This is a genomic window from Bradyrhizobium sp. cf659 (genome assembly GCF_900113725.1).
GTDB lineage: Bacteria > Pseudomonadota > Alphaproteobacteria > Rhizobiales > Xanthobacteraceae > Bradyrhizobium.
This window is the reverse complement of sequence record NZ_FOQJ01000014.1, coordinates 1-57,671: the sequence shown is the minus strand read 5'-3', so window position 1 is coordinate 57,671 and position 57,671 is coordinate 1. Positions and strand designations below refer to the sequence as shown.

Sequence of the window (57,671 nt, the reverse complement as noted above, 5' to 3'; positions counted from 1 at the left end):
CTGCCGCAGGGCTTCCTGCCGGCGCAGGACAGCGCGCGCTCGCTGCTGGCGCTCGAGCTGCCGCCGGGCACCCAGCTCGCCTACACCGAAAAGGTCACCGAGGACATCGTCGCGCGGCTGCGCAAGCGGCCCGAGGTGAAGAGCATCTTCGTCGACGGCGGGCGCGTTCCGCCCGGCACCCAGGAGGTCCGGCGCGCCGCCCTGATCATCAACTACACGCCCAAGGGCGATCGCGACATCACCCAGCGCGAGCTGGAATTCTCGATCAGCCAGGAGCTGGAGAACATTCCCGACATCCGCTTCTGGTTCCTCGACGAAAACGGCCTGCGCGCGATCTCGCTGGTCGTGACCGGCGTCGACGCCAACATCGTCAACAACGTCGCCAGCGAGCTCGCGACGCAGATGAAGCGGATCCCGACCATCGCCAACGTGATCTCGGAAACCACGCTGGAGCGGCCCGAGCTGCGCATCGAGCCGCGCGCCGATCTCGCCGCGCGCCTCGGCGTCTCCACCGAAAGCCTGTCGCAGACCATCCGCGTCGCCACCATCGGCGACGTCGGCCCTGCGCTCGCCAAGTTCGACGTCGGCGACCGCCTGGTGCCGATCCGGGTGCAGCTCGAGGACGCCGCGCGCGGCAATCTGAAGACGCTCGAGCAGTTGCGCGTACCGCTCGGTGAGCGCGGCGAAAAGGGCGGCGTGCCGCTCTCGGTCATCGCCGACGTTAAGCTCGACCAGGGTCCGACCAGCATCAACCGCTACGACCGGGACCGCCAGGCCACCGTTGCCGCCGACCTCGTCGGCTCCGCGGCGCTCGGCGATGCCACCAAGAAGATCAACGAGCTGCCGGTGATGAAGAGCCTGCCGAAGGGCGTGAAGGTCTCGCCGTCCGGCGACGCCGAAAGCCTGAACGAGCTGTCCGACGGCTTCGCCACCGCGATCACCGCGGGCCTGATGATGGTCTATGCCGTGCTGGTGCTGCTGTTCGGCACCTTCCTCCAGCCGATCACCATCCTGTTCTCGCTGCCGCTCTCGATCGGTGGCGCCATCGCGGCCCTGCTCGTCACCGGCAAGCAGCTCACCACGCCGGTCTGGATCGGCATCCTGATGCTGATGGGCATCGTCACCAAGAACGCGATCATGCTGGTGGAATTCGCGATCGAGGCGATCCGCGACGGCAAGCGACGCGACGAAGCGATGATTGACGCCGGCATGAAGCGCGCCCGCCCGATCGTGATGACCACGATCGCGATGGCCGCGGGCATGATGCCGAGCGCGCTCGCGGTCGGCGCCGGCGGCGAATTCCGTTCGCCGATGGCGCTCGCGGTGATCGGCGGCCTGATCTTCTCGACCATCCTGTCGCTGGTGTTCGTGCCCGCGATGTTCATGGTGATGGACGATCTCGGCGCCCTGATCTGGCGCTTCGGCAGCCGGCTGATCGTGCACAGCGAGGATACGGAGGTCTCCGGTCATCACGAAGCTTCGCCGGCACAGCCGGCACCGAAGAAAATCGTGCACCCGGCGGCGGAGTAGGGTTCGCGAGAGTCCCTACTCGTTCCGCGCGATCGCCGTCAGCTTGGTCATGTTCCTGAGCAAAATACGGCCACGCTGAAGATCCAGGATCGCGTCCTTGCGCCAGGCCTGAAGCTGGCGGTTGACGCTCTCGCGGGCGGCGCCGACGAAGACGCCGAGCTGCTCCTGCGAGATGTGCACCTCCGAGCCGAAATCGGCGGCGAGTGCGCAGAGCCGCCGCGCCAGCCGAACCGGCAGCGGCTGCAACATGGACTCTTCCATGCGCTCGCTCTGCCAGCGGATACGCTGGCACAGCAGCGCGATGATCTTGATCGCGACCTTCGGCTCGCGCTCGAGGAAGGCGAGAAAGTCTTCGCGCCGCAGCACGAACAATTCGCTGGTTTCGCCCGCGGTCGCGTCCGCAGTGCGGTTCTGGCCGTCCAGCACCGCGACCTCGCCGAACAGGTCGCCCGGCCCCATGAAATTCAGCGTCAGCCGGCTGCCATCGGAGGCGCCGGTCTCGATCCGGACCTGGCCGCGGCGCACGCCGAACAGCGCGTCCCCGGCATCGCCCTTCTGGAACAGCACCTCGCCGTTCGCCAGATGCTGGGTGTGGCAGAGATTGGACAGCCGCTGGAGCTCGTCTGCGCCGAGATCGGCGAACATCGGGTTCATCTTCAGGATGACCGCAAATTCGGCCTGCTTGCTCATGTCAACTTCCTTGTGAATTTACGTGTCAATTTCACTGGCAAATCGGCTGGAACCAGCAACGTCCAGGATCGCGTAAAACCGCGCCGGAGAAGTGTGTCATAAGTCACATAACTTTGCAGCACCCCCTGACTATTTTTGACCGCTTGGAGCGGCTTCCCGTCCCGGGATAAACTCACGCGCATCGGACGGGTGAGCGGCCGGGTTCGGCGCCGTTCGTCCGTCATTGGAAAGTCGACATGAGAGCAGTGAAATTCGCCGGCGCCGCGGTCGCCGCTGTCGTCATCGTGATCGCGCTTCTGCTCGTGGTCGGGATCCCATCGGGCTTCCTGACCTCGACGATTGCGTCGCGGGTCGAGAGCGCGACAGGCTATCGCCTGTCGATCGGCGGCCCCACCAGGATCAGCCTGTGGCCGACGCTGAACGTCACCTTGAACGACCTCACGCTTCAGGATCCGAAGGACCGCAGCGGCATCACGCGCCTCACGGTCGACAGCGTGCAGGCCGACATGTCGCTCTCGAGCGTCTGGTCGGGCCGCCCGAAGATCAGCGAGCTCGTCGTCACCCGTCCCGTGCTCTACCAGCCGCTGCTGCGTGAGCGCCTGCCCAACGCCAGTGCCTCGTCGAAGCCGCTCGCGCTCGACACGGATGGCGCGACCATCGACCGCGTCACGATCACCGACGGCGAGGTCGCATTCGCGCGCGTGCGCGATCGCGTCGAGGGCCGCATCAGCGCCATCAACGCCGACGCGGTCGTCGATCGCGATCGCAAGGTCAACATCACCGGCACCGCGCGCGTCGGCGAGCACCCGACCAAGTTCGACATCAAGGCGACGACGCCGGCACCGCCAGCCGACCGGCCGACCATCCCGGTGGATTTCGCCATCGACATGCCCGATGTGCTGAAGTCCCGGCTCACAGGTCATGCCGACATGCGGCTGAGCGGCGATCTCGTGATGATCAACGGCGTGAACGGCACGCTCGGCGACGGCGCGTTCAACGGCTGGGCTTCGGTCGACATCGCGAGCAAGCCTCTGGTCAAGGTCGATCTCGACTTCCAGCGGCTCGCGATTCCGCTGGCGAAATCGCCGGACGGCGCCTCTGGGCAGCCCTGGAGCAATGCGCCGATCGACGTGTCCGGCCTCAATTATGTCGATGCACAAATCAGGATCTCCGCGAACGAGGCCGTGATCGGCGATGCGCGTCTTGCGCCGCTGGCGCTCGATGCAAAGCTCGCCGGCGGCGTGCTGAAAGCCGGCACCGCCAATCTCGGCGCCTATGGCGGCCAGGTCTCCGGCGAAGTGATCCTGGATGCGACCAGCGGCGCGCCGAGCTTTGCCATGCATTCCGACCTCGTCGGCGTGCGCGCGCTGCCGCTGCTCCAGGGCCTTGCCGAATTCGACCGGATCGACGGCAAGCTGCAAGCCAAGCTCGCATTGCGCGGCGCCGGCACCAGCCAGCGCGCCTTGATGGCGAACATGCAGGGCACGGCCTTCGTCAATTTCCAGGACGGCGCCATCCGCGGCATCAACGTCGCGCAGATGATCCGCTCGCTGACATCGGGCACGCTGTCCGGCTGGCAAGAGAACCAGAACCCCAGCCAGGACCAGAGCACGGATTTGTCGCAGCTCTCCGCCTCCTTCCGCATCGACAAGGGACAGGCGGTGACGACCGATCTCAATCTGATCGGGCCGCTGGTGCGCGTGACCGGCGCAGGCACGATCGCGCTCGACACCAAGATGATGGGCTTTCGCGTCGAGCCGAAGCTGGTGATGACCACCGAAGGCCAGGGCCGCGCCTCCGAGCCGGTCGGCTTCGGCATCCCGGTGATGATCCAGGGCAGCTGGTCGCAGCCGCGGATCTACCCTGACATGGCCGGCATGCTCGACAATCCGGACGCCGCATATGCCAAGCTGCGCGAGATGGGCAAGGGCCTGTTCGGGCCTGATGGCGCCGGGCTCGGCAATATCCTGGGCAGCCTCGGTCTCGGCGGCACGACCGCGCCGGGTGGCGGCAATGCGGGGAGCACCGCCAATCCGCAAACCCAGCAGCCGGGGCAGAACAATCTGCTCGGGGGCCCGCTGGGCGAGGCGATCGGCAATCTGATCCAGCAGGGGCTTTCCAGCGGAGCTGCAACCGGCACTGGCACTGCTACTGGCACCGGCCGCAGCCGCAGCCTGCCCGCAACGCCATCCACACCGGCACCGCAGGCCTCGCCCGCGCCGGCGCCCCCGGCCCCCGGCGAGCCGCCGGTGGCGCAGCAGGACAGCCAACCGATGAATGACGTGCTGCGGCAGCTCTTTAATCGATGATTGGCGGACCAACGGGCCGGACTCCACGCCGATCCCTTACATCGGCTTCGCCATTCCCTGCTTCCTCCGAACGGAGGACACTGCGACAATTCACCACCCTTTCGGCCCGCTCCGGCGTCCACATCGGGTAACCACGCCGACCGGTCCACCGGTCCCGGCACGTCCCTTGGCCCAAATTGTGATAGAAGGGCGGCTGGGCCTGTACGGGGCCCGTAGCGCCGGCGTCGATGGCGGCGCGAGAGGATCCGGATGGCGGGAGCGAACGACAAGACACGGTTTCTGCGCGAGGGCCTGTTCGCCAAATACGTCGTCTCCCTCGTCGGCCTCGTCGTGTTCGTCCTCGCCGTCAACGGCGCGATGGAGACCTGGATCTCCTATCGCGCCACCAAGACACAGCTGACCGACGGGCTGGAGGACAAGGCCCAGGCCGCCGCCCGGCGCATGGAACAGTCGATCTCCGAGCTGGAGCGCCAGATCAGCTGGGTGACCCGCGCGAGCCAGGACACCCTCGAGAAACGCCGCGCCGACTACGCCCAGCTCCTGCACCAGGTCGCGGTCGTCAACCAGCTGTTCCAGCTCAACGGCGACGGCCGCGAGGTGCTGCGCGTCTCGCGCCAGTCGACCACGACCGGCGGCAATGCCGATCTCTCCCGCGACATGCGCTTCACCGACACCGTCGCCCGCGGCGTCAGCTACGCGCCGGCGTGGTTCGTGGACCGGACCCCGTTCATGTCGATCTCGGTGGCGCATTCCGGCTTCAACGCCGGCGTCACGGTCGCCGAGATCGATCTCAGCTTCCTCTCCGAACTGCTGTCCGATGCCCAGGTCGGCAAGGCGGCCTTTGCCTATGTGGTCGATCCGCGCGGCCGCGTGCTGGCAACGTCCGCGAAAGGCCCCGATGTCGGCAAGGACCTGTCGAAGCTGCCGCAGGTGGCGGCCGCGATTTCGCCCGGCCGCGAGCCCGACACCTCGGGCACCGACTTCAACGGCCATTCGGTGCTGGCAGCCGCGAGCACCGTGCCGAAACTCGGCTGGAGCGTGATGTTCGAGCAGCCGACCACGCAGGCCCTGACGCCGATCCGCGACCAGCTGGTGCGCATCGCGCTCTTGATCGGCATGGGCCTGATGGTCGCGATCCTCGCCGGCACGCTGCTCGCCCGCCGCATGATCATTCCGATCACGGCGCTGCGCGACGGCGCGCACAAGCTCGGCGAAGGCGATTTCAGCCATCGCATCGACGTGCACACCTCCGACGAGCTGGAAGATCTCGCCGGCCAGTTCAACCGCATGGCCGATCAGATCCAGGAGACCTATTCGAACCTGGAGACCAAGGTCGAGGAGCGCACCCGCGATCTCGCGCAGTCGATCAACGAGCTCAAGGTGCTGGAAGAGGTCGGCCGCGCCGTCGCCTCCTCGCTCGATCTCAACGCGGTGCTGCCGACGATCGCCGCGCGCGCGATCGAGATCACCCATGCCGACGCGGTGCTGATCTACGGCTTCGATGCCGAGACGCGCCGCTTCAACCTGGTCGAATCCAACGGCATCGACAAATCGGCCGACGGCGCCCATGTCACGATCGACGAAGGCGAGAACATCCTGAGCGACGCAGCCGGTAGCGGCGAGCCGATCGCGCTTGCCGATCTCGACCACGCGGCCGAGCAGCCGCTGCGCGACGTCGCGATCGAGGCCGGCTTCCGCTCGGTGCTGGTGGTGCCGCTGGTGGACCAGCAGGGCACGCTCGGCTCGCTGGTGGTGCTGCGTCGCGCCGGTGGCGAATTCGCCGGCAGCATCATCGGCCTGATGCGCACCTTCGCCAACCAGGCCGTGCTGGCGATGCGCAATGCGCGCCTGTTCACCGAGGTCGATCACAAGAGCCACGCGCTGGAGGCGGCGCACGAGACCGTGCGCGCCCAGGCCGACAAGCTGCGCGTGCAGACCGAGCAGCTCAAGGACTGGAACAAGTCGCTGGAGGAGCGCGTCAAGACCCAGCTCGGCGAGATCGAGCGCATCCGCAAGCTCGAGCGGTTCCTGGCACCGCAGGTCGCGCAGTTGATCGCCTCCTCCGACAGCCCCGAGGGGCTGCTCACCAGCCAGCGCCGCGAAGTGACCGTGGTGTTCTGCGACCTGCGCGGCTTCACGGCCTTCACCGAGGCGACCGAGCCGGAAGAGGCGATGAACGTGCTCCGCGAATATCACGCGGCGCTCGGCAAGCTGATCTTCAAATACGAGGGCACGCTCGACAAATATGCCGGCGACGGCGTGATGATCCTGTTCAACGCACCGATCCAGTTCGACGACCACACGATACGCGCGGTGAAGATGGCGGTGGAAATGCGCGACACGATCGGTCCGCTGACCGAACGCTGGCGCAACCGCGGCCACAGCCTCGGCTTCGGCATCGGCATCGCGCTCGGCTATGCCACGCTCGGCCAGGTCGGCTTCGAGCAGCGGCTGGAATATGCCGCGATCGGCAGCGTCACCAACCTCGCCTCCCGCCTCTGCGGCGAAGCCAAGGCCAACCAGATCGTGGTCAGCCGCCGCGTCTACGGCATCGTCGAGCCCTGGGTCGAGGCCCGCGCGCTCGATGATCTCCAGCTCAAGGGCTTCAACCACCCCGTGCTGGCGATGGAGATTCTGAGCTGGCGCGAGGAGATGGAGAACGTGGTGGATGCCGCGGGGGCGCGAAGGCGGGGGTGAGCGTCCTAAGCAAAAAAATCGAAAACAACCCCATGCACAGTAGCCGGGGTCCGTAAGATCAATGACTTACGCGGGTGCCGGAGTGGTTTGACACGTCGGGCAAAGCACCGGCAGAATGGCATTATCGGGCGATTGCGCCGGACTTCCCCACCTCTGATGTATTTTGCCCTTCGGATCAGTCGACCCGGCGACGGCTATGCCGTTGTGATTTAAGCAAAAAAGCTAATACGCAAGAGTCGTCCCGTGTCGTAGTACTAGGCGCACGTTTGACGGGAAAAGACTGGAAGAAATGGCACGAGGTCCGGGGAAAAGCCGAGGGGCGAAAGTCGACCGCGGCACTGAAATGAATGGGAATGGCGCGTTCGAAGCCAAGCTGTGGGCGGCGGCGGACGCCCTGCGCAACAACATGGACGCCGCCGAGTACAAGCACGTCGTGCTCGGGCTGATCTTCCTGAAATACATTTCCGACGCCTTCGAGGCGAAGCACGCGGAACTCGATGCGCAGCGCGCCCAGGGCGCCGATCCCGAGGATCCGGACGAGTATCGCGCCCAGAATATCTTCTGGGTTCCACCGGAAGCGCGCTGGAGCTATCTGAAATCGATGGCGCCGCAGCCAACCGTCGGCCAGCTCGTCGACGACGCGATGGCCGCGATCGAGCGGGACAACACTTCCCTCAAGGGCGTGCTGCCGAAGGATTTTGCCCGACCCGGCCTAGACAAGCAGCGGCTCGGCCAGATCATCAATCTGGTCAGCGACATTGCTCTCGGCGCACCCGCCGATCGCTCGAAGGACACGCTCGGACGCGTCTACGAATATTTCCTCTCGCGCTTTGCCAGCGCTGAGGGCAAGAGCGGCGGCCAGTTCTACACGCCGTCGCATGTCGTCCGTGTGCTGGTCGAGATGCTCGCGCCCTACAAGGGCCGCGTCTACGACCCCTGTTGCGGCTCCGGCGGCATGTTCGTGCAGAGCGAGAAATTCATCGAGGCCCACGCCGGCAAGCTCGGCGACATCTCGATCTACGGACAGGAGTCTAACTACACGACGTGGCGACTCGCCAAGATGAACCTCGCGATCCGCGGTATCGACGCCCAGATCGGCCATGGCGACACTTTCCACAACGACCGCCATCTCGACCTCAAGGCCGACTACGTGCTGGCCAATCCGCCGTTCAACGATTCGGACTGGCGCGGCGATTTGTTGAAGGACGACAAGCGCTGGGCCTATGGCACGCCGCCCGCCGGCAACGCCAACTTCGCCTGGGTGCAGCACTTCATCCATCATCTCAGCCCGACCGGCATTGCCGGCTTCGTGCTCGCCAACGGCTCGATGTCGTCGAACACCTCCGGCGAGGGCGACATCCGCAAGGCGATCGTCGAGGCCGATCTAGTCGACTGCATGGTGTCGCTGCCGGGGCAGCTGTTTTACTCGACGCAGATTCCGGTCTGCCTCTGGTTTCTGGCCCGCGCAAAGAAGAATGGCCGTTTCCGCGACCGCCGCGGCGAGACCCTGTTCATCGACGCTCGGAAGATGGGGACGCTGACCGATCGCGTACACCGCGAATTGACCGACGACGACATCACGGAAATCGCTGGCACCTATCACGCATGGCGCGGCGACAAGGATGCTGGCGACTACGCCGACGTACCAGGTTTCTGTAAGGCCACGACACTGGACGACATCCGCAAGCACGGCCATGCGCTCACGCCGGGACGTTATGTCGGCGCTGCAGCGGCAGAGGAGGACGACGAGCCGTTTGAGGAGAAGATGCTACGGCTGGCTGCAACATTGCGGGAGCAACAGAAGAACGCGACAAAGCTGGACACTGCGATCGCTGCCAATCTGAAGGAGCTAGGATTCGGTGGCTAACCGCGGAAGTGAAACACAGACAGGCGGCCGTCCGGCCAGTACAGGCGTTATCCCAGGTGATTACGCCCTAAGTGTTGGTCGACCGAACAAGCCTGCACCGCCCGGATGGTCATGGACGGCCCTCAGCGAAGTTGCACGCCTCGAAACTGGACATACGCCAAGCAGGCGTCACCCCGAATATTGGGGCGGTGACGTTCCCTGGATCGGAATCAAGGACGCGACCGCGAATCACGGCAGGATGATTTCCGATACGTACCAGCACACCAATGAGCTCGGAATAGCCAATTCTTCGGCGCGCATCCTTCCATCACAAACGGTCTGCCTGTCACGTACCGCATCTGTTGGGTACGTTGTCGTCATGGGACGGCCAATGGCCACCAGCCAGGACTTTGTGAACTGGGTTTGCTCGGACGCTATCGACTATAATTTTCTGAAGTACGTGCTAATCGCAGAACACGATGCCTTCTTGCGATTTGCCAGTGGAACCACTCATCAAACGATTTACTTCCCTGAGGTAAAGGCCTTTCACGTTTGTCTTCCCCCAAGAGAAGAACAGCGCGCCATCGCCCACATCCTCGGCACGCTCGACGACAAGATTGAGCTGAACCGGCGGATGAATGAGACTTTGGAGGCAATCGAGCGGTCGATATTCGCTCATCGCGAAGGCGAAGATGAATGGCCCGAACTTCTGCTCGAACAGGCGTGCGCGATCTACGATGGACCGCATGCGACACCCAAGCTCGTTGATGCTGGTCCGATCTTCTTAGGAATTTCCAATCTGAACGAAGGCTCGCTCGTCTTGTCCGACGTCGCCCACGTCACGGATGAAGACTTTGTCAAATGGACGCGGCGAGTTACCCCATCCGCAAGAGATGTCGTCTTCTCCTACGAGACCCGTCTCGGCCAAGCCGCTCTCATTCCCGATAGCTTGAAATGCTGCCTCGGTCGAAGAATGGGCCTGCTTCGGCCCAAGACAGGGATGACAGAGGGCGTCATACTCCTCCGTGCCTATCTAGCGGCAGAGTTTCAAGAAATCATCCGCCAGCGTACAGTACATGGCAGTACGGTCGATCGCATTCCACTGAAGGAAATGGGCCAATTCCCGATTCGTCTGCCGCAGGGGGCGGCGATGGATCGGCTTGCGACTGAGCTCACGCCGTTGAGGGCCAAAATCGAACACAATCAGAGAATGAGCAGAACCCTCGCCGCTCTCCGCGACACCCTCCTCCCCAAACTCATCTCCGGCGAGCTTCGCGTGAAGGCCGCCGAGAAAATTGTCGAGGCCGTTGCATGAGCGACGTCCCGTCCCGCGGCGAGTTGATCCTCTACCGCACTGAGGACGGGCGGGACACGATTCGGCTACGCGTGGTCGATGGCACGGTCTGGCTGACGCAGGCCGAGATTGCCGGGCTGTTCGACACCACCAAGCAGAATGTCAGCCTGCATCTGAAAAACATCTTCGACGACGGCGAATTGCACCGAGATTCAGTTGTCAAGGAATCCTTGACACCTGCCGCCGACGGCAAGGCGTACCTGACGTCGCACTACCATCTCGACGCCATCCTGGCGGTCGGCTACCGCGTCCGAAGCCCGCGCGGCAGCCAGTTCCGCCGCTGGGCCACCACGGTGCTGCGGGAGTTCCTGGTCAAGGGTTTCGTGCTCGACGACCCCAGGCTGAAGGAGCCGGGTGGCCTCGACTATTTCGACGAGTTGCTGCGCCGCATTCGCGACATCCGGGCCTCGGAAAAGCGATTTTATCAGAAGGTCCGTGATCTCTTCAAAGCCAGCAGTGTCGACTACGACGGCACCGCGGAGACCGCCAAGGCGTTCTTCGCCACCATCCAGAACAAGCTCGTGTTCGCCGTCACCGGGCAAACCGCCGCCGAGTTGATCGTCGGGCGCGCCGATGCCGCCAAGCCCAACATGGCGCTGACGAACTGGTCCGGCGACCGCGTTCGCAAGGCCGACGTCACCGTGTCGAAGAACTATCTCGACGCCGGCGAGATCGAGCAGCTCAACCGGCTGACCACCATGTTTCTTGATTTCGCCGAAGACCGCGCCTCGCGCCGGCAGGAAACCAGGATGGCGGACTGGATCGCTCAGACCGACCGCTTCCTGGTCTTCAACGAGCGCGGGGTGTTGAAAGGCAAGGGGCGGATGTCGCACGAGCGCATGGAGGAGATCGTCCATTCGCGCTTCGAGACGTTCGACGCCGGCCGCCGCGCCGAGGAAGCCATCGAGGCCGACCGGGAAGCCGAGGCCGATCTGGCAAAGCTCGAAGCCGAAGCCAAGCGGCTGACGAAGCGCGAGCGCGACCCATGACGACCGCATTCACCGAGTCCATCGTCGAGGAGGCTGCGCTCGATTGGCTGGCGCGGCTCGGCTATGCCGTGCTGCACGGCCCGGACATCGCCGACAGCGGCGCGGCCGCAGAACGGGACGCGTCCGGCTATCGCGATGTGATTCTGGAGATGCGGTTGCGCTCGGCGCTGACCCGGCTCAATCCCGACCTGCCGGTCGAAGCGCTGGAGGACGCACACCGCAAGCTGACGCGGCTCGATGCGCCATCGCTGATCGAGCGCAACCGCGCCGTCCACCGTATGCTGGTCGACGGCATCACTGTCGAGTTTCGGCGCAAGGACGGTTCGATCGGCGGCGCACAGGCGCGCTTGATCGATTTCGACGATCCGACGCAAAACGATTGCGTCGCCGTGAACCAGTTCTCGGTGGCCGAAGGGCAGCACCTTCGCCGGCCCGACATCGTTTTGTTCGTGAACGGCCTGCCCCTCGCGGTGATCGAATTGAAGAATGCCGCCGACGAGGGCGCCGACGTCTGGGCGGCGTTTCGGCAGCTCCAGACCTATCAAGCGCAAATTCCGGCGCTCTTCGCGACCAATGTGGCGCTAGTTGCTTCCGACGGGGCGCAGGCGCGGATCGGATCGATCGGCGCCGGGCGCGAATGGTTCAAGCCCTGGCGCACGATCACCGGACGCGACGAGGCGATCAAGCTCGCCGAGTTACAGGTGGTGCTTGAGGGCGTTTTCGAGCAACGGCGCTTTCTCGACCTGATCAGGTATTTCGTCGTGTTCGAGGCGCTGGATAACGCCAAGCTGGTCAAGAAGATGGCCGGCTATCACCAATTCCACGCCGTCAACGTCGCGCTGGAAGAGACCTTGCGCGCGGCGATCCCCTCAGCGAGTTGGCACAAGTCGCAGGGCTTCACCGAACAGAACGGCCGATACGACGCCGGACCGATGGCTGGCGGCGAGGATGGCGACCGTCGCGTTGGCGTCGTCTGGCACACGCAGGGCTCCGGCAAGAGCCTGACCATGGCGTTCTATGCCGGCCGGGTGATCCTGGCGCCCGAGATGGAAAATCCGACCATCGTGGTGCTGACCGACCGCAACGACCTCGACGACCAGTTGTTCGGCACCTTCGCTCGCTGCCGCGACCTGCTGCGCCAGCCGCCGGTGCAGGCGGAGGACCGCACTGACTTGCGTACCAAGCTGTCGGTCGCGGGGGGCGGCGTGGTGTTCACCACCATCCAGAAATTCTTTCCCGAGGAGCGCGGCGACCGCCATCCCATTTTGTCGGAGCGGCGGAACATCGTCGTCATCGCCGACGAAGCGCACCGCAGCCAGTACGACTTCATCGACGGTTTTGCGCGCCACATGCGCGATGCGCTGCCGCGAGCATCGTTCATCGGCTTCACGGGAACGCCGATCGAGCAGACGGATGCCAATACACGCGCCGTGTTCGGCGACTATATCAGCGTCTATGACATCCAGCGCGCGGTGATCGACGGCGCTACAGTGCCGATCTATTACGAGAGCCGGCTCGCTAAATTGGAGCTGAAGGCGTCCGAGCGGCCGAACATCGATCCTGAGTTCGAGGACGCGACCGAGGGCGAGGAGGTCGACCGCCGGGAGAAGCTCAAGAGCAAATGGGCTCAGCTCGAAGCTGTGGTCGGCTCCGACAGCCGGATCGCGCTGGTTGCGCGTGATTTGGTCGAGCACTTCGAGACCCGGCTCGGTGCCATGGACGGCAAGGCGATGGTCGTGGTGATGAGCCGTCGCATCGCGGTCGCGCTCTACGACGAGATCACCAAGCTGCGGCCGGGCTGGCACGGCGAAGACGACGATAGGGGCGCGCTCAAGATCATCATGACGGGCTCTGCGTCCGACCCTCTGGAATGGCAGCCGCACATCCGCAGCAAATCACGGCGCGAGGACATGGCTGAGCGGTTCCGCGACGCCAAGAACCCGTTCAAGATCGTGATCGTGCGCGACATGTGGCTGACCGGATTCGACGCGCCAAGCCTCTCGACCATGTATGTTGACAAGCCGATGCGCGGCCACGGGCTGATGCAGGCAATCGCGCGAGTTAATCGCGTCTTCAAGGACAAGCCGGGCGGGCTGGTGGTCGACTATCTCGGCCTCGCCGATGAGCTGCGGCGGGCGCTCGTGACCTATACCGACGCCGGCGGCACCGGGCGGACCGCGCTGGATCAGGCGGAAGCGGTCGCCGTGATGCTGGAGAAGTACGAGGTCTGCCGCGGTCTGTTCCATGGCTTCGACTGGTCGCATTGGCTCACGGGAACAGCGGGCCAGAAGCTTTCGCTCCTGCCTGAAGCCCAGGAACACATTTTGGCGCAAGAGGACGGCAAGAGCCGCCTGATGCAGGCAGTCAGTGAGCTGTCGCAGGCATTCGCGCTGGCCGTGCCGCACGCCGAGGCTTTGCGCATTCGCGACGACGTGGGCTTCTTCCAGGCCGTGAGGGCCGTGCTGGCCAAGAACGAGCCGAGCGAGCGCAAGAGCAGCGAGGACCTCGACCACGCCATCCGGCAGATCATCTCGAAGGCGATGGTTTCGGACGAGGTGGTCGATATCTTCGCGGCGGCAGGGCTGAAGAAGCCGGATATTTCGATCCTGTCGGACGAGTTCCTGGCCGAGGTTCGCGGCATGCCGCAACGGAATCTCGCCGTCGAGCTGTTGCAGAAGCTGCTGAAGGGCGAGATCAAGGTCCGCTCACGCCGCAACGTCGTACAGGCACGGGCCTTCTCCGAAATGCTTGAGCAGGCTCTACGCCGATATCAGAACCGCGCGATCGAGACTGCAAAGGTGATCGAGGAACTCATCCAGCTTGCCAAGGATATGCGGCAGGCCGCGCAACGCGGTGAGGACTTGGGCCTGAGCGATGACGAAGTCGCCTTCTATGACGCTTTGGAGACCAACGACAGCGCGGTCAAGGTCCTTGGAGACGACGCGCTCCGCACCATTGCCCGCGAGTTGGTCGCCACCGTTCGCGCAAACGTCACCATCGACTGGGCCGTGCGCGACAATGTGCGCGCGCAACTCCGCGTGTTGGTGAAGCGGATCCTTCGCAAATATGGCTATCCGCCGGACCTTCAGGAGAAGGCGACCCAGACGGTGCTCGAGCAGGCGGAAGCGCTTTCGGAGGGGTGGGCCGCCGCTTGAGCGCACTCATACCGCGGATTTTAGTACCGAACGAAGAGTCTTCGCCAAACTCCTCCCTGGGGTAATGGGTCCTGGCTTTCGCCAGGACGACAGTGGAGATTGAGGCGCAAGCGTTGCGAATGGCCTCGCCAGCGAATTCCTCGACTCCTCCCACGAACCCCAACGCCCTTCCCCGCGACTAACCATCGCCTCAACGGCGAGGCACACTCTGGATGGAGACGATCGTGGCGCTTGCCTTGCCTTCGCGTGCCTATGATTTGCAGATGCTGGACCGGCCCACTGAGCGTGCGCGCGACCATGGCTGGGTCTATGGGCTGCCGCCGGGCATTGCATCCGAGCAATGGCCGCTCGATCCCGTCACCGGCTATCCGTTGATGCACGGTTTTACGCTTCTGTTGCCGGACGATTATCGCGTCCATGGCGAGGACATCGTCGCGGTGTCGTTCTTCGCGACCGCGCCCGATCACAATGACGGCGGCGCGCCCGACGATCCTGAAATTCGCGAGGCGGTGCTGGCGCGGCCGGCGCATCCGCGCCTGTCGCGCATGACCGACATCCTCGATTACGAATATGCCGCGCTGCTGTTGACCGCAGCCGAATACGAGGGAGCGTTCGCGACGCCGCCGGCACCGCTTGCGCTGGCGACGGCGGAGCGGCCGCGTTGGCTCGATGTCGGCGGCGCCAGCGCTTTCTTCGAGTCCACCCCGCCCTTCGCGCAGAAGATGTTCGCCGCTCCGCCGCGCGCCGATCTCACCGAGACCCGCGCGATCGCCTTGACGCCGCGCGCGAGCGATCCCAATGCCGGCAAGGGCCCGCAGGACGAGTACACACGCCAGAGCCCGCCCACCGGCTATCAGCCCTATTACTACTATGTCGGCGGCGTGCCGGGCCGCGACAATTTCCGCCCGCACGATTGGAGCAAGGACCACGCCCACAACCATCTCGGCGGCACCATGCGGCCGTGCCAGGCGGTGCCGGAGATGAGCCCGTTCTACATCGAGTTCGAGGAATATTTCGGCGGCTACAATTTCGGCGGCGGCAATGCGCAGCTCGACTTCAGGGATATGAAGTTCGACTGGGCGTGCGGGTGATCACGCCCCGCGCTTGGGCCCGATCGCCTCGAAGCCGGCCTTCTGCTCGTCGCTCAAGTCAGCCTCGAAATCGTCGAGCGCGTCGGCAACGCCGTTCACCGCTTGCAGCATCGTCTCCAGCCGCGCCTTCACGGCCGTGAGGCGGGCCTGCGGTGTCGCGGCGGCCTTGGTCGGGCAGGCACTCAGCGTCTCCATGGTGCGCAGCGTGGTGTCCTGGAGCACGTCGAGCCGCGCGCGGCCGATGTCGTCGAGGCGCAGCGTGGACGCGATGTCGGCGACCGGCCATTGCTGCTGCACGAGCTGTTCGTACTGGCGCTGCAGCTGGGTGTCATAGCGAGGATCGCTGTCCGCCGCGCAGGCGCTTGCTGCCTGCGCATCCTTCTGGCTCGACGCTAGCGCGGCGCGAGCCTCGTTGGCCAGCGCATCGAGCCGGTTCTTCTGGTTCGCGTCGAGCAGATCGACAAATTTGGCGAGCGGCGGTGCGATCGCGTCCGTTGCCTTGATCATGGCCTCGAGGCGCTCGCGCATCAGGCCGAGGCGCTCCGATGCGCTCGCCGGCACCTGCGCCGGGCAGGACGCGCGAATGCTGTCGCGGGCAGCTAGCCAGGCGGTTACGAGCTCGTCGAGCGCGGTGCGCTGCAACTCGTTCGGCTGCACGGCGGCAGTGATGCGATCCGCAGGGAAGCCGGCGGGATCGCTGACATCGCAGATGTTCTGCGCCGACGGAATCCTGCGCGCAAGCCTGCCTTGCGGCGCGGCGTAGGCGGCAAGCTCCTTGGCCGCATAAGGCGAGAAGATCGCCGCGTAGATGTCGCCGTAGCCATAGAGCGAGATGCTGGTCGTATGGCCGAGGATGACGGCATTGGCGAGATCGTCATGTGCGAACGGCCAGAACACCGGACCGGCCCAGCCATAGCTGCCGTCGGGGTGGCGCCACCAGCCCTGCGGTCGGCGGCCGCCATGCCAGCCTGACAGCGCCGCTTGCGCCGTGAGCGCCGCACGCAGGATGGCGGGATTGGGTGGTTGCCGGCTCTCGGCACCACGGGGATCCTGGGACCGCAACGCGGCGGAGCGGTATCGGCCGCCCCGCACCGCCATGCGGGCGTGGCGCAGGCGCGACATGCCGATGACGTGGCCGACGGCGAACCGCGCAACGCCGAGCGGCCCGCCGCGCAATCCGAACTGCGCTTCGGCCTTGTTCGGCAGCAACACGGCCAGAATGACAAGGGCGCCGCCCGCCAGTGCGAGGCGCATCCGTGATCCCGACATGACCGCTGACCTGACCACCTTGGCCCTCCTCCAGCGCCAAGCGCGAACCACCTCGCATCACATGACGCGCGGGGGAACCAAAGGTTCCGGGAGCGTGAGGGTCAAAGCGTCGCGGAGGTGAGAATCCTGACTGTCCATGCCGTCGCGGAGACACCCCACCCCCTCGTAAGGACGGGGAGAGGAAAGATCGCAATCATGGCTACGGGAGATGCAATCGCGTCGGCGACGCGCCGCGCTCATTCCGCCTTTTGCGGCAGCACAAAGGTCTGGCCGGGATAGATCAGGTTCGGGTTATGGATCTTGTCGCGGTTGGCCTTGAAGATCACCGCGTAGCGGGCGCCGTCGCCATAGGCGAGTCGGCTGAGCGCCCACAGGCTGTCGCCGCGGGAGATCACCCGGCTGCCGCCCGCCTCTGCCGGCGTACCGCTGAGGGCGTCGCCCGGCGAAGCCGAGGCGACCGCCGTGGCGGCAGGCGCTCGCGCCATGCCCCTTGGTTTCGGTGCCCCCATCATTCGGGGCCGCGCCGCGGGCCTGTCCGATGCCGACGGCAAGGATGCCACGACATCCGATTTCTCGTACGGCGTCTCGGCCCGCTTCGTTTCCTGCCTGGTAGTGGGCGGTGCAACACGCGCCGGCGGCGGCGCCGCCTCCGCGATCGTCACCGGCATGGTGCGGCCGGACTGCGTGACGGTTCCATCCGGCGCCTTGGCGCGCAGGGTCAGCTCGTAGCTGCCGGCGGGGAGCTGCGGCGGCGTCATGACGAACTGGCCCGACGCATCGGCCACGACCGAATGAAGCGGCTGGCCGTCGCGCAGCAGCTCGACCTTTGCGCCCGGCGCGGCCCGGCCCGCGATCACCGCCGCTTCGCCATGGTCGTCGACGCGGGCGACGTCGAACCGGGGACCGGCGTCGGTCGCGGCCACCGGCGGCTTGACCGGCGCGAGATCGGCCAGCGCCGCGACCTGCTTTTGCGTCTCGGCCACTGGACTCGCCGGCTTCGGCGCAGGGGACGCGGGCGGCGCGCCGGCGGCGAGCTTCGGTCCTTCGGACTCCTGCTCTGCCTTGGTCTCGGCTCTAGCTTCAGCTTTGGCGTCGGCCTTGGCCTCAGGCTTGACCGCGACGGCGATCTCGGTGTTCGCCCCGCCCGGCAACAGGCGGCGCAGCTCGGTGGGGCCGATCACCAGCACGGTGCCGACCACCGCGAGCAGGCAGAATGCAATGAAAGCCTTGGAAGCGGTCATCATCAGAAAGCGGACCCTTGCTGGCAAATCGGCCGATGACGGCAAGTTGCGCCGATTTGGCTACGGCAGCAAGTCGGTCGAAGGGATTAGCACGGATGAACCGGCGCGGCCCCGTCGGCGTCAAATGATCGAAGCCGCTTCGCGGCATATTTTTTTGAGGATCTTTTCCGTGACCGCATTTTCCCGCCCGGCCCGATGGCTGGCGCTCGCCGCGATGCTCGTCGCTTCCCCAGCACTTGCCGCCTCGGGCCCGCCGCCGGACTACATTCTCACCGACAATGCCGATCTCGCCTTCACCTCGCCCGACGGCGCCACCAGGATCGAGCAGTACATGAAGGACAGCAAGGATTTCGACGTCAAGTGGCAGGCCTGGGCGAGGAGCGGCGAGCGAATGACGGAGCTGAAGCCCGAGCAGGGCTACGGTGCCGGCTTCCGCTTCACCAACGATTCGCAATGGCTGGTGCGGATGCAGAAGACCGGCTCCGGCGAGCAGGACCTTTTTCTCTACCATGTCGAGAAGGGCGCCTTCGTCAGCGCGACGAAGAAGCCGCTCAGCGATCTCGCCTGGGCCTATTTCTACGGCCGGCCGGAGACGAAGAGGTTTGCCAAGCTCGACTTCCACATCTCGGCCAATCTCATGGAGGGTACGGAAGAGGCCTACCGCTCGCTCGGCATGGACTGGCCCAACAACCGCTACCTCGTGATCTCGCTGTCAGGTGAATACGACAATCATCCCAAGAACGTCGCCATGAAGGGACTGGGCGGCTGGAAATGCCGCTATGATCTCGAGACCGGAAAGTTCGACGTGCCGGCGATGTTCGCCAAGGCGAATGCGGAAGCGCTGAAATGGGAGATCAAGCGGTGAGATCTGGCCTCACCGGCTCGCCTGCCCTGCAAAGCGGAATTGGCCGCCCCCAGGGAACCAACCCCCTGATTCCGCTCCAATTCATACTTTCCTAACCCTCACTGGTAACCGGGTCTTTTCGGTTTTGCTGCATCTTGCATCCCAGGGGAGGGCTGGATGGGCACATCGATCCGATGGACCGCGCGGATGCGCGCGTTGCTCCGCCGTTGGCGCGGCGCGCCGCTGACATGGCTGATCGTCGGCGGCTTCGTGCTGATGGCTGCAACCGCCGTCGGCACCGCGCTCACCGTCGACCGCTTCCGGCAGAATGCGATCGAGAGCGGCCGCGACAGCCTGGAGAGCGCCGTCCGCCTGCTGGCCCGCCATTTCGACCGCGAGTTCGAGGATTTCGCGGTGCTCCAGAAGAGCGTCATCGCCGAGCTCGAAAGCCACGGCATCGCCTCCGCCGACGCCTTCCGCAGCGAGATGGGCACCCTCGCGATGCACGAGGTGTTGCGCGCAAAAGCCAGCGGCTGGTCCGACGTCGCCGGCGCCAATGTCTTCGACGCCGACGGCGTGCTCATCAACTCGTCGCGGCGCTGGCCGGTCGCCGACATCTCAGTCGCCGACCGCGGCTATTTCAACCGCCTCAAGAACGATCCAGCTGCGCAGGAGGAGATCGAGGCCGTGCCCGGACGGCTCGGCAACGGACCGGCGATCGTCTTCGCGCGGCGCGTCTCCGGCCCCCATGGTGAATTCCTCGGGCTGGTCTCGCGCGCGGTCGCGCCCGACCAGCTCGAATCCTTCTTTGCCTCGACCGGGCTCGGCGACGATTCCTCGATCGCGATGCATCACCAGAACGGCCAGCTGCTCGCGCGCATCCCGCATGTCGACGCCATGATCGGGCAGAATTTTCGCAAGGGCACGCCGGAGCAGATGGCGGTGTTCGAGCGCACCTTCGTCACGATGCAGCTCGCAAGCCCGATCGACGGCAAGGATCGCATCGTCGCCTCGCGCCTCCTGACCGGCGAGCCGCTGGTCGTGGTCGCGACCAGGTCGCTGGATGCGACGCTCGCCACCTGGCGCACGCAAACGAAATTCTTCGTCACCGTGGCCGTGCTGTCGATCGGCCTGCTCGTACTGACGCTGTTCCTGATCTTCCGCCAGGTGACGCACCGGCTCTCGCTGGAGAAGCAGCGGCTCGACACCGCGCTGAACACGATGACGCAGGGCCTTCTGATGTTCGACCAGGACGAGCGGCTGATCGTCTGCAACCGGCGCTACATCGAGATGTACAGGCTGTCGGCCGACGTGGTGAAGCCCGGGGCCTATTTCCGCGACGTGATCCAGCACCGCCACGACACCGGCTCGTTCGACGGCGACGTCGACACCTATTGCGACGGCATTTTGAGCAATGTCGGACGGACCCAGAGCGCGATCGTCGAGACCGCCGACGGCCGCCTGATCGAGATCAAGAACCAGCCCGGCGCCGCCGGCGGCTGGCTCGCCACCCATGACGACGTCACCGAGCGCATTCGCGCCGACGAGCGTATCGCGCATATGGCGCATTACGACGCGCTGACCGACCTGCCCAATCGCGTGCTGATGCGCGGCCATCTGGAACGTCGCGTGGCGGAGCTTGCCGAGGGCAAGCCGTTCGCGATCCTCTATATCGACGTCGACGAGTTCAAGGGCGTCAACGATTCGCTCGGACACGAGGTCGGCGACGAGCTGCTGCGCCAGGTCGCGAACCGCCTGCGCGCCTGCGTCAGCGGCAACGATCTCGTCGCGCGGCTGGGCGGCGACGAATTCGCCATCGTCAAGGCCGGTACCAGCGACCAGGCCGAGCTGACGGCACTGGCGGAAACGATCCTCAACGCATTGCGTGCGCCCGTGAACTGCAAGGGCCAGGAGGTTCCGACCGATGCCAGCATCGGCATCGCGATCGCGCCCGACCACGGCGACAATCTCGACGATCTGCTCAAGCGCGCCGATCTGGCGATGTATGCCGCCAAATCCGAGGGCCGCCGCACCTTCCGCGTCTTCACGCCCGAATACGACGCCAAGGCGCGGCTGCGCCGGCAGCTGGAGCTCGATCTGCGGCAGGCGCTCGCGCGCGGCGAGTTCGAGGTGCACTATCAGCCGCTGGTCGATCTTGCGGCCAACGTCGTCACCGGCTGCGAGGCGCTGCTGCGCTGGCACCATCCGGAGCGCGGCATGGTCTCGCCCGCCGACTTCATTCCGGTCGCGGAAGACACCGGATTGATCGGCGAGATCGGCGAATGGGTGCTCAAGCAGGCCTGCACGGAGGCGGCCTCCTGGCCCGGCGATATCCACGTCGCCGTCAACGTCTCGCCGGTGCAATTCCGTTCCAAGACGCTGGCACTCAAGGTCGCCGCCGCGCTTGCCGAGTCGGGCCTCGCGCCCGGGCGGCTCGAGCTCGAGGTCACCGAAACCGTGCTCATTCGCGACGACGAGGAGGCCCTGACGATTCTCCAGCAGCTGCGCGAGCTCGGCGTGCGCATCGCGCTCGACGATTTCGGCACCGGCTATTCGTCGCTGAGCTATCTGCACCGCTTCCCCTTCGACAAGATCAAGATCGACCGCAGCTTCATCAGCGACATCGGCGAGCCCGAGGACTCGTCTCCGATCGTGCAGGCCGTGGTGCACATGGCGGCCGCGCGCCGGATGGCGACGACGGCCGAAGGCGTCGAGACCGAGGCGCAACGCGAGGTGCTGCGGCAGCTCGGATGCAGCCAGATGCAGGGCTGGCTGTTCAGCCCGGCCGTCCCGGCCGCAAAGCTGAAGCAATTGCTGTCGGCGCAGGCGGCGGCGGCTTAAGCGCGCGGTTTGCGCAGGCGATGACCGGGAAAACGCCTCTGGCACGGGCCCGGATCGGCTTCAGACGGCGAATTGACGCGCAGGGAAGCCTTATCGATTGACACGGCGGCCCGGGAGTGTTCACGTCGTCCCCGAACTGTATCGCGGCGACAAGCAGCTCGCGTGTTCGAGGCCGGCGCGGAAGATCGCCGTCACTGTCATCCTCACGATCGCAATGAAGCTCCTGCGCAATAGGCTGCGTGCAGGACTGCCGCATTTCGCAGCCCGACAAGGAGACACAATTGCAGGTACTTGTTCGCGACAACAATGTCGACCAGGCGCTTCGTGTCCTGAAGAAGAAGATGCAGCGCGAGGGCGTGTTTCGGGAAATGAAGCAGCGGCGCTCCTACGAGAAGCCGTCGGAGCGGAAGACGCGCGAAAAATCCGAGGCCATTCGCCGCGCCCGCAAGCTCGCTCGCAAGCAGGCGATCAGGGAAGGCTTGCTGCCGGCGCCCCCGAAAAAGAAGCTTCCGGAGCGCAAGCCGCCGCTGCCGCAGACGGCCAGACCCGCGGTCTGAAACGGCGGCACGGCATCGCCGTGAGACCGACCGGGCAATGAGAACGAGCCGGCATCGTTCCCCGCGCATCTTGCATCCGGGAAGATGGTCCATATCTCATCGGCATGATGAAGCTCACACTCGTCCAGGACCAGGCCATACAGGCGCTCATGGCAGGCATCGTCGGCGCCGAGACGTTCGATCGGGTCTTCGCGGGCATCCGCTTCGACAAGATCGAGGGTACGATGCTCTACGCCCTCGCCGGGAACGAGGAGGTCGCGTCCGACATCGAGGACAGCTACTCGTCCTACATCGCCGCGGTCGCATCGCAGGTGCTGGACAAGCAGGTTGACGTCGTCATCGTGATGCCGAAAGTGCTGCAATAGGGTTCATCGGCCGAGACGGCGCAAACCCGTCGTCCGTCTTGCCCCGCGGCATCGCCCCACCCTCCTGACCTCATGGCGCCACCGACAAGAGCGGTGGCGTGAACTCGAAATAAATCCGCGCCAACCTCTTCGGCACAAGAACAAGAGGAAGCGCCAATCGTGTACGACTACATTATCGTGGGCGGCGGCTCGGCGGGGTCCGTGCTGGCCCACCGGTTTTCCGCGAGGAGTGCCAACAAGGTCCTGCTCTGCGAAGCCGGACAGGACACACTACCCGGCAACGAGCCGGCCGAGATCAGGGACAGCTATCCGGGCACGGCCCATTTCGATCCGCGCTTCCACTGGACCGAGCTCAAGGTCACGACCCAGATCGTCAGCCACAACAATCCGACCGTAGGCCGTCCTCCGTTACGCAAGTACGAGCAGGCGCGCGTGCTGGGCGGCGGCTCGTCCATCAACCGCCAGATGGCCTTGATGTCGGCGGAGAAGATCGCTGCAACGATGCAATAACTCTCGTGTCCCGGGCGCAGCGCAGCGGAGGCGCGCTACGCCGCCCTGAGATCGCCGACGAAGCGGTCGACGTCGCGCTTGAGATCGTCCGACAGGCGCGCCAGCATCTTGGCGGAATCCAGCACCTCGCCGGCGGCGGCGCCGGTCTGGCCGGCGGCTTGCGAGACGCCGGAGATGTGGCGCGAGACCTCGTTGGTGCCTTGCGAGGCCTGCTGCACGTTGCGCGCGATCTCGCGCGTCGCGGCGCCCTGCTGCTCGACGGCCGCCGCGATCGCCGCCGCAATCTCGTTGACCCGCTGGATGGTGGAGCCGATCGATCGGATCGCGGTCACCGAGGACTGGGTTGCGCCCTGGATCGCGGCGACCTGGCCGGTGATCTCCTCGGTCGCCTTCGCGGTCTGCGTCGCGAGGTTCTTCACTTCGGATGCGACCACCGCAAAGCCGCGGCCGGCTTCGCCGGCGCGTGCGGCCTCGATAGTGGCATTGAGCGCGAGCAGATTGGTCTGCTCGGCAATGCCGGTGATCAGCGCGACGACGTCGCCGATGCGCTGCGCGGCATCGGCCAGCGCCTGCACCTCGGCATTGGTGCGGTCGGCTTCGGCCGAAGCGGCACCGGCAATGCTGGAGGATTCGGCGACCTGACGGCTGATCTCGCTGATCGAGGCCGAGAGCTGCTCGGTGGCGGCGGCAACCGTCTGCACGTTGGAGGAGGCATCGCCCGAGAGGCTCGCGACCGAGGCCGCCTTGGACGAGCCCTGCTCGGCGGTTGACGACATCGACTGCGCGGTGGCGTTCAGCTCGCCGGAGGCCGAGGCCAGCGTGTGCAGCGATTCCGTCACGGTCTTCTCGAACTGTTCGATCAGTCGTTCGACGGCGAGCTGCCGCCGCTCCTTCTTTGCCTGCTCGGCGGCCTGTTCCTCGGCGAGGCGGTCGCCGGTGATCATGTTCTCCCTGAACACGGCCACCGCGCGCGACATCTCCCCGATCTCGTCGCCGCGCTCGATGCCGGCGAGCTCGATCGCATAATCGCGCTCGGCGAGGCGGCGCATCGCCTGCGTCATCTTGCGGATCGGCGTGCTGACGCGGCGGTTGACGAGGATGAAGCCGAACAATGTGATGGCGAGTGCGACCAGCATCATGCCGCCGTTGAGCGCCAGGCTCCATTTCGCGGAAGTCATCTGCTGCCCGGCACGGGCGACCATCTCGGCGAGCGCGGCCTGGCCGGCCTCGACGCTGGAATTGAGGATGGCGGTGTTGAGCTTCGACAGGTCCTCGATCTTGATGTCGATGGTCTGGTTGTTGCTCAGCGCCTTGATGAAGCCCTGCTGGCGCTCGGCCATGGCCGCGGCCTCGCCCTGCTTCGAGCGCGCGATCACTTCGGTGAGGCTTGCGGGCGCATCAGGGCGAGCGGCTGTGTCGAGCACCTGGCTCCAGGCCTGTTTGGCGCGGCCGGTATCCTCGGCGGCGCCGACCATGTCGGCGGCGCTCCACGGCTTGCCGCTCGCGGCCGCAGCTTCCAGGCGGATGGCGACGAAGCCGCCGAAATTGCGCGCGGCCCAGGCCGACTGCTTCACGGCGAGTAGATGATCGACCACGGGATCGGTGAGCTTGAGCGCGTTCTCGAGCTCGGCAGTCAGTGCCAGGATGGAGTCGAGATAATCCTGCGCGGCCTTGCGGAACTCGTCGCCGACCTTTGGATCACGCTCCGCCTTGGCCTGATGGATGGCGGCCTCGGCCTTGGGCCGCAACGGCGCGAGCGCGTCGTGGATCGCGACGAGCTTGCCTAGCGCACCGGCGAGGCGCGGATCGGACACGCCATCGAGACGCTCGAGCACGCTTTTATAGGCGGCTTCCGACAACTGCCGGTTGGTGGCGATGCGGTTATCGGCATTGGCATTGGCCGGCGCGTCCGCGACAAGTGCCGACAGGAAAGTGCCGCGTTCGAGGCGGAAGCCGAGCAGGGTCGCAAACAGCTGCTGGTCGGTGCTGGCGAAACGTTCGACCTTCTGCGCAGCGGCGTCGCGCGCGACGGCCCCAAACAGGCCGCTCACGAGCTGTCCGACCAGGAACAGGCCGAGGACACCGATGATGGCGCCGAGAACAGAGCGAATGGAGGGATTGCCGAACAATGCCATGGGAAGCGACGGGTCTCTGCGGAAAAGATGCAGAAAAATACCGGTCGGCTCCTAAGAATTCGTTCACCAAATGCGCCCCCGCCCACAGGGGGCGAGCCGGCCAAGACGAACTACCGGGATGAAGGTCTGGAGCGGGACCGGCTCATTTCACCTGCTTGGCGGCATGGATCTCGACGAACTCGGCATCGGGATGCGTGACGATGGTGGTGAACATGATGCCGCTGATGATGAGCGACCAGGCGGTGTCCCAATAAATCCAAAACACGTGCCACCCTCCGTTTTTTGGCGTCCTCCGCCCGCGAGACCGAGGTAACGGCGGCAGGGGCTTGCCGTTCCGGGCGGTCACGTGGCCGGAGCCCTGCGGCTTGCGATGTGCAGGCGACGCGCAGCGCTATTTGGAATTGGTCGGCGCGGCCTTGCGATCGGTTTGACCGGTGTGGCGCTTTGCCACGACGTCTTCGTCCCGCGAGCCTTTGCGCGGGCGCGGCGGCGGCATGCCCGGCTGTGAACGAGTTCATAGGGGCGCGGCCGTTTGCAGTGCACGATGACTCGCAGCGCCCCAGCGCATCGAACATTCGACGGACGGATTCTGGCCTGATGTGCAAACGACTCGTCGCCTGGACCATCCTGACCTCGGCATTGCTCGCGATCGTCGTGTGGACCGTGCTCGGACCGCCCGACCATCCCGCCGGCCCGCATCTGCACTTCCGCAACCTGACGGCCGCGGTGCGGTAGCCGCCTTCGGCGCGATGCAACCGATACAATTTCGGTATCGATCAATCCCATTTGGAATTTGGTGCGGCGAGGCGCCAGCCGCTATCCTCTGCAACAAAACGACAAGGCCGCACCGGCCCCGAGGAGAACGCCCATGCCGAGACCGACACGCTGCATCGCATCCATGACGCCCCGCGCTGCGATCGCCGCCACCGTCACCTTCCTTGCCCTCATTTCAGGAGTTCGCGCCGGCATGGCCGAGACCTTCGCCTATGTCGGCAATGCCGACAGCAACGACATCAGCGTGTTCAAGCTGGCCGAAAGCGGCGAGATGACACCGGTGCAGACCGCCGCCTTCACGGGCATCGAGAAGCCGGGCTCCTCGACGCCGCTCGCGATCACACCCGACCACCGCGTGCTGATTGCCGGCGTGCGCTCGCAGCCGTTCCAGGGGTTGAGTTTTGCGATCGACCCCAAGACGGGCCAGCTCAGCCCTGTCGGCAACGGTCCGCTCGCCGACAGCATGGCGAACATCGCGACCGACCGCGGCGGCAAGGTCCTGTTCAGCGCCTCCTATGGCGGCAACAAGGTCGCGCTGAATCCGCTTTCCGCGAACGGCGTCGTGAGCGAGCCGAAGCAGGTGATCCCGACCGGGCTGAACGCGCACGCCTTCCTGCCCTCGCCCGACAACCGCTTCGTGTTCGCAACCAATCTCGGCTCCGACCAGGTGCTGAGCTTCGCGTTCGACGCCACGGCGGGCACGCTGACGCCGAGCGATCCGCCAGCCTACAAGGTGCCGGAGAAATCGGGGCCGAGGCACTTCGTGTTTCACCCGAACGGCAAGTTCGTCTATCTCATCCACGAGCTGAACGGCGATGTTGCTGCTTTCACCTATGAGGCCAAGAGCGGCGCCTGGAACGAGATCCAGCGCACCACCGCACTGCCGGAAGGCTTTTCGGGGAAACCCTGGGCCGCCGACATCCACATCACCCCGGACGGACGCTTCCTCTACGCCTCCGAGCGCACGACCAATACGCTCACCGCCTACAAGGTCGATGCGACCAGCGGCAAGCTGACCACGGTCGGCAGCGTGCCGACCGAGAAGCAGCCGCGCGGCTTCAATATCGACCCGTCCAGCCGCTACCTCGCCGCGGTCGGCGAGCTGTCCGACGGCATGACGGTCTATGCCATCGACCAGGGCAGCGGCGCGCTCAGCAAGCTGAAATCCTATCCCACCGGCAAGAAGCCGAACTGGGTGGAGTTCCTGAGCCTGCCTTGAGGGGTTCGCGGCCGACCTAAGTAATCATCCGTAATTTCAAAAGTCCGGGCGCTGCCATCATATGACGGGGGATGGACCGTCATATTGTCTTCAAATGCCCCCAGACCGGCATGAATGTGCAGCATCGGCTTGGCGACGAGCCGGCCGACCGCACGCACGTGTCCGTGCCCTGCCCGGCCTGTACGCGGCTGCACCTGATCGACCGTACCTCCGGCAAGCTGCTCGGAGATCGCCGAAGCTGACCGGCAGCTCGCAGACGAACCGCTGCATCCGATCTCGAACCGCAAGCTGTGCGGCCACGGCGGCCGGCCCGGCGGCGAGCGAACCTGTTCTCCAATCCCGCGACTAATCAAGGACTTGCCGCGGCAGCCCGGGCGGCGCGGCATCCCGCTTTGGGACAACGCTGCCGTAGTCCTTGCCGCTGCCATCTGCTATCGATTGGAGGCATAGCCCCCGTGGAATTTCCGATGCGCCATTTGCCCCGTGCCGCTGTTCGAGCCCTGTTTCCCGCAACCATCGCCGCAGTGCTCGTCTTCGGCCAATATCCGGCCGGAGCCGCCGATGACGACGCGCCCAAGGGGCCGGCCGTCACGGTGCTGAAGGTCGCAAAATCCTGCTTCTCCGACATCGTCGAGGCCACCGGCACGATCATCGCGCGCGAGGAGACCTCGGTGCGGCCCGAACGTCCAGGCCTGAAGGTAACGGAAGTGCTGGCGGAAGCCGGCGAGACCACCACCGCCGGCCAGGTGCTGGCGCGCCTCGCGCTGCCCGAAGGCGGCACGCTTCAGGTCACCGCGCCGGTCGCGGGTGTGATCGCCACCTCGACCGCGCAGATCGGCAACCTCGCCTCGGCCAAGGGCGAGGCACTGTTCACGATCGTGGCGCGCAGCGAATACGATCTCGTCGGCCTCGTGGCGACGACCGACATGCGCAAGCTCGCAGTCAATCAGCAGGCGACCGTGCGTATCGCCGGCGCCGGCGACATCGACGGCAAGGTGCGCCGCATCGGGCCGACCGTCGAGCCGAACATCCAGCAGGGCATGGTCTATATCGGCATCTCCTCGCAGAAGCGGCTGCTGCTGAATGCGAGCGGGCGCGCGCTGATCAAGACCGGGCAGAGCTGCAACGTCGCGGTGCCGCTGACCTCCGTGCAATATTCGTCCGCCGGCACCGTGGTGCAGGTGATCCGCCGCAACCGCGTCGAGACCAAGCGCGTCGAGATCGGTCTGATGTCGGGCGGCAATATCGAGGTCCGCGACGGCCTCAACGAAGGCGACGTCGTCGTCGCCCGCGCCGGCGCACTGTTGCGCGAAGGCGATCCCGTGCGCCCGGTGATGGCCGCGGAAGCGGCGAAGTAGGTCTCGCCTCAACCGTCATTGCGAGGAGCGAAGCGACAAAATTGCGAAGCAATTTTGCGCTGGTGCGACGAAGCAATCCAGAATCTTTCCGCGGAAGGATTCTGGATTGCTTCGCTGCGCTCGCAATGACGATGTGGGGGCAGATGTGCGTTACAAACGCGTATCGTAGGGTGGATTAGCCGAAGGCGTAATCCACCTCTTTGCTTCCCGCTCTGAGAGAGAAGTGGTGGATTACGCTTCGCTAATCCACCCTACAGTCACGGCGAAAAACTAGCCGCCGGCTTCGCCGAAATGGACGTCTTCGAGCAGCGAGGAGGAGACGGTCGGGACCTGGTCGCCTTCGGAGGCGCGGGAGATGGCGATGCGGGTCTTGTTGAAGGCGCTTTCGGCGCTGCCCTGCGTCGTGAGGTTGCCGAGAAGCTCGCTGACCAGCACGCTGTGCTCGCCCTTGCCGTCGTCGACGACCTTGCCGGGCGAGGCGGAGGCGAGGATCAGCGCATTGTCGGGCGCGCTGATCGGCGCGAGGCCGTGGCTGTAGGAACGGAAGCGGCGCTCGTAGGGGTTACGGCGGGAGGCGTCGACGACGACGAGCTTGGCCTTGGCGCCCTGCTCCTTCATCATGTCGAGCACACCGTCGATGGAGACGCCCTGGCGGCGGACATCGCTTTCCTTCCAGATCACGGCGTCGACCGGCAGCATGTAGCTCTGGCGGCCGGCCTGCACGCCGTAGCCGCCGAAGAACAGCATGACGACGGTGTCGCGCTTGATCCGGGACTTCAGGCGGTTGACGGCGCGGACCATGTCGTCCTTGGTCGCGTCTTCCACCATGTCGACGTCAAAGCCGTTCTTGCGCAGGGTCGAGGACAGCGCGCGGGCGTCGTTGATCGACTGCGTGAGCGGCGCGCTGGCGTCGGGATAATGTCCATTGCCGATGACGAGCGCGAGCCGGGAGGTCTGGCCGATCGAGCCGGTGACCTGGTCGGTCGTAACCGCCTTGGCGGCATCGAGCGCGCGCATGTTGAGGGCAGCATGGGCACCGATCACGAGCGAGACCGTCCCGATGAGGGCTGCGGCCACCGCAATCGTGCGTCGGGAAATGTCGAGCTGCCTTACATTCATCTCGCTTCATTCCTGTCAGTGCCAAAGACCAGCCCAGCGCGCGCACACATGTTTGGTAGCGCGATAGCGTCTTTAGGTTTGAGGGATTGGCCGGGGGAGTGCCCCCGAATTGCGCGCAATTTGCGGCGCCGCACCAAACAAACCTTTAACGGGATATAGTGTGCCCGGCAATAGATTGCCCAAAATTTGAGCTAAGTCGCTGAAGATGTTAGTTAATTACGCGGCCTGGATTTCTCCGTTTTTTGCGTTCCCGTAGCCTTCCGGAGTCTGATCATGCAGCCCTCGTGCCGGTTTTTTCCGTGACCGCTATCACATTTGTATTTCCTGCGAATCCGGGTAGCCTTTTCAAAGACTTGCAGGGGGTGGTGCGCAGATGGGAGCGCACCGGCCGGCCCCCGGCCAAGGCCCCGCGACCAGGTATTTCATGAGCTTTCATTATTTTGCCGGCGCCGCCTGCCGGGCGCTGACGGCGCGGAAGGACGGCCCCTCGCTTTACGACGTCTGCGATCCTGTGCTGGCGGGCGCAGCCAGCGGCGATCCGCATCTGGCCAAATTCTACAAGACCGCGCTCGGCAATCCCGCGCTGCGGGTGCTGCTCCGCCGTGCCGGCCTGCCCGAGCTGCGGCACGAAGGGAAGTTGACCCGCCTGCGCGAGGCGCTGGTGCGCGCCCGCGACGAGGCCGAGCCGGACTGGGCGGCGATCGGCCAGCCCGTGGCCGATCTCGTCGACAGCATCACGCTCGACCATCCCAGGCCGCCGCCGGCGCTGTTCGTCGCCGCCATGCCGCAAGCTTCCCAGATCGACGGCGTGATCCGCGACTGCGCGCAGCATCTGCTGGGCTCGTACCGCAAGAACGGCTTCCTGCCGACCTATGCCGCCTTCAACCTGATCGGCGATCCTGATTTCCGCGGACGCGAGCTGACCATGGCGCTCACGGGGTTGAACGCACGCGGCTACAAGAACTCCTCGCTGCTGTTCAACCTCGCCCGGGTCTTCATCGCGCGCTCGCCGGCGCGCGCCGTGGTCAATCCGCCCTGGACCGGCATTGCCGAGCCGATGTGGGAGCCGATGCAGATCCGCCACCGCTCGGCCTATTACGATGCGTTCTTCATCGAGGCGCTGCTGAGCTTCATCGAGACCGGGCTCGCTTCGCCGGCCGACAAGACGGCAGCAGAGCGCGCGATCGCCGACATGGTCGATTTCTGCGTCAACATCAGCCGCGAGGAGGTCGAGGGCACCGACGGCGCGCGCTTCAACGTCATCACCGCGCTCGCGCCCGCGCCGCATCCGCGCTTTTCGCGCTTCTTCGCCCAGATCAAGCAGGATCTCGGCTTCGGCGTCTACGTGCCGGATTGCGACACCACGGCCTGCTCGATCTCCGCGGCGACGCAGGCCGGCTGCACCGATCCGATCATCGACCAGCCGCTGCTAGATTTCTACAGCGGTTACCAGGTGCGCGCCGGCGTCAACGAGCCGCGCGTGACCGTGCCGCTCAACGACAACATCGACTACGAGGGCGGGGTCGCGACCTGGATCGACAATCTCAAGGGAGAGCGTCCCTACGGCAACGATCTCGATCCGACGCTCAATCTCGACATTCTCGAGGTCAGCTTCCGTAACCTGGCGCGCTGGAAGATCCTGGAGACGCCGGCGCGGCTGGCGACCGTGCATCGCATCATCGGCTTCCAGAAGCGGCTGGCGTCAAGCGGCGCCTTCGCCAATCCGCGCTCGCACATCTATTACCTGCCGGAACTCTACAGCGCCTATTTCGGCCGCTGCTATGCCGCCTTCCTGGCGCTGCCGCTGGCGGCGCAGGCGGCGATCGATCCGGACGGCGACTTCGATTTCATCCGCCACCGCGTGCTCTCCTACGTCAAGGGCGAGCTGATGGCGGCGGAGATGAACGTGTTCGACGCGGCGCTGGCGCTGATCGCGCTCGGCCATCTCGGCGCCGACCCGCGCGCCTTCGCGCCGGCGCTGAACGTCATCGTGGCGAGCCTCGGCGAAGGCGGCCGCCGCGGCCCGTTCCGCGCCTATGAATGGAACAAGATGAAGACGCCGACGCGGATCCTGGTCGGTGGCCCCGAGGTGACGTCGGCGTTCGTGCTGATGGGGCTGGCGGTGGCGAAGCGGGCGATGGCCGGGCGGGGGTGAGGTGGTCTCGTGCCCCGGACACAGCGCAGCGCGAAGCGGTGCGCTGCCGAGCCGGGGCCACGTGGCTGGGAATTGTGTCTGTGATTTTCTGGGTCCCGGCTCTGCGCAGCAGCGTTTCACGCTGCGGCGCGTCCGGGACACGAGAGCCGTAGAGCTCCACGACAATGACGGGAAGTTGAAAGCTCAATCGTTGGGCAGGCGCTGGCCGGGCGGCCAAAAGCCGACCACAATTGCGGGGTCTATCGCGATTTTCCTGAACACGCGGACCGGCATGTTGCGAAAGTTCCTGATTGCGCTGTCTTTGCTCGCCCCGTCGCTGGCGCAGGCCACCGACATCACCGGCACGGCGAAGGTCCGTGACGGCGATTCCGTCGTGATCGGCAACACCCGGATCCGACTCGGCGGCATCGACGCGCCGTCGTCCGACCAGCTTTGCCTCAACACCAAGGGCGAGCGCTGGACCTGCGGCGTCGCCGCCCGTGACGAGCTCGCCAAATACACCGAGGGCAAGAGCTGGGCCTGCCATACCCGGGCGATCGACCGGCGCGGCCGCACCGTGGCGCGCTGCGACGTCGGCGGCGAGGACATCCAGAAATGGCTGGTGCGCAGCGGCTGGGCGCTGTCCTACACCCGCGTTTCGCACGATTACGACGCCGACGAGGCCGCCGCGCGTGAGGCCAAGGCCGGCATGTGGCAGGGCGCCTTCATTGCGCCTTGGGACTGGCGCGTGCGCAACAAGAAGACGACGATATTGGGCGCCACCAAGCCGCCCGACGGGGCGCACTCGGTGCTGCTTGCCTCGGCCTCGGGGCCGGTCGCGCCCTCGCCCGACTGCACCATCAAGGGCAACGTCAACACCGCCGGCGAGTGCATCTATCACCAGCCGACCAGCCGCTGGTACACCCAGATCAAGATGAAGATCAGCAAGGGCACCCGCTGGTTCTGCTCGGTCGAGGAGGCGGAAGCCGCCGGTTGTCGGGAGACGAAGCGATAACCCACTTCAGACCTGCATTTTCCGTGCTTTTCCCAGGCGCCAGCGCCGCGTAAAAGTGTGAATCAGCGACCCACCAGCCTGTTCTCAAGCAACAAGGACCAACAGCAATGACCGTTCGCGCGGGCCGGGAGTTTCTGGCCATCCCCGGGCCCACCAACATGCCCGACGAGGTGCTGCGGGCGATGCATCGTCCGGCGATCGACATCTACTCCAAAGAGATGCTCGACCTGACGGAGAGCCTGCTCAGCGACATCTCGAAACTGTTTGCGACCAAAGGCAAGTCCTACATCTACATCGCCAACGGGCACGGCGCCTGGGAAGCGGCGCTGAGCAACGTGCTGTCGCGCGGCGACAAGGTGCTGGTGCTGGAGAGCGGACGCTTCGCGATCGGCTGGGGCAATGCGGCAGCGCTGATGGGTGCCGAGGTCGAGGTGCTCAAGGGCGACTGGCGCCGCGCGGTGCGGCCGCACGAGGTCGAGGAGCGCCTGCGCCGCGACAAGGAGCACAAGATCAAGGCCGTCGTCGTCGTCCAGGTCGACACCGCCTCGGGCGTGCAGAACGACATCGAGGCGATCGGCAAGGCGATCAAGGCCAGCGGGCACCCCGCGCTGTACATGGTCGACACCGTGGCCTCGCTCGGCTGCATGCCGTTCGAGATGGACAAATGGGGTATCGACGTCGCGATGTCCGGCTCGCAGAAGGGCCTGATGACGCCGCCCGGCCTCGGCTTCGTCGCGGCCAATGCGCGCGCGCTCGAAGTCCACAAGAAGGCGAACATGTCGACGCCCTATTGGAGCTGGAGCGAGCGCGAGGGCACCGAGAACTACCGCAAATATGCCGGCACCGCGCCGGTGCATCTGTTGTTCGCGCTGCGCAAGGCCATCGACCTGCTGCACGAGGAGGGGCTTGAAAACGCCTTCCGCCGCCACAGCCTGCTCGGCGAAGCCGCGCGGCGTGCGGTCTCGGCCTGGTCAGAAGGCCAGGTGCTCGGCTTCAACGTCGCCGAAGCCAGCGAGCGCTCCAACACCGTGACCACGGTGACCATGAGCAACGGCCACGATCCCGCAGTGCTGCAACGCTATTGCAAGGAGAAGTGCGGCGTCGTGCTCGGCACCGGCATCGGCGATCTCTCCGGCCAGGCCTTCCGCATCGCCCATATGGGCCATGTCAACGCGCCGATGCTGCTCGGCACGCTCGGGGTGATCGAGATCGGGTTGAATGCGCTGAAGATCCCGCACGGCAAGGGCGGGCTGGAGGCGGCGGTTTCGTATCTCGGCGAAGAGGTGGCGGCGTAGGCTCAAGCTTGCGCCTAACGCTCCGTTGTCGTCCCGGCGAAAGCCGGGACCCATAACCACAGGATGTGGTTTGGCGAAGACTCGGAGTTGCCAGCTCGCGCCACAACCTCTCCCTGGGGTTATGGGTCCCGGCTTTCGCCGGGACGACAGCGGGGTTTTTGGCTACTGCTGAGCATCACAGCTGCAGTCTTGTAGCCCGGGTGAGCGAAGCGACACCCGGGATCTGCGCAAGGTCCCGCATATCGCTTCGCTCATGCGGGCTACGGCTGCCGCACCCGATACGCCTCGACCTGCGCCTTCAGCTCCTCCAGCGCCGCCAGCGGCGCCTTCGGATCGACCCGGTACTCCCCGCTCGCCAGCCACTTCAGCACCATTGCATCGATGACCGGCGAATGGTGGATGACATCGCCGTAATTGTTGAGGTCGTGGGTCACCGCCTTGATCGCGCGGAAATCGTGGAGGCGCACGTTGGGAAGCTGCGTCAGGCGCAGCGCGATGATGGCCGTGAGATCTGTGACGATCTTCAGCGTCGCCGGTGAGGCATCGCGCATCGCGACGAATTGCAGGATCGAATAAGGCGGGAAGTAGATGTCGAAGGTCACGTCCGGATGGCGCGTGATCAGGCCGACGGCGTCGCGCTCGAAATGCCGGGCCATGGCGTCATAGCCGTAGCCCTCGCCGAGAAAGCTGCTGCGCACGGGATCGGTGATGTAGGCGAAGGCGGCGCGTGTCCTTTCGGCGTTGTAGGCGCACGCGACGTCGAAATTCCGTGGCAGCGCGTAGATGTCGTCGACGTCGAACAGCGCGAACTTGACGGGGAGAAACGGCGCCGCACGGGTCAGCGGCTCCCGCAGCGGCGGGATCGACCGCAGCAGCGCGAACAGGGATTCCTTCGCCATGGCGGCGCTGAACAGATAGGCCGCGATCCCCTTGGCCGTCCTCCGGTAGAGATCGACGGACAGGTAGGGATCGGCCTCGATGCCGGCCGCATCGACAAAGCTGAAATCGTCCATCGCCCAGATCACGCGCCGGGCGCCGCGATCGATCGCCTGCTCCAGCACGAAGCCCTGCTGGCGCGAATTGGACCCGGTCATCGCCAGCTTGAGCGAACGGATGCCGAGCGCGCGGTCGATGTCGCTCTGGCGGAAATGGATCGCGAGCGAGGTGCCGATGAAGGCGGTATCGAACGACTGGCTGCGGATCAGCCCGGCATTCTGCATGCGCGTGTCGTCGGAATAGAAGGGCGCGATGAGGCGCGACGCGCGGAACAGTTGCAAGGGATCGACGCCAAAAGTCAGCGCCGCTGCGCCCAGCACGCACGCGACGCTCGCAAGGAGAAGACGCCTCACGCTGGTGAACGATCCGTGCATCAGAACCTGAAATAGATGAATTCGCTGTGGCTCTGGATGCCCAGGATCCCGAACGCGAGCACGAGCGATGCAACATAGAGGACCAGCAGCCGCATGCGCCCTTCCCGCAAACTCTCGCCGACCCTGCGATTGCTGTGATCGTAGCCCATGATTCCTTGCGTGTTCGGCGCCAGCCACACCAGCGCCGCATAGATCGTGACCTGCACCAGGGCCGCGATCTCCTCGCGGCCGAGAACGATGTTCACGGGATCAGCCATGGCACTGGTGATCCGCAACGCCCAGTCGACCCGTTCGGCGCGGAAGAACACCCAGGCGACGACGACGGCCAGGAAGGTCAGCACGGCCCCAAGGATACGGACCGGGCGGGCAAGAGGCGACGGGATGGCCGGCACCAGCGCGTTGAAGGCGTGATTGACGCAGAGATAGGCGCCGTGCAGCGCGCCCCACACCACGAATGTCCAGGCCGCGCCGTGCCAGAGCCCGCCGAGCAGCATCGTGATCATCAAATTGACGTAGCGCAGCGCGCGGCCGCGACGGTTACCGCCGAGCGGGATGTAGAGATAGTCGCGCAGGAATTGCGACAGCGTCATGTGCCAGCGGCGCCAGAACTCGACGATGCTCGCAGCCTTGTACGGCGAGTTGAAGTTGACGGGCAGGAAGATGCCGAACATCAGGGATATTCCGATCGCCATGTCGGAATAGCCGGAGAAGTCGAAATAGAGCTGGAACGTGTAGGCGAGCGCGCCGAGCCAGGCCTGGTCGAAGCTCGGCGAGCGCGCGTCGAAGGCGAGCGCGACTAGGGGCTGGATGCCGTCGGCGAGGCAGGTCTTCTTGAACAGGCCGATGGCGAAGATGATGATTCCGCACAGGATCAGATGCGCGTGCGGATGCTTGGACTCCTCCTGCTCGAATTGCGGGATCATGTCCTTGTGGTGGAGGATCGGCCCCGCGATCAGATGCGGGAAATAAGTCACGAACAGCGCGTAGTGCGGCAGCGCATAGGCCGCGACTTGGCCGCGAAAGGCATCGACCAGGAACGCGATCTGGGTGAAGGTGTAGAAGGAGATGCCGACCGGCAGCAGGATGTGGACCGCGACATGCGTGCCGAGCAGCGCATTGAGATTGTCGGCGGCAAAGCCCGCATATTTGAAGATGCCGAGCACCAGAAGGTCGCCGGCGACACCAACGGCGAGCGCCGCCCGGCGCTGTATTGGCGCGAGCTCCGCCGCGATCAGGAGGTAGCCGATGCCGTAGTTGAAAGCGATCGACGCCAGCAACAGCGCGACAAACTGCCAATTGCCGATGGCATAGAAGGCGAGCGAGGCGGCCGCCAGCCAGATCACCGGGGTCAGATTGCTGCGCCGCCCGAGCCAGAAGTACCCGGCCAGCACGGCCGGCAGGAACAGCAGGATGAACGGGTAGGAATTGAACAGCATCAGGCTGGACCGGCGGCGGGGACATGGCCACTAAGGGACCTGGCCCCTAAAGCATACAAGGGGCCGATCAACAACCCGGCGACTTGGCGCAGTCCTTGGCGCAGTCCCGCTGGCAATTCGCGGAATCGGGACGATATAAGGGACGCATCTTCTCCCTCTCCCCGTTCTTACGGGGAGAGGGTTGGGGTGAGGGGCCTCTCTCCACGCGCGAGATGGTCGAGAGACCTGCACCCCCTCACCCGGATTGCATCTTCGATGCAATCCGACCTCTCCCCGCAAGCGGGGCGAGGTAAGGAAGAGGCGCCGTGCAACGTGACATGACGAGGATCGAGTGACACAAGCCAAGACACCTTCCCAGCCCCCCGTCGCCCCGCGCCGGCCGCACAGCTTCACCCGGCACGGGATCACCGTGACCGACGACTATGCCTGGCTGAAGGACGAGAAATGGCAGGAGGTGCTGCGCGACCCCAAGGTGCTCGATCCCGACATCCGCAAATATCTGGATGAAGAGAACGTCTACACCGAGAGCCTGCTCGGCCATACCGCGGCGCTGCAGAAGACGCTGGTGCGCGAGATGCGCGGGCGCATCAAGGAGGACGATTCCAGCGTGCCGTCGCCGGACGGGGCGTTCGCCTATTTCCGCAGGTTCCGCGAGGGCGGGCAGCACGAGCTGTTCGGCCGCATGCCGCGCGAGGGCGGCGATGGCCATATCGTGCTCGACGGCGATGCGCTCGCCAAGGACCACAAATATTTCAAATTCGGCGGCAGCCGGCATTCGCCCGATCACAAGCTGCAAGCCTGGAGCGCGGACACCAAGGGCTCGGAATATTTTTCGATCCGCGTGCGCGACTGGGCGACAGGGAAGGACTTTGACGACCTCGTCGAGGAGACCGACGGCGGTATCGTCTGGAGCAAGGACGCAAAAAGCTTCTTCTATGTGAAGCTCGACGACAATCACCGGCCGATGCAGGTGTGGCGGCACCGGCTGGGGACGAAGCAGGCCGACGATACCCTCGTCTATGAGGAGCAGGATTCCGGCTGGTTCACCCATTTGCACGAGAGCACCAGCGGCCGCTTCTGCGTGATCGCCGGCGGCGATCACGAGACTTCGGAGCAACGGCTGATCAATCTCGAAAGTCCTGATACGCCGCCGCGCCTGGTCGCAGCGCGTGAGGAAGGCGTGCAATATTCGCTCGCCGACCGCGGCGATCAGCTCTTCATCCTCACCAACGCCGATGACGCCATCGACTTCAAGATCGTCACCGCGCCGCTCGCCTCGCCCGAGCGCAAGAACTGGCGCGATCTGATTCCGTATCGTCCGGGCATCTACATCATCGACCTCGATCTCTATGCCGGCCATCTGGTGCGGCTGGAACGCGCCAATGCGCTGCCGGCGATCGTGATCCGCGACCTCACATCGGACGAGGAGCACGCCATCGCCTTCGACGAAGCCGCCTATTCGCTCGATACGATGGGCTCCTACGAATTCGAGACGACGAATTTGCGCTTCGCCTATTCGTCGATGACGACGCCGTCGGAGGTCTATGATTACGACATGGCCAAGCGCACACGGACCTTGCGCAAGCGCCAGGAGATCCCGTCCGGCCACAATGCGGCCGACTACGTCACCACGCGCATCATGGCGAAGGCGCAGGACGGCGCCGAGGTGCCGGTCTCGATCCTCTATCGTCGCGGGCTGAAGCTCGACGGATCGGCACCGCTGCTGCTCTACGGCTACGGCTCCTATGGCATGGCGATGCCGGCCTCGTTCAGCGCCAACCGCCTGTCGCTGGCCGATCGCGGCTTCGTCTACGCCATCGCCCATATCCGCGGCGGCGCCGACAAGGGCTGGGGCTGGTATCTCGACGGCAAGCGCGAGAAGAAGACGAATTCGTTCGACGATTTTGCCGCCAGCGCGCGGGCGCTGATCGACACCAGGTACACAAGTGCAAAGCGCATCGTCGGCCATGGCGGCTCGGCCGGCGGCATGCTGATGGGCGCGGTGGCGAACCGCGCCGGCGAGCTGTTCGCCGGCATCGTCGCCGAAGTGCCGTTCGTGGACGTGCTCAACACCATGCTCGACGACACGCTGCCGCTGACGCCGCCGGAATGGCCGGAATGGGGCAATCCGATCGAGAGCGAAAAGGATTTTCGCACCATCCTGTCCTACTCGCCCTACGACAATGTCGCCGCGAAGGACTATCCGGCGATCCTGGCCATGGGCGGACTGACCGATCCGCGCGTCACCTATTGGGAGCCCGCCAAATGGATCGCGCGCCTGCGCGCCACCATGCGCGGCGGCGGCCCGGTGCTGCTGCGCACCAACATGGGCGCCGGCCACGGCGGCGCCTCGGGGCGCTTCGATCGTCTCGACGAGGTGGCGATCGTGTATGCGTTCGCGCTGTGGGCGGCAGGGATGGCGGAGGCCGGAGTGTAGCCCCACCCTCCGCCGTCGTCCCGGCGAAGGCCGGGACCCATACCGCGTGATGTATCCGTGAAGCACAGGTAGCCGTACCGAGGGGGACTTCTTAACTGCAAGTCTTCGCCAAACTTCGCCCTGGGGTTATGGGTCCCGGCCTTCGCCGGGACGACAGTTGTATGTGTGGCGGCGCCTTCGCCAAATAGCAACGACTGCTACGCCTCACACCGCCCCGTGCGCCTCGACATACAGCGCATACACCGAGTGACTGCTGGCCATATAGAGGCGGTTGTTCTTCGGGCCGCCGAAGCAGAGATTGGCGCAGCGTTCGGGCAGCCTGATGAAGGCGAGCGGCTTGCCTTCGGGGTTGAACACCATCACGCCGTCGAGGTCTTCGGGCTTGCCCTTGAGCTGAAACACCTTGCGTCCGCCGACATCGGCGGGCTCGCTCTGGAGCGCGCCGTTGGAGCCCCAACCGCACCAGAGATTGCCGTCGCGGTCGACGCGAAAACCGTCGAGCGAGCCCTGGTCGGCGGCGTCGATCAGCTTGGTCTTGCCGCTGAGGCTACCGTCGTCGCCGACATTGTAGCTCCAGATGCTGCGGTTGGGCGTGCCCTTCCATTCGACGATGTAGAGCTTCTTCTCGTCCGGTGAGAAGGCGAGGCCGTTCGGATTGACGAGATCGGTGAGAACCGCGCTGATCTTGCCGTCCTTGGCGATGCGATAGACGTTGGTGGTGGCCTGCTCGGACTTTTCCTTCTTGCCCTCCCACTCGCCATTGATGCCGAACAGCGGATCGGTGAACCAGATGCTGTCGTCCGACTTCACCACGATGTCGTTCGGCGCGTTCAGCCGCTTGCCCTCGAACTTGTCGGCGAGCACGGTGATCTTGCCGTCCTTCTCGGTGCGGGTGATGCGGCGGGTGACGGAGTGCTCGCAGGTGACGAGGCGGCCCTGGCGGTCGCGCGCATTGCCGTTGGCGTAATTGGCGTTGGCGCGGAACACGCTGGTCTGCCCGGTCTTCTCGTCGAACTTCATGATCCGGTTGTTGGGGATGTCGGAGAACAGCAGATAGCCGCCCTCGGGGAAATAGGCGGGACCTTCGGCCCAGCGCATGCCTGACGCGACCTGCTCGATCGTCGAGGAATAGAGCCGGTATTTCGCAAAGCTCGGATCGAGGATCTGGACGGCGGGATCAGGGTAGCGCTGGTTGGGCGTGAACGCGAACGACTGGGCGCCGGCGGCGCGGGCCAGAAGCGTGGAAGCCGCGGTCGCGCCAGCACCGGCGATGAGGTTACGTCGCGTGATATTCATTGAAGTCCTCCCCTGCTTGATAAAAGGCCGGCACTTGTTGTGACCGGCCTGTTTCTTGACGTGATTTGGTCTCGGTCTAGCGGCCGTTCTTCTTCCGCCATGCCGCGAAGTCGGTGAGCGTCTGCGGATCGGTGGCGGGATAGAGACCGAAGATGCCGCGGCCCTTGCCGACTTCCTCGGTGACGAAGTCCTCGAACGCCGTCATCTCGAACGTCTCGTTGGCGATCTCGTCGGCAAGATGCGCGGGGATGACGATGACGCCGTCGGCATCGCCGAGGATGACGTCGCCGGGAAACACCGGCGCATCGCCGCACCCGATCGGCACGTTGATCTCGATCGCCTGGTGCAGCGTGAGGTTCGTCGGCGCTGAGGGACGGTGGTGGTAGGCGGGGATGCCGAGCTTGGCGATCTCGGCGGAATCGCGAAAGCCGCCGTCGGTGACGACGCCGGCGACCCCGCGCTTCATCAGCCGCGTCACCAGGATCGCACCGGCCGAGGCCGCGCGCGCGTCCTTGCGGCTGTCCATCACCAGCACGGCGCCCGGAGGGCAATCCTCGACCGCCTTGCGCTGCGGATGCGAGCGGTCCTTGAACACATCGATGGTGTTGAGATCCTCGCGCGCCGGCATGTAGCGCAGCGTGAAGGCCTCGCCGACCATGGTCGGCTGGTCCGCGCCGAGCTGGTGCACATCCTGGATCATCTGGATGCGCAGGCCGCGCTTGAACAAGGCGGTGGCGACGGTGGCGGTGGAGACGGATTTGAGCTTGTTGCGGGTGGCTTCGCTGAGTTTGGACATGTTCATCCTCTTGTCATTCCGGGGCGCCGCGTAGCGGCGAACCCGGAATCCATCGGGCCGCACGCAACGCGGTGAAATGGGTTCCGGGTTCGCGCTACGCGCGCCCCGGAACGACGATCAATAGATCGACGGCTCGCCGATCGGCGCGCCGAAATCGGTCTCCAGGAAGTCGAAGTCGCAGCCGTCATTGGCCTGCTTGATGTGCTTGGTGAACATCCAGCCATAGCCGCGCTCGAAGCGGCGTTCGGGCGCCTTCCAGGCGGCGCGGCGCTTTGCGAGCTCGGCCTCCGATACGTCGAGATTGATCGTGCGCGCGGCGACATCGAGCGTGATGCGGTCGCCGTTCTGCACCAAGGCGAGCGGACCGCCGATGTAGGACTCCGGTGAAACGTGCAGGATGCAGGCGCCATAGCTGGTGCCGCTCATGCGCGCATCCGAGATGCGCACCATGTCGCGCACGCCCTGCTTCACGAGCTTGGTCGGGATCGGCAGCATGCCCCATTCCGGCATACCCGGTCCGCCCTGCGGCCCCGCATTGCGCAGGATCAGGATGTGGTCCTCGGTGACGTCCAGATTGGGATCGTCGACCGCCTTCTTCATCGACGGATAATCGTCGAACACCAGAGCAGGTCCGGTGTGCTTGAGGAAGCGCGGCGCGCAGGCGGAGGGCTTGATGACGCAGCCGTCGGGCGCGAGATTGCCCTTGAGCACGGCGAGCGCGCCTTCCTTGTAGATGGGATTGTCGACCGAGCGGATCACGTCGTCATTGTGCACCTCGGCATCGGCGATGTTCTCACCCAGAGACTTTCCGGTGACGGTGATGCAGTCGAGATGCAGATGCGGCTTGATCTGGCCCATCAGCGCCGGCAGGCCGCCGGCATAGAAGAAGTCCTCCATCAGATAGGCGTCGCCGCTCGGCCGCACGTTGGCGATGACAGGCACCTTGCGGCTCGCGATCTCGAAATCGTCGAGCCCGATGTCCTGGCCGGCACGGCGGGCCTGCGCGATCAGATGGATGATCGCGTTGGTCGAGCACCCCATCGCCATCGCGACCGCGATCGCGTTCTCGAAGGCCTCTCGGGTCTGGATCGTCTTCGGCGTCAGGTCCTCCCACACCATCTCGACGATGCGGCGGCCGCATTCGCTGGCCATGCGGATGTGGTTGGCATCGGCTGCCGGAATCGAGGACGCGCCTGGCAGTGTCATGCCGATGGCTTCGGCGATCGCGGTCATGGTCGAGGCGGTGCCCATGGTCATGCAGGTGCCGTAGCTGCGGGCGATGCCGGCCTCGATGTCGAGCCAGTCCTTGTCGGAGATTTTTCCGGCGCGCCGCTCGTCCCAATATTTCCAGCCGTCCGAGCCGGAGCCGAGCGTCTTGCCCTTCCAGTTGCCGCGCAGCATGGGACCTGCCGGCAGATAGATCGCCGGAATGTTCATCGAGGTGGCGCCGAGCAGCAGCGCCGGCGTGGTCTTGTCGCAGCCGCCCATCAGCACCACCCCGTCAACGGGATGGCTGCGCAGCAGCTCCTCGGCATCCATGGCAAGCAGATTGCGATAGAGCATCGTGGTCGGTTTCAACAGCGATTCCGACAATGACAGCGCCGGCAGCTCCAGCGGCAGGCCGCCGGCCATCAGGATGCCGCGCTTGACGTCGTCGACGCGCGACTTGAAGTGCATGTGGCAGGGCTGCGCGTCGGACCAGGTGTTGAGGATCGCGATGATCGGACGGTCCTTCCACTCCTCGGGGGCGTAGCCCATCTGCATGGTGCGGGAGCGGTGGCCGAACGAGCGCAGGTCGTCGGGCGCGAACCAGCGCGCGCTGCGGAGTTGGTCGGGTGTTTTTTTCTTCTTGGTCATGATTGGGTGCCCCATTTCTGGACCGTGTTCCGCTCGATGGCGCGGAAGATCAGGTTCTCGACAAAGAGCCCGATGATAATCACCGTCAAGAGGCCTGCGAAGACGGCGGGTATGTCGAGGAGGTTGCGGTTCTCGAAGATGAACCAGCCGAGGCCGCCCTGGCCTGAGGACACGCCGAACACCAGCTCGGCCGCGATCAGCGTGCGCCAGGCGAAGGCCCAGCCGATCTTGAGGCCAGTGAGGATCGAGCCGAAGGCGGCGGGAATCAGGATCTTTGCGACATAGGGCAGCCCGCGCAGGCCGTAATTGCGGCCGACCATGCGCAGCGTGTTGGAGACGCTCTTGAAGCCGGAATGGGTGTTGAGCGCCACCGGCCACAGCACCGAATGAATCAGCACGAAAACGAGGCTGCCATTGCCGAGCCCGAACCAGATCAGCGCCAGCGGCAACAGCGCGATCGCCGGCAGCGGATTGAACATCGCCGTGACCGTTTCCAGGAAATCGGTACCGATGCGGGTCGAGATCGCAAGCACGGTGAAGATCGCGGCGAGCACGATGCCGGCCGAATAGCCCATGAACAGCACCTTCAGCGAGGCCCAGGCGCGCAGCGGGATGGTGCCATCCTTCACGCGCTCGAACATCGTGACGATCGTGTCGTGCAGCGTCGGAAACAGCAGGGGATTGTCGAGGGCGACGCCATAGGCTTCCCAGACCGCCGCCAAGAACAGGATGATGACGGTCTTGCGGACGAAGCCGTCGTTCCACAACATTTCAGGCACGCTCAGCTTGCGCTCGACCTCGTCTGCGCCGCCGGCCGCGGCGACCGACGCATCACGCAGCAATATTCTCGCTTCGCCCATGTTGGAGGCTCCCTCAATGCGCCGTGGCCTCGCCGGCGAACAGGAGATCGTGGATCTCCTTCTCCAGCCGGCCGGCGCTGCCGTCCGCGCCCGAGACCTTGTCGACATCGACCACCTCGGCCTTGACGCGGCCGGGATGCGGCGACAGCAAGAGGATGCGGTTGCCGATGCGGATTGCTTCCGCGATCGAATGGGTCACGAACAGCACGGTGAACCTGGTCTCGCTCCAGAGCTGGAGCAGCTCGTCCTGGCAGGTCCGGCGCGTCAGCGCGTCCAGCGCCGCGAACGGCTCGTCCATCAGCAGGATGTCCGGCTCCATCGCCATGCCGCGCGCGATCGCGACGCGCTGCTTCATGCCGCCGGACAGCGTGTGCGGATAGGCATCGACCACGCGGGTGAGGCCGACTTTCTCGATATAGGCCCGCGCGCGTGCCTCGGCGTCCTTGCGCGGCAGCTTTCGCGCGGTGAGCAGCGGAAACATCACGTTGGCGAGCACGGTCTTCCACGGCAGCAGTTGGTCGAACTCCTGGAAGATCATCATCCGGTCGGCGCCGGGACCGTGGATCTCGCGGCCGTTGATGCTCATGCGGCCTTCGCTCGGGCTCATGTAGCCGCCGACGGCCTTGAGCAGGGTCGACTTGCCGCAGCCGGACGGCCCGAGCAGCACGAAGCGGTCGGACCTGTCGACGGTGAAGCTCACCCTCTCGGTGGCCGTGACGACGGCGCTGGAGGTCTTGTAGCGCAGCGTCACTCCGCTGACATCGAGCAGCGCCATCAGTTGCCCTTCAGGTCGTGCGCGACGGGGAGATAATAGTCGGTCCAGGCCTTGGGCTGCGTCTTCAGCGTGCCGGTCTTGTAGAGATGGGCGGCGAACTTCATCGTGCCCTGCGGCTCGAGATTCCACTCCATCATGCCGGGCTCCTTCAGGAGATCGAGCAGCTCCTCCACCGAGGTCTTGTCGCCGGTGATCTCCTTGTAGATCTCGACGGCCTGTTTGGTGTCGCTGCGGATCAGGTCCTGCGCTTCCTTGGTCGCGTCGCGCACCGCCTGGATGATTTTTGGATTGGCGTCGGCGAATTTGGTCGTGGTGAAGAATTGCGCCTGGCTGAGCGGGCCGCCCATCACGTCGGGCGACGACAGCACGACATGCGCCCCCGGCACGTTCTTCAGCTCCAGGAACGTGAACGGCGGGATCGAGAAGTGCGTGTGCACCTCGTGCTTGGGATTGGCGAGCGCCGCATAGGCGTCGGGATGGCCGAGCTGCACGGTGTTGGCGTCGAGCTTGGACCATTGATCGGCACCGAAGGCCTCGGCCGCCGCGATCTGAAGCACGATCGCCTGGGTCGAGACCTTGACGGTCGGCACCGCGATCTTGTCGCCGGGGCCGAAATCCTTGATCGACTTGATGTTGGCGTCGCGGCTGATCAGCGTCATCGGCTGCGCCGAGGTCGCGACGATGCCCTTCACGCCGCCGCGGGTGCGGTCCCACAGCAAGAGAAGATTGCCGGTGCCGGTGTTGAGAATGTCGACGCTGCCCGCGAGGAGCGCATCGGTCTGCGCGCCGCCGCCGGAGAAGGTGACCCATTTGGTCGTGACGCCGGGCACACCGAGCGAAGCAGCATGCTTCTCGATCAGCTTCTGCTTCTCCATGATGTGGCTCGGCATGTAGAAAATGCCGGGCTGGCGCGAGAGCGAGATCTCGGATTTCTGCTGCGCATGCGCGGCGGACACCGAGAGGGCGGTTGCGGCGATCAGGGCGGCAGCCGCAAGCCTGCTACGAAGATACGTCATCATTGTTGTGTGTTTCCTCCGGCCAGCGTCGAGCTGCGTTGACCCTGCTGATGCACTAATATATTAGTGCATCAAAGGCAAGCCCGCGGGACCCGACATGGACGCAGCCCACACCGCGCCGCGCGCGGCCGTACCACCCGCCACGCGGCTCGACCGCGCCCGTCAGGCTGCGCCGCAGGTGTTCGAACGATTGCGCAATGCGATCATCGCCTTGGAGCTGCCGCCGGGCGCGCCGCTGTCACGCGCCGAGCTCGCCGGCCAGTTCGGCGTCAGCTCGACGCCGGTGCGCGATGCCTTGATGCGGCTCGAGGAAGAGGGCCTGGTCGACGTCTTTCCGCAGCACGCGACCGTGGTCAGCCGGATCGACATTAGCCGCGCCCAGCAGGCGCATTTCCTGCGCCAGGCGCTGGAGCTCGAGATCGTGCGGCTGCTCGCGGAAAAGCATGATGCAGCCCTGATTCTCCGCCTCGACCACGCCATCGCACTCCAGCAGCAATTCGCGAAAGCCGGCGACTTCGAGGCGTTCATGGCCGGCGACAACGACTTCCACGCCCAGCTCTACGCCGCCGCCGGCAAGCAGGAGCTTTGGGCGCTGGTGCGCAGCCGCAGCGGACATATCGACCGGCTGCGCCGGCTGCACCTGCCCTCGCCCGGCAAGGCCCAGAACATCGTGCGCCATCACAGACTGATCACCCGCGCGATCGAGTCGGCAGATGCCGATGCCGCGCAACAGCATCTGCGCAAGCATCTGTCGGGCACGCTGAGCGAGCTCGACAAGATCCGGAGCCATCATCCAGAGTATCTGGCCGACTAGAGGCTCAGGCGGCGGTGCGGTGGTTGCGCCGCTCCGGCCCAGGATAATCGGCATCGTCTGTGCTGCGGCGATCCATCGGACCGCTGCGCAGCTTGACGAAGAAGGCCTGCACCTCGGCGGCGAGGCGTTCGGCCGCGCCCGAAACGTGGTTCGCGGCCCCCATCACGTCGTCGGCCGAGCGGTTGGTTTCCGCGATGGCGCCGGAGACGGTCCCGATGCTGGTGGCGAGCGTCTGCGTTCCCGACGCCGCCATCTGGACGTTCTGCGAGATCTCCCGCGTCGCGGCGCCCTGCTGCTCCACGGCGCTGGCAATCGCCGCGGTCACCTCGTCGATCCGGCGCATGGCGGTTGCGACCTCCTTGACGGAGGCGACCGCGCTGCCGGTCGAGTTCTGGATCGCGGCAATGTGCTGGGCGATGTCCTGCGTCGCATTGCGGGTCTGGTCGGCCAGCGCCTTGACCTCGGAGGCCACCACCGCAAAGCCGCGGCCGGACTCACCGGCGCGCGCGGCCTCGATGGTGGCGTTGAGCGCCAGAAGATTGGTCTGGGCCGCGATCGCCTGGATCAGGTCGGCCACCGAGCTGATGCTCTGGGCGGCGTGCGCGAGACCCTCGATTTCGGCCTCGGAGCGCGCGGTCACCTCGCCCGCGGACCGCACGGTCTTGTTCGACAGTTCGATCTGCCGGCCGATCTCGACGATGGAGCTCGCAAGCTGCTCGGCCGCCGCGGCGACGGTCTGGACGTTGACCGCCGTCTGCTCGGAGGCGCTCGCCGCGGAAGCAGCCTGGCTCGTCGCATGGTTCGCGATGCCGCCGAGGCTCTCCGCGGTCTGCCGCATGGTCCCCGCATTCTCGTCGACCAGCGCGAGCAGGTCGCGCGAGGTCGCACGAAATTCCTCGACCGCGCTCTCCGTGTTGCGGTTGGCCGCCTCGCGCGCCTCCGCTTCGCGCGTGAGCCCCGCCGCCGCCTGCTGCTGGGCGATCACATTGTCGCGGAATTTGGCTACCGCCTGCGAGACGACCCCGATCTCGTCGCCGCGCTCGGCCGTCCTGAATTCGACACTGGTGTCGCCGCCGGACAGGCGCGCGGAATCGCCCACCAGCTCGACGATCGGACGGGTGATGGAGCGCGCGACCAGGATCGCAATCGCCGCTCCGAGCGCCAGCCCCGCGGCGAGCAGGATCCATTGCAGCAGAAGCAGTCTCTCGACCTCGTCGGCCACGCTGCGGGCGTCCTCGGCAAGCTTGGACTGCTGGTCACTCTTGAGGCCGCCCGCGCGCTTGCCCTCGGCGTCCTTCCTGCCGTCGAGAAGATCGAGGATCCGGGCCGCGCGCGGAGCGGCCTCGGTGGACAGGATGAAGACCGGCATGTTCCATTGCGGCGTCTGGCGGATCGCGAAGATCTTCTGCGGCAACGGCGTGAAGGCCTCGTTCGCCCTGGCGATGGCCCGGTAGGCGGTCGCCTGCCTGTCGGTGAGCAGATCCGCCTGGGTCCCGACGGATGCGAGCGCGGCCCTGAAAGTCGCGAGCGGCTTTTCGAACTTGTCGCGGTCGGCCGCCTCGCCCGAGGCGACGTAGAGCCGCAATTGCGATCCCGCCGCGGCGAGATTGCCGCGCACGTCGGCGAAGGTCTTGAGCAGGCGCTTGCGCTGCGGCGTTGCCTCCAGCGTCTCCTCCTCGTCGATCATCGCGGTGATCTCGGCGAACATGGTCGCGATCAGCGGCGCGGCCTCCTTCGCCAGGAGATCGCTCGCCGGATAGGCCGACGGGGTGAAGGCGGCGAGCTCGGCCTTGTCCTGGGCCTGGCGGAATTCCGCGATCAGCGCCCTGGCTTCGCTCCAATTGGTCTTGTTCTGCGGGCTGGAAAAACCCTCCGCCATGCGGTCGACCGCGGCGGCGGTGCGATCGAGATCGGCCCAGACCGCCGCCCGATCACGCTTGCCCTGCGCATCGCCGGTCAGCAGATAGCCGCGCAGCACCGAGAGCGCGGAGTAGAGATTGCCGACGAGCTCCGTGCTTGCGACCGCGACCGGCGCTCGCAGATCCACCACCGTCTTGATGCGCGACGAGATGTCGGAGACGGCGGCGACGGTGTAGATCACGGTCGCGGCGAGCAGACCACAGATCAGCGCAAAGCCGCCGAGCAGCCGGGTCCGAATTCCGGTGTTCGCAATCGATTTGAACATGAAAGATCTCGTGCTGGTGGTCGGTTGATCGGCCGGCGTGGGCAGACGCCAGGATGTGGGCAATGAAATGCGCAAAATGCGGGTACCGAAACTACCGGGGATTGTGGTCACTCGCCTTTAACCCATGGTGAAATCCGGGTTCCGTACAACTACGGCGAGATCATGGTCTCATATGCACGCAAGCGTGCGTACGAACTGCAATGGCATCGCCCCCTTTGCGCGCCGGCCGGGTCAATCGCACCCAAAACGCAAGGCGCTTGCGGGGCGGATAGAATCCGCGCAACAATTTCGTCTTTGATGCTTTGATTTGCGGTCGCTGAACGTCCCAGCCGACCCGGAGGAATTCAGACGTGGCCAACATCCTGATCGTGGATGACGACCCGGCCGTGCAGATCACGATCCGGCTGCTTCTGGAGAGGGCCGGTCATCACGTCACCGTCGCCGGCGACGGCCGCAAGGGACTTGCGCTGTTCGAAGCCAGCCAGTTCGACCTCCTGTTTCTCGACATCTTCATGCCCGGCATGGACGGGCTGGAGACGATGCGCCACATCCGGGCGCTAGCCCCGGCGATTCCGATCATCGTCATTTCCGGCCGATCGATCACGCCGGACGCCTATGCGGAGCCGGATTTCCTGAAGATGGCGACCAAGCTCGGCGCAGTGGCAAGCCTTCAGAAGCCATTCCGGGCGGACGCGCTGCTCGCCGCGGTCAGCGGCTGCCTCGACGCGGGCAAGCCGGAGGGTCCCGATGTCCGTACCGGCCGCCGATGACGACGGCGTTTCCTCCGTTCCAGGCCAGGACAGGCGCGGTCATCCGGGAACCCCTGCGAATGTCTCCATGACACTCGCAACGCGGCTGGCCATTGCGATGATCCTGCTGGTGGCGGCCACCGTGACCGCAGTCGGTTGGCTGGGCTATCGCAACACCACACAAGCCGTCATTCCGCGGGTCCTGGAGCGGGTCGAAGCCCAGTCACGCCTGCTGGCCACCAATCTTGAATCCTACGTCGCCGGCGTTCGCGGCGATCTGCTCGGCTATCGCTCCGCCGCGGCAATCAACGGTCTGATCCGGGCTCACCTCGGCGGAGGAATCGACGCTCTCGACGGCGTTTCAGAGCAGACCTGGCGCGAGCGCATCGCGGCGCGGCTCGCGGCCGAGATCGAGGCCAAACCCAGCTACGGGCAGTTTCGAATCATCGGCCTTGACGACGACCAGCGCGAACTGGTCCGCGTCGATCGCTCCGGCCCGAACGGGGCAGTACGGATCGTCCCCGGCAGCGAACTGGAGCGCAAGAGCGAACGAACCTACTTTCAGGAAACGATACGACTGGCGTCCGGCGAGATTTATGTGTCGCCCATCGAACTCGCGACCCGCCAGGGGGGAACCACGGCCTTGCACACGCCGACCCTGCGGGCAGCGACGCCGCTGTTCACGCCGGATGGCAGGCCGTTCGGCATCATCATCGCCAATATCGACATGCGTCCGGCACTCGACCGCATTCGCTCGACGACGAGCTCGGGGGGCGAGATCTTCGTCGTGAATTCGCGCGGCGACTATCTGGTTCATCCCGATCAGGCGCGAGAATTCGGCTCATTGCGCGGCCACCCCACCAACTGGCGCAATGATTTTCCATTTTTCTCGGCCCTGGCAGGCTCGCCGGGAGTATCCACGCAGCTCACGACCGATGGATTAGGCCGGCCGAGCGGCGCGGCGATCGCACCCGCGTTGCTCGCGAGCAAGGAATGGGTCGCAATCATCGTGACCATTCCCCCGGCCGTCTTTGGCCGCGTGCCGGCCGCCATTCAAAAAACGTCCCTGCTCGTCGGCGTGCTGTCCGTCCTCGCCGCGGCTTCGCTCGCGGTGCTGCTGGCACGCTCCCTGACTCGCCCGATCGGGCGCCTGACCGCGGCCGTGGAGGCAATCGGCAGTGGCCGGCCAGCGGACATTCCCGTCGACGCAAGCGGCGAGACGGGTGTGCTGGCGCGGGCCTTTGCCCACATGGTCGAGGAGATGAAGGCAAAGACGTCGGCACTGGAGCACGAGGTCGAGGAGCGGCGTCGCACCGAGGCCGTCCGCGATCAGCTCGCCGTCCGCGAAAGCCTGTTCAGCGCGGCGGTCCAGTCCTCCGACGATTCGATCGTCCTGCAAACGCTCGACGGCATCATCATCGGCTGGAACGCGGCAGCCGAACGCCTCTACGGCTATTCGGCCGAGGAAGCGATCGGACAGCCGACCTCGATCCTCCTTCCGCCGGATCGCCGCGAAGAGGGCAAGGACTATCTGCGGCGGATTGCGAGGGGTGAGCGGATCGAACATTTCGAAACCGTGCGCCTGCGCAAGGATGGCAGCCCGGTCGAAATCTCGGTGAGCCTCTCGCCGATCAGGGGCCCCTCCGGCGAGATCATCGGCGCCTCGGGCTCGGCGCGCAGCCTCACCGAGGCGCGACGGACCGAGCGGGCGCTACAGCAGCAGCTCGAGGAGCGGCGGCAGCTTTTCGACGCCTCGCAGGACCTGATCATGATCATGGATTCGCGGGGCCATATCGTGCAGATCAGCCCGAGCTGCGAGGCCATTCTCGGCTACCGGCCCGATGACATGATCGGCTACAGCGGCGTCGATTTCATCCACCCGGCCCATCTCGATCAATCGCGCGAGGAAATGCGCGCGCTCAGGCGCGGCGGGCACCCGAAGCTCGCCGACACCCGCTGCCTCCACAAGGACGGACGCGAGATCTGGCTGTCCTGGCTCGGCAACTGGTCCGATCAGGCCAAGCGCTACTTCTTCGTCGGGCGCGACATGACCGAGGCAAGGCTCGCCGAGGAGTCCTTGCGCGAAAGCGAGCAGCTGGCCCGCAACATCGTCGAGACCGCGCTCGACGCCTTCGTCCAGACCGACGACCGCAGCATCATCCTGAACTGGAGCTCGCGGGCCGAAGAGCTGTTCGGCTGGCGCCGCGACGAGGCGCTGGGCCGGAACGCGATCGACCTCATCGTCGCCCCTGCCGAGCGCGAGAGGGCCAAGGCAGGTCTCTCACGCTTCCTCGATTCCGGAGACGGCCAGACGCTCAATCGCCGCCGCGAGCTGATCTGCTGCCGCCGCGACGGCAAGGACTTCAAGGCCGAGCTGAGCGTCACGGCGCTGAAGCGCCGCGAGGGCATCCTGTTCAACGTCTTCTACCGCGACCTCACCGACAAGATCGCGTCCGAGGAGCGCATCCGCCACGCCGAGAAGATGGAGGCGGTCGGCCAGCTCACCGGCGGCGTGGCGCACGACTTCAACAACATCCTCACGGTGATCACCGGGACGATCGAAATCCTCAGCGACGCAGTGGCCAAGGAGCCCGAGCTTGCGGCGATCACCAGGATGATCGACGAGGCGGCCGGACGCGGCGCCGAGCTGACCCAGCACCTGCTCGCGTTCGCACGCAAGCAGCCGCTCCAGCCGCGCGAGGTCGACATCAACTCGCTGATCGTCGACACCGCAAAGCTGCTGCGGCCGACGCTGGGCGAGCAGATCCAGATCGAATCCGTGTTCGAGGAGGAGAGCTGCGTTGCGATCGTCGATCCCAACCAGCTCACCACGGCGATCCTCAACCTCGCGCTCAACGCCCGCGACGCCATGCCCGGCGGCGGCAAGCTGATCGTGGAGACGGGCACCGCCTATCTCGACGAGGTCTATGCCAGCGTCAACGACGTTCGGCCCGGACACTATGTGCTGATCGCCGTGAGCGACACCGGAACCGGCATTCCATCCAACATGCTGGCCAGGGTGTTCGATCCCTTCTTCACCTCGAAGGGACCGGGCAAGGGCACCGGACTCGGGCTTTCGATGGTCTACGGCTTCATCAAGCAGTCCGCGGGCCACATCAAGATCTACAGCGAGGAAGGCCACGGCACCACGATCAAGATGTACCTGCCGCCCGGCAAGACGGCGACGGCGGTCGGCGACGGTGTGATCCCCGCGACGATCGAGGGCGGACACGAGACGATCCTGGTGGTCGAGGACGACCGGCTGGTGCGCGACTACGTGCTGGCGCAACTGCATGCGCTGGGCTACGTCACCTTGCAGGCTGCGAACGCCGCGGAAGCGCTCGCGATCGTCGCCGCGGGAAAGTCGTTCGACCTGCTGTTCACCGACGTCATCATGCCCGGCAAGATGAACGGACGGCAGCTCGCCGACGAGCTGATGAAGACGCGCCCCGATCTCAGGGTGGTCTACACGTCGGGCTATACCGAGAACGCGATCATCCATCACGGCCGGCTGGATTCGGGCGTTCTGCTGCTCGCAAAGCCCTACCGCAAATCGGATCTCGCGCGGATCATCCGCAAGGCGCTGCTGGGGTAGCACGCCGTGCTCGTGTCCCGGACAAGCCGCAGCGTGCAACGCTGCGACCCAGAGCCGGGACCCAGAACTTCCTACGATTGTTTGGAGAGATGGGCCCGGCTCGGCAGCGCATCACTGCGTGACGCGCTGCGTCCGGGGCACGAGAGAAAGCAGCAAGCCTACGACGCGCGCTGCGCCGCGGTCATCACGATCCGGATCAGGTCGGCGGCATTGCGCGCGCCGAGCTTCTTCATGATGTTGGCGCGGTGGTCCTCGATGGTGCGCGGGCTGATGCCGAGCGTGCGGCCGGCTTCCTTGTTGGACGCACCGGCGGCGAACTGCTCGAGCACCTCGCGCTCACGCCGCGTCAACGGCTCGCGACCGGGGAAGTGCAGCGAGCCGAATTTCGGCGCTGCGTTCTCCGCCTGCCTGCGTGCATAGGCGCCGATCGCCTCGTCGAGCCGGCCGACGATCTCGCTGCCGCGGAACGGCTTCTCGATGAAGTCGAGCGCGCCGCTCTTGATGGCGCCCACCGCCATCGCGATGTCGCCCTGTCCGGAGATCATGAAGATCGGCGCCGGATAATCCTCACCGTGCAACTCCTTCAGAATGTCGAGACCCGACTTTCCGGGAATGTTCACGTCGAGCAGGATCGCAGCCGGTGTGCGGTTTCGCGCGACGGAGAGCAGCGCTGCGCCGTCCGCAAAACAGATCACCTCATAGCCCGCCGCCTTCAACACCATCGACAAGGTGTCGCGAACGGCGGGGTCGTCGTCGACTACGAAGATTTCACCGCGAGAGGTTTGTTCGGCCATGTGCCATGTCCAATTGGCATTAGAGTCCATTCGGCATTGAGGACTCGCGTCCGCGCCAACCGTTATGGCGTTCGGCGCGGATTCGGCCCACCCGTATTTGTACGGGACATGGACTTAACGCACAAGTAGCGGCATGGCGCCTAATTGCGGGGGACGGAGAATATCCATGCTAAATTTGGCTGGCACGCCACCTCTCGTCACGACGCCCGAGGCCGACAGCCGTCAGTTGATCGCGGCCGATCTTCGCTGCCTGATCGCGCGGATCGAGAGCAGCATGCGCCTGATCGACGCAGCCATGATCGACGCAGGCCTGGAGCAGGACAACACCAGCGATCAGGCGGGTTCCATCGACATTTTCGTGCTCGACGACGTCACGCCGCGCTATGCCAAGGCGAGCGCCGCCCTCAACGTCTGCCGGGCGGGCCTTGGCCGCGCCCTTCAGTACCTGTCGGATTCCGGCGACCCGGTGTAGGTCGCGATCGGCGCGGCGGCGGCGGCGCCCAATTGCATGGCAGCTCCGCGTGTCAGGTGCGGTGCCGTTCCACGATCGCGTCGCTGGCGACACCACCCCAGGTGTGGATCGCCGGCAGCCCCATCGCGGTCTTGCCGAGGTTGGCGAGGCTGATGCGCAGGGCCGCCAGATCGAGCGGCTTCGGCAGGCCCTGGAGCTGGATCCCGACGGAGCGGGCGAAGCTGCGGGCGGCGCTGCGGCGCTTGCCGTCCATGCCGCTGATGACGATCACGGCACCGGCGAATTTCGCCTTCGCCATCTCGCGCAGCACGTCGATGCCGTCGCCATCCTCCAGCACGAGATCGAGCGTCACGCAGTCGAAGCGCGCGGCGCGGAGCTTCTCGATCGCTTCCGCCACGGACGGCGCCACGGTGACTTCGTGGCCGGCCTGCTTGGCGGCGACCGTGATCAGGCTGCGCTGCGTGGCGTCGTCATCGACCACCAGGAGCTGGAGCGCACGCCGCTCGGCGGCGTCGGGCAGGTTTGACGGGACGGGGGAGAGGGAACTTCTGGGCATTGCCGTATCCTGAGATTGAGACAGGCAATGGATACACGGAGCGCGCTTAGGCCACGTAAAGCTGCCGCGACAAATTCATCCGGATGTTTCAGCAAATGTAAAGCAACGTGACGGAAAGCGCTGGTGCCGCCACGCGCCAGTCAGGCTGCCGCGTCGTGACCGCCGGCCGCGCCGCGCTTCTTCCGGTTCTTGCCACGCAGGAACTGGATGTCCATTTCGGCGCCGTTGACGCGCACCAGCTCGCAGCGACGGTAGGCAAGGCCGGTGGACGACAACAGCAGGAAGAATTCTTTCAGGTTCAGCCCCTGGATCGAGCCTTCAACCGTGAGGATGGCGTCGGTGTCGGAAATGGCGTTGAGCTTGCAGTCACGGCGCCAGGTGCCGTCGATGGCCATGATGCAGACATCATAGCCGCGACTGAACGTCACGCGCTCCACGCCTTTTCCATCCTCGGCCATGCCTATCGTCCTGCCATCACCGCCATGCGCGGCGCCGCGCCGGCGAGGGCCGGCTTGGCCGCGGCTGCACGCGGATCGTTCGGCTTGTAGAGGCCGCGCCGGTCGGGAATCGGCCTGAACGTATCGGTCAGTCCGACCACGGTTTCGGCGGCCCCCAGCACCAGGAAGCCGTCGAGCTCGATCTGGCGCGCCAGCCGGTTGAAGATGTTGATCTTGGTCTCCTGGTCGAAATAGATCAGCACGTTGCGGCAGAAGATGACGTCGAACGTACCGAGCTGGGCGAAATCGTGCAGCAGGTTGAGCTGGCGGTGCTGGATCATCGCCCGCAATTCGGGATTGATCTGCCAGGTCTCGCCGGTCTGCTTGAAATATTTCACCAGCATCTGGATCGGCAGGCCGCGCTGCACCTCGAACTGGCTGTAGACGCCGGCCTTGGCTTTCTCCAGCACCTCCTGCGACAGGTCGGTCGCGATGATCTCGACACGCCAGCCGGTGAGGGCCGCACCCATCTCCTTCAGGCACATCGCCAGCGAATAGGGCTCCTGCCCGGTCGAACCGGCGGCGCACCAGATCCGCACGCTGCGGCGGCCGGCCCGCGCCTTGATGATCTCGGGCATGATGGTGTCGCGGAAATGATCGAACGGGACCTTGTCGCGGAAGAAGAAGGTCTCGTTGGTGGTCATGGCTTCGACCACGTCGGTGATGAGCGTGCGCGAGCCGCCTTGCAGTTTCTGCACGAGCTCGGGGATGCCGGAGAGACCGGCCTTGCGGGCGAGCGGCAAGAGGCGGCTTTCGATCAGATATTGCTTGTCTGCGGACAGATCGAGACCTGAATTGTCCTTCAGGAATTTGCGCAGATACTCATACTCGGTCGGGGTCACGGATCGCCTCTCGAAAGCTGTACTGAAAACACTCTGGCCGAAACACTCGGGCCAGACACACTCAGACCATGGCTTGTCCGACCGGGATCAAGCCGACTTCAGCGAACTTGTCGGCGATAATGTCTTTGTCGAAGGGCTTCATGATGTACTCGTTGGCGCCGCCGCTGAGCGCCTGGGCGATATGCGCCACGTTGTTCTCGGTGGTGCAGAACACCACCTTGGGCTGATCGCCGCCGGGCAGGCGGCGCATGTGGCCCATGAACTCGAAGCCGTCCATCACGGGCATGTTCCAGTCCAGCAGCACCGCGTCGGGTAGTTGCCGCTGGCAGATCTCCAGCGCCTTCGAGCCGTCCTCGGCCTCGGTCACCTCGAATTCGAGGCCTTCCAAGATCCGGCGCGCGATCTTGCGCACCACGCTGGAATCATCGACCACCAAACACGTTTTCATTTGGGTTCTCCGGCTTCGATGTTTTCGTTGGCTCACGCAGCCATTTGCACTTTGGTTTCGAGCTCGAGGACGCGATCGACGTCGAGGACGACCATGAGCTGGCCGTCGAGGCGGTGGACGCCGCCGGCGAGCTTGGCCATGCGGGGGTCGAGGTTGACGGGGTTCTCTTCCTTGCCGTCCTCGGGCAGACGCAGCACCTCGCCGATCTGGTCGATCAAGAGGCCATAGGATTCGCCGCGCAGGTCGACGCCGACCGCCATCGGCGCCTTGCCGTCCTCGGGGCGCGGCAGGCCGAGACGGGCGCGCATGTCGACCACGGTGACGATGCGGCCGCGCAAATTGAGGACGCCGGCGATCTCGCGCGAGGACAGCGGCACGCGGGTGACGCGCTCGGGCATGAACACGTCCTGGACGCGGGAGATCGGCAGGCCGAACAGCTGGCCGCCGATCATCGCGGTGACGTATTCGACCATGGCGCCTTCGGTGGTCTGCATCTTGTTGGCCATAAGCGTATCTCCTGATCCCGCTGGTTACGCCGC

General features: G+C 65.4%; 45 protein-coding genes and 1 pseudogene (1 of these 46 running past the window's edge). 25 read left to right on the top strand and 21 right to left on the bottom strand.

What is annotated here, in order from left to right; translation table 11 throughout:
* Positions 1-1,530 carry the final stretch of an efflux RND transporter permease subunit gene (locus BM118_RS35610; RefSeq protein ID WP_092192062.1) on the top strand. 1,614 nt of this gene lie to the left of the window's left edge, so 1,530 of the gene's 3,144 nt are visible here — the last part of the coding sequence; its start codon lies off the left edge, out of view; its stop codon occupies positions 1,528-1,530.
* A 15-nt stretch (positions 1,531-1,545) separates the two neighbouring features.
* Here BM118_RS35610 and BM118_RS35605 read toward each other — a convergent pair whose 3' ends face one another.
* On the bottom strand, positions 1,546-2,220 hold the full coding sequence (locus BM118_RS35605) for a Crp/Fnr family transcriptional regulator (protein ID WP_092192060.1): 675 nt from the start codon (positions 2,218-2,220) through the stop codon (positions 1,546-1,548).
* 236 nt (positions 2,221-2,456) lie between these two features.
* On the opposite strand from BM118_RS35605, the gene BM118_RS35600 reads away from it, so the two are divergent.
* The 7 genes from BM118_RS35600 to BM118_RS35570 all read left to right on the top strand — a co-directional run bounded on the left by BM118_RS35600 (position 2,457) and on the right by BM118_RS35570 (position 15,661).
* The gene (locus BM118_RS35600; RefSeq protein WP_092192058.1) at positions 2,457-4,529 is read left to right on the top strand and encodes an AsmA family protein; all 2,073 of its coding nucleotides are present in this window, start codon (positions 2,457-2,459) and stop codon (positions 4,527-4,529) included.
* 249 nt (positions 4,530-4,778) lie between these two features.
* Positions 4,779-7,226, top strand: a complete 2,448-nt coding sequence (locus tag BM118_RS35595) for an adenylate/guanylate cyclase domain-containing protein (RefSeq protein WP_092192056.1) — start codon at positions 4,779-4,781, stop codon at positions 7,224-7,226.
* 343 nt (positions 7,227-7,569) lie between these two features.
* Positions 7,570-9,093, top strand: coding sequence for a class I SAM-dependent DNA methyltransferase (locus BM118_RS35590; RefSeq protein WP_092192054.1), 1,524 nt, complete (start codon positions 7,570-7,572; stop codon positions 9,091-9,093).
* A complete protein-coding gene (locus BM118_RS35585; RefSeq protein ID WP_143099573.1) occupies positions 9,086-10,387 on the top strand; it encodes a restriction endonuclease subunit S in 1,302 nt (433 codons plus the stop codon). The genes BM118_RS35590 and BM118_RS35585 overlap by 8 nt, the downstream gene beginning before the upstream one ends.
* Positions 10,384-11,415: a virulence RhuM family protein gene (locus BM118_RS35580; RefSeq protein WP_092192052.1), complete on the top strand. Its 1,032-nt coding sequence runs from the start codon at positions 10,384-10,386 to the stop codon at positions 11,413-11,415. The genes BM118_RS35585 and BM118_RS35580 overlap by 4 nt, the downstream gene beginning before the upstream one ends.
* On the top strand, positions 11,412-14,570 hold the full coding sequence (locus BM118_RS35575; RefSeq protein WP_092192050.1) for a type I restriction endonuclease subunit R: 3,159 nt from the start codon (positions 11,412-11,414) through the stop codon (positions 14,568-14,570). Before BM118_RS35580 ends, BM118_RS35575 begins: the two co-directional genes overlap by 4 nt.
* 224 nt (positions 14,571-14,794) lie before the next feature.
* Positions 14,795-15,661 carry a hypothetical protein gene (locus BM118_RS35570; protein WP_092192301.1) on the top strand — a complete coding sequence of 289 codons (867 nt, stop codon included), beginning with the start codon at positions 14,795-14,797 and terminating at the stop codon, positions 15,659-15,661.
* On the opposite strand, the gene BM118_RS35565 is transcribed toward BM118_RS35570, so the two are convergent.
* On the bottom strand, positions 15,662-16,930 hold the full coding sequence (locus BM118_RS35565) for a Spy/CpxP family protein refolding chaperone (protein WP_177235007.1): 1,269 nt from the start codon (positions 16,928-16,930) through the stop codon (positions 15,662-15,664). It lies immediately after the preceding gene.
* Between the two features lie 236 nt (positions 16,931-17,166).
* Positions 17,167-18,174: a LysM peptidoglycan-binding domain-containing protein gene (locus BM118_RS35560; RefSeq protein ID WP_092192046.1), complete on the bottom strand. Its 1,008-nt coding sequence runs from the start codon at positions 18,172-18,174 to the stop codon at positions 17,167-17,169.
* Between the two features lie 166 nt (positions 18,175-18,340).
* On the opposite strand from BM118_RS35560, the gene BM118_RS41940 reads away from it, so the two are divergent.
* The 5 genes and pseudogenes from BM118_RS41940 to BM118_RS35535 form a co-directional block, all read left to right on the top strand.
* Positions 18,341-19,036, top strand: a complete 696-nt coding sequence (locus BM118_RS41940) for a hypothetical protein (RefSeq protein WP_177234990.1) — start codon at positions 18,341-18,343, stop codon at positions 19,034-19,036.
* 156 nt (positions 19,037-19,192) lie between these two features.
* Positions 19,193-21,856, top strand: coding sequence for a bifunctional diguanylate cyclase/phosphodiesterase (locus BM118_RS35550; RefSeq protein ID WP_092192044.1), 2,664 nt, complete (start codon positions 19,193-19,195; stop codon positions 21,854-21,856).
* Positions 21,857-22,137: 281 nt separating this feature from the next.
* Positions 22,138-22,413, top strand: a complete 276-nt coding sequence (gene rpsU / locus BM118_RS35545) for a 30S ribosomal protein S21 (protein ID WP_092192299.1) — start codon at positions 22,138-22,140, stop codon at positions 22,411-22,413.
* A gap of 104 nt (positions 22,414-22,517) precedes the next feature.
* Positions 22,518-22,778: a hypothetical protein gene (locus BM118_RS35540; RefSeq protein WP_177234989.1), complete on the top strand. Its 261-nt coding sequence runs from the start codon at positions 22,518-22,520 to the stop codon at positions 22,776-22,778.
* Positions 22,779-22,937: 159 nt separating this feature from the next.
* Positions 22,938-23,249, top strand: a pseudogene (locus tag BM118_RS35535) (GMC family oxidoreductase); the annotation flags it as partial.
* Between the two features lie 74 nt (positions 23,250-23,323).
* Here BM118_RS35535 and BM118_RS35530 read toward each other — a convergent pair.
* Positions 23,324-25,423, bottom strand: coding sequence for a methyl-accepting chemotaxis protein (locus BM118_RS35530; RefSeq protein WP_092192042.1), 2,100 nt, complete (start codon positions 25,421-25,423; stop codon positions 23,324-23,326).
* Between the two features lie 142 nt (positions 25,424-25,565).
* Positions 25,566-25,688: a hypothetical protein gene (locus tag BM118_RS42625; protein ID WP_271567985.1), complete on the bottom strand. Its 123-nt coding sequence runs from the start codon at positions 25,686-25,688 to the stop codon at positions 25,566-25,568.
* Between the two features lie 332 nt (positions 25,689-26,020).
* Here BM118_RS42625 and BM118_RS41935 point away from each other — a divergent pair, with 332 nt between their 5' ends.
* From BM118_RS41935 to BM118_RS35520, 4 genes are all read left to right on the top strand, one after another.
* Positions 26,021-26,158, top strand: a complete 138-nt coding sequence (locus BM118_RS41935; protein ID WP_177234988.1) for a hypothetical protein — start codon at positions 26,021-26,023, stop codon at positions 26,156-26,158.
* Between the two features lie 133 nt (positions 26,159-26,291).
* The gene (locus BM118_RS35525) at positions 26,292-27,416 is read left to right on the top strand and encodes a lactonase family protein (protein ID WP_177234987.1); all 1,125 of its coding nucleotides are present in this window, start codon (positions 26,292-26,294) and stop codon (positions 27,414-27,416) included.
* A gap of 71 nt (positions 27,417-27,487) precedes the next feature.
* The gene (locus BM118_RS41930; RefSeq protein ID WP_177234986.1) at positions 27,488-27,658 is read left to right on the top strand and encodes a hypothetical protein; all 171 of its coding nucleotides are present in this window, start codon (positions 27,488-27,490) and stop codon (positions 27,656-27,658) included.
* 225 nt (positions 27,659-27,883) lie between these two features.
* The gene (locus BM118_RS35520; RefSeq protein ID WP_028175680.1) at positions 27,884-28,774 is read left to right on the top strand and encodes an efflux RND transporter periplasmic adaptor subunit; all 891 of its coding nucleotides are present in this window, start codon (positions 27,884-27,886) and stop codon (positions 28,772-28,774) included.
* A 270-nt stretch (positions 28,775-29,044) separates the two neighbouring features.
* On the opposite strand, the gene BM118_RS35515 is transcribed toward BM118_RS35520, so the two are convergent.
* Entirely contained in the window at positions 29,045-29,893 is an 849-nt protein-coding gene (locus BM118_RS35515) for a caspase family protein (protein WP_092192040.1), read from the bottom strand.
* A gap of 424 nt (positions 29,894-30,317) precedes the next feature.
* Between BM118_RS35515 and BM118_RS35510 the strand changes: the two genes are divergently transcribed.
* The 3 genes from BM118_RS35510 to BM118_RS35500 all read left to right on the top strand — a co-directional run bounded on the left by BM118_RS35510 (position 30,318) and on the right by BM118_RS35500 (position 34,337).
* On the top strand, positions 30,318-32,048 hold the full coding sequence (locus tag BM118_RS35510; protein ID WP_092192038.1) for a hypothetical protein: 1,731 nt from the start codon (positions 30,318-30,320) through the stop codon (positions 32,046-32,048).
* Between the two features lie 271 nt (positions 32,049-32,319).
* The gene (locus BM118_RS35505) at positions 32,320-33,042 is read left to right on the top strand and encodes a thermonuclease family protein (protein ID WP_092192295.1); all 723 of its coding nucleotides are present in this window, start codon (positions 32,320-32,322) and stop codon (positions 33,040-33,042) included.
* A gap of 107 nt (positions 33,043-33,149) precedes the next feature.
* Positions 33,150-34,337, top strand: a complete 1,188-nt coding sequence (locus BM118_RS35500) for a pyridoxal-phosphate-dependent aminotransferase family protein (protein WP_092192036.1) — start codon at positions 33,150-33,152, stop codon at positions 34,335-34,337.
* Between the two features lie 260 nt (positions 34,338-34,597).
* On the opposite strand, the gene BM118_RS35495 is transcribed toward BM118_RS35500, so the two are convergent.
* Both BM118_RS35495 and BM118_RS35490 read right to left on the bottom strand, forming a co-directional pair.
* Positions 34,598-35,707, bottom strand: coding sequence for a hypothetical protein (locus tag BM118_RS35495; RefSeq protein WP_092192034.1), 1,110 nt, complete (start codon positions 35,705-35,707; stop codon positions 34,598-34,600).
* On the bottom strand, positions 35,707-37,143 hold the full coding sequence (locus BM118_RS35490; protein ID WP_092192032.1) for an MBOAT family O-acyltransferase: 1,437 nt from the start codon (positions 37,141-37,143) through the stop codon (positions 35,707-35,709). Before BM118_RS35490 ends, BM118_RS35495 begins: the two co-directional genes overlap by 1 nt.
* A gap of 331 nt (positions 37,144-37,474) precedes the next feature.
* Between BM118_RS35490 and BM118_RS35485 the strand changes: the two genes are divergently transcribed.
* Complete coding sequence (locus tag BM118_RS35485) at positions 37,475-39,580, top strand: S9 family peptidase (protein WP_092192030.1); 2,106 nt, start codon at positions 37,475-37,477, stop codon at positions 39,578-39,580.
* 204 nt (positions 39,581-39,784) lie between these two features.
* Here BM118_RS35485 and BM118_RS35480 read toward each other — a convergent pair whose 3' ends face one another.
* The 6 genes from BM118_RS35480 to BM118_RS35455 all read right to left on the bottom strand — a co-directional run bounded on the left by BM118_RS35480 (position 39,785) and on the right by BM118_RS35455 (position 46,183).
* On the bottom strand, positions 39,785-40,876 hold the full coding sequence (locus BM118_RS35480) for an SMP-30/gluconolactonase/LRE family protein (RefSeq protein ID WP_092192028.1): 1,092 nt from the start codon (positions 40,874-40,876) through the stop codon (positions 39,785-39,787).
* A 76-nt stretch (positions 40,877-40,952) separates the two neighbouring features.
* The gene (locus BM118_RS35475) at positions 40,953-41,672 is read right to left on the bottom strand and encodes a ribonuclease activity regulator RraA (RefSeq protein ID WP_092192293.1); all 720 of its coding nucleotides are present in this window, start codon (positions 41,670-41,672) and stop codon (positions 40,953-40,955) included.
* A 117-nt stretch (positions 41,673-41,789) separates the two neighbouring features.
* Positions 41,790-43,529 carry an L-arabinonate dehydratase gene (araD, locus tag BM118_RS35470; protein WP_092192026.1) on the bottom strand — a complete coding sequence of 580 codons (1,740 nt, stop codon included), beginning with the start codon at positions 43,527-43,529 and terminating at the stop codon, positions 41,790-41,792.
* Positions 43,526-44,389, bottom strand: a complete 864-nt coding sequence (locus BM118_RS35465) for an ABC transporter permease (protein ID WP_092192024.1) — start codon at positions 44,387-44,389, stop codon at positions 43,526-43,528. The genes araD and BM118_RS35465 overlap by 4 nt, the downstream gene beginning before the upstream one ends.
* 13 nt (positions 44,390-44,402) lie before the next feature.
* Positions 44,403-45,164, bottom strand: coding sequence for an ABC transporter ATP-binding protein (locus BM118_RS35460; RefSeq protein WP_092192022.1), 762 nt, complete (start codon positions 45,162-45,164; stop codon positions 44,403-44,405).
* Positions 45,164-46,183: an ABC transporter substrate-binding protein gene (locus BM118_RS35455; RefSeq protein ID WP_092192020.1), complete on the bottom strand. Its 1,020-nt coding sequence runs from the start codon at positions 46,181-46,183 to the stop codon at positions 45,164-45,166. Before BM118_RS35455 ends, BM118_RS35460 begins: the two co-directional genes overlap by 1 nt.
* A 94-nt stretch (positions 46,184-46,277) precedes the next feature.
* Between BM118_RS35455 and BM118_RS35450 the strand changes: the two genes are divergently transcribed.
* Positions 46,278-46,994: a GntR family transcriptional regulator gene (locus BM118_RS35450; protein ID WP_092192018.1), complete on the top strand. Its 717-nt coding sequence runs from the start codon at positions 46,278-46,280 to the stop codon at positions 46,992-46,994.
* 4 nt (positions 46,995-46,998) lie between these two features.
* Here the strand turns inward: BM118_RS35450 and BM118_RS35445 are convergent, their stop codons facing one another.
* Positions 46,999-49,179: a HAMP domain-containing methyl-accepting chemotaxis protein gene (locus tag BM118_RS35445; RefSeq protein WP_092192016.1), complete on the bottom strand. Its 2,181-nt coding sequence runs from the start codon at positions 49,177-49,179 to the stop codon at positions 46,999-47,001.
* 350 nt (positions 49,180-49,529) lie between these two features.
* On the opposite strand from BM118_RS35445, the gene BM118_RS35440 reads away from it, so the two are divergent.
* Together BM118_RS35440 and BM118_RS35435 are read left to right on the top strand one after the other, a co-directional pair.
* Positions 49,530-49,949: a response regulator gene (locus tag BM118_RS35440; protein WP_092192014.1), complete on the top strand. Its 420-nt coding sequence runs from the start codon at positions 49,530-49,532 to the stop codon at positions 49,947-49,949.
* Positions 49,927-53,523: a PAS domain S-box protein gene (locus tag BM118_RS35435; RefSeq protein ID WP_092192012.1), complete on the top strand. Its 3,597-nt coding sequence runs from the start codon at positions 49,927-49,929 to the stop codon at positions 53,521-53,523. The genes BM118_RS35440 and BM118_RS35435 overlap by 23 nt, the downstream gene beginning before the upstream one ends.
* 158 nt (positions 53,524-53,681) lie before the next feature.
* Here the strand turns inward: BM118_RS35435 and BM118_RS35430 are convergent, their stop codons facing one another.
* Complete coding sequence (locus BM118_RS35430; RefSeq protein ID WP_092192010.1) at positions 53,682-54,317, bottom strand: response regulator transcription factor; 636 nt, start codon at positions 54,315-54,317, stop codon at positions 53,682-53,684.
* Positions 54,318-54,483: 166 nt separating this feature from the next.
* Here BM118_RS35430 and BM118_RS41925 point away from each other — a divergent pair, with 166 nt between their 5' ends.
* The gene (locus BM118_RS41925; RefSeq protein WP_177234985.1) at positions 54,484-54,789 is read left to right on the top strand and encodes a hypothetical protein; all 306 of its coding nucleotides are present in this window, start codon (positions 54,484-54,486) and stop codon (positions 54,787-54,789) included.
* Between the two features lie 52 nt (positions 54,790-54,841).
* Here the strand turns inward: BM118_RS41925 and BM118_RS35420 are convergent, their stop codons facing one another.
* The 5 genes from BM118_RS35420 to BM118_RS35400 form a co-directional block, all read right to left on the bottom strand.
* Positions 54,842-55,345 carry a response regulator gene (locus tag BM118_RS35420; protein WP_092192006.1) on the bottom strand — a complete coding sequence of 168 codons (504 nt, stop codon included), beginning with the start codon at positions 55,343-55,345 and terminating at the stop codon, positions 54,842-54,844.
* 140 nt (positions 55,346-55,485) lie between these two features.
* Positions 55,486-55,803 carry a pilus assembly protein PilZ gene (locus BM118_RS35415; protein WP_092192004.1) on the bottom strand — a complete coding sequence of 106 codons (318 nt, stop codon included), beginning with the start codon at positions 55,801-55,803 and terminating at the stop codon, positions 55,486-55,488.
* 2 nt (positions 55,804-55,805) lie between these two features.
* On the bottom strand, positions 55,806-56,684 hold the full coding sequence (locus tag BM118_RS35410; RefSeq protein WP_092192002.1) for a CheR family methyltransferase: 879 nt from the start codon (positions 56,682-56,684) through the stop codon (positions 55,806-55,808).
* Between the two features lie 61 nt (positions 56,685-56,745).
* Positions 56,746-57,132 carry a response regulator gene (locus BM118_RS35405; protein WP_018321619.1) on the bottom strand — a complete coding sequence of 129 codons (387 nt, stop codon included), beginning with the start codon at positions 57,130-57,132 and terminating at the stop codon, positions 56,746-56,748.
* A gap of 32 nt (positions 57,133-57,164) precedes the next feature.
* Positions 57,165-57,638 (bottom strand): chemotaxis protein CheW, encoded by a 474-nt coding sequence (locus BM118_RS35400; protein WP_092192000.1) that lies wholly within the window; start codon positions 57,636-57,638, stop codon positions 57,165-57,167.
* Between the last annotated feature and the right edge of the window lie 33 nt (positions 57,639-57,671).

Excerpts from the sequence above, each read along its gene's own strand:
- BM118_RS35605 (WP_092192060.1), bottom strand. The coding sequence starts at position 2,220 with ATGAGCAAGCAGGCCGAATTTGCGGTCATCCTGAAGATGAACCCGATG.
- BM118_RS35600 (WP_092192058.1), top strand. The coding sequence starts at position 2,457 with ATGAGAGCAGTGAAATTCGCCGGCGCCGCGGTCGCCGCTGTCGTCATC.
- BM118_RS35595 (WP_092192056.1), top strand. The coding sequence starts at position 4,779 with ATGGCGGGAGCGAACGACAAGACACGGTTTCTGCGCGAGGGCCTGTTC.
- BM118_RS35590 (WP_092192054.1), top strand. The coding sequence starts at position 7,570 with ATGAATGGGAATGGCGCGTTCGAAGCCAAGCTGTGGGCGGCGGCGGAC.
- BM118_RS35580 (WP_092192052.1), top strand. The coding sequence starts at position 10,384 with ATGAGCGACGTCCCGTCCCGCGGCGAGTTGATCCTCTACCGCACTGAG.
- BM118_RS35575 (WP_092192050.1), top strand. The coding sequence starts at position 11,412 with ATGACGACCGCATTCACCGAGTCCATCGTCGAGGAGGCTGCGCTCGAT.
- BM118_RS35565 (WP_177235007.1), bottom strand. The coding sequence starts at position 16,930 with ATGTCGGGATCACGGATGCGCCTCGCACTGGCGGGCGGCGCCCTTGTC.
- BM118_RS35560 (WP_092192046.1), bottom strand. The coding sequence starts at position 18,174 with ATGATGACCGCTTCCAAGGCTTTCATTGCATTCTGCCTGCTCGCGGTG.
- BM118_RS35550 (WP_092192044.1), top strand. The coding sequence starts at position 19,193 with ATGGGCACATCGATCCGATGGACCGCGCGGATGCGCGCGTTGCTCCGC.
- BM118_RS35540 (WP_177234989.1), top strand. The coding sequence starts at position 22,518 with ATGATGAAGCTCACACTCGTCCAGGACCAGGCCATACAGGCGCTCATG.
- BM118_RS35530 (WP_092192042.1), bottom strand. The coding sequence starts at position 25,423 with ATGGCATTGTTCGGCAATCCCTCCATTCGCTCTGTTCTCGGCGCCATC.
- BM118_RS41935 (WP_177234988.1), top strand. The coding sequence starts at position 26,021 with ATGTGCAAACGACTCGTCGCCTGGACCATCCTGACCTCGGCATTGCTC.
- BM118_RS35525 (WP_177234987.1), top strand. The coding sequence starts at position 26,292 with ATGCCGAGACCGACACGCTGCATCGCATCCATGACGCCCCGCGCTGCG.
- BM118_RS41930 (WP_177234986.1), top strand. The coding sequence starts at position 27,488 with ATGGACCGTCATATTGTCTTCAAATGCCCCCAGACCGGCATGAATGTG.
- BM118_RS35520 (WP_028175680.1), top strand. The coding sequence starts at position 27,884 with ATGCGCCATTTGCCCCGTGCCGCTGTTCGAGCCCTGTTTCCCGCAACC.
- BM118_RS35515 (WP_092192040.1), bottom strand. The coding sequence starts at position 29,893 with ATGAATGTAAGGCAGCTCGACATTTCCCGACGCACGATTGCGGTGGCC.
- BM118_RS35510 (WP_092192038.1), top strand. The coding sequence starts at position 30,318 with ATGAGCTTTCATTATTTTGCCGGCGCCGCCTGCCGGGCGCTGACGGCG.
- BM118_RS35505 (WP_092192295.1), top strand. The coding sequence starts at position 32,320 with ATGTTGCGAAAGTTCCTGATTGCGCTGTCTTTGCTCGCCCCGTCGCTG.
- BM118_RS35500 (WP_092192036.1), top strand. The coding sequence starts at position 33,150 with ATGACCGTTCGCGCGGGCCGGGAGTTTCTGGCCATCCCCGGGCCCACC.
- BM118_RS35495 (WP_092192034.1), bottom strand. The coding sequence starts at position 35,707 with ATGCACGGATCGTTCACCAGCGTGAGGCGTCTTCTCCTTGCGAGCGTC.
- BM118_RS35490 (WP_092192032.1), bottom strand. The coding sequence starts at position 37,143 with ATGCTGTTCAATTCCTACCCGTTCATCCTGCTGTTCCTGCCGGCCGTG.
- BM118_RS35480 (WP_092192028.1), bottom strand. The coding sequence starts at position 40,876 with ATGAATATCACGCGACGTAACCTCATCGCCGGTGCTGGCGCGACCGCG.
- BM118_RS35475 (WP_092192293.1), bottom strand. The coding sequence starts at position 41,672 with ATGTCCAAACTCAGCGAAGCCACCCGCAACAAGCTCAAATCCGTCTCC.
- araD (WP_092192026.1), bottom strand. The coding sequence starts at position 43,529 with ATGACCAAGAAGAAAAAAACACCCGACCAACTCCGCAGCGCGCGCTGG.
- BM118_RS35465 (WP_092192024.1), bottom strand. The coding sequence starts at position 44,389 with ATGGGCGAAGCGAGAATATTGCTGCGTGATGCGTCGGTCGCCGCGGCC.
- BM118_RS35460 (WP_092192022.1), bottom strand. The coding sequence starts at position 45,164 with ATGGCGCTGCTCGATGTCAGCGGAGTGACGCTGCGCTACAAGACCTCC.
- BM118_RS35455 (WP_092192020.1), bottom strand. The coding sequence starts at position 46,183 with ATGATGACGTATCTTCGTAGCAGGCTTGCGGCTGCCGCCCTGATCGCC.
- BM118_RS35450 (WP_092192018.1), top strand. The coding sequence starts at position 46,278 with ATGGACGCAGCCCACACCGCGCCGCGCGCGGCCGTACCACCCGCCACG.
- BM118_RS35445 (WP_092192016.1), bottom strand. The coding sequence starts at position 49,179 with ATGTTCAAATCGATTGCGAACACCGGAATTCGGACCCGGCTGCTCGGC.
- BM118_RS35435 (WP_092192012.1), top strand. The coding sequence starts at position 49,927 with ATGTCCGTACCGGCCGCCGATGACGACGGCGTTTCCTCCGTTCCAGGC.
- BM118_RS35430 (WP_092192010.1), bottom strand. The coding sequence starts at position 54,317 with ATGGCCGAACAAACCTCTCGCGGTGAAATCTTCGTAGTCGACGACGAC.
- BM118_RS41925 (WP_177234985.1), top strand. The coding sequence starts at position 54,484 with ATGCTAAATTTGGCTGGCACGCCACCTCTCGTCACGACGCCCGAGGCC.
- BM118_RS35420 (WP_092192006.1), bottom strand. The coding sequence starts at position 55,345 with ATGCCCAGAAGTTCCCTCTCCCCCGTCCCGTCAAACCTGCCCGACGCC.
- BM118_RS35415 (WP_092192004.1), bottom strand. The coding sequence starts at position 55,803 with ATGGCCGAGGATGGAAAAGGCGTGGAGCGCGTGACGTTCAGTCGCGGC.
- BM118_RS35405 (WP_018321619.1), bottom strand. The coding sequence starts at position 57,132 with ATGAAAACGTGTTTGGTGGTCGATGATTCCAGCGTGGTGCGCAAGATC.
- BM118_RS35400 (WP_092192000.1), bottom strand. The coding sequence starts at position 57,638 with ATGGCCAACAAGATGCAGACCACCGAAGGCGCCATGGTCGAATACGTC.